The sequence below is a fragment of the Actinoplanes sp. NPDC048796 genome, from assembly GCF_040650035.1.
Classification (GTDB): Bacteria; Actinomycetota; Actinomycetes; order Mycobacteriales; family Micromonosporaceae; genus Actinoplanes.
The window spans coordinates 111,968-168,818 of sequence record NZ_JBEZGO010000001.1 but is presented as its reverse complement, the minus strand read 5'-3'; the positions used below and the strand labels follow the sequence as shown (position 1 = coordinate 168,818).

Below are 56,851 nucleotides of genomic sequence, written 5' to 3'. Positions count from 1 at the left end.
ACTGACGAAAGGGGCCTGGGCGGTGCGGTCACGCTGAGTGCCGAGGCCGAGGACCATTTCGTACGGCTGGCGTCCGGCGACGTCCGTAAAGCGCTCACCGCACTGGAGGCGGCCGCCGGCTCCGCCCTGGCCCAACAGGTCACCGAGATCGACCTGGCCACGGCCGAGAAAGCGGTCGACGTGGCGGCGGTCCGCTACGACCGCGACGGCGACGCCCACTACGACATCACCAGCGCCTTCATCAAGAGCATGCGCGGCAGTGACCCCGACGCGGCCCTGCACTGGCTGGCCCGCATGCTGGTCGCGGGGGAGGACCCCCGTTTCATCGCCCGGCGCATCGTCATCTTCGCCAGCGAGGACGTGGGCATGGCCGACCCGCAGGCCCTGCTGGTGGCGACGGCGGCGGCCCAGGCGGTGCAGACCATCGGCCTGCCGGAGTGCCAGCTCAACCTGGCCCAGGCGGTGGTGCACATGGCCACCGCCCCGAAGTCGAACGCGGTGACCACAGCCATCGGCGAGGCCATGGCCGACGTCCGGGCGGGCCGCGGAGGCCCGGTGCCGACCCACTTGCGCGACGCCCACTACCCGGGGGCGCGAGGTCTGGGGCACGGACGGGGATACCGCTACCCCCACGACGACAGCCGCGGAGTGGTCACCCAGCAGTACGTCCCCGACGACCTCCTGGAGGCGGAGTACTACCGCCCCACAGACCACGGCGCCGAACGGGCGGTCAACGACCGCGTCCCGAAACTCCGCCGCATCGTCCGAGGGCTGGCCGTCCCGCGACCAGCCGCGCCTGCCGCGGCTACGCCTGACACCCCTCCGCTTGCGGCCGGCGCGTCTCCCTCTCCCACCCCCACTCCCGGGCCTGTGGAGGCCTCTTTGAACGGGGTGGAATCCGGCGATGACGCGCAGGGTGCTGAATTGGCGACTGAAAGTGCACCCGAGAGTGGGGCGACGGCTCGGGGGAGCCGGCCGCGGCGGGCCGTTGCTGATGGCGCGGTTGTGACGGATTCCTCCGCGGTGGGTGGTTCCGATGGCGGTGACCGGGTCGGAGCTGCTGATTCGTCGGCGGGTGGACCTTCGGCGGGTCGCGTCCGCCGCGCGGCGGGTGGTGCGAAGGGCAAATCTGGGGCACGCTCGTCGGCGGATCGGAAGCCCGCGGACGTACGCGATGCCGAGGGCAGCTCGTACACAGGTGACCCTGGTACCTTCTCCGATCCGGAAGCAAAGGCCGATCCGGGATCGAAGGCCATGGACGGCCGGGGAGACGACAGCGGCGCAGCCGCCGGAGAGGAACGACCGTGACACCGCGCGGTGCCGAACGGCCCGACGACGCTGACCTGGGCAACGAGCAGGCCGGCGGGCGCAAGGGCCGCCGGTTCGGACGAGGCCGCCAGGAACCGGCCGAGCCCGAGATCGTGCAGCCCGAAGAGACCGGCTGGCTCGACGACCTGCGTACGGCCAAGCAGCAGCGCTCCGCGATCGGCCCCGGCACCCTGGCCGGAGAAACCAGATACAGCAAATCCGGGCGTCTGGCTCCGGGCCCCGACGAGGAGCCCGACGACGACCTGGCCATCCCCGGCTTCCACGACTCCAGCGACGACTCCGACCGCCGCCCACCCGCCGCCCCCCAGAGCCCCCCGGCTCCGGGCCGAGGCGCCGCGGCCCCGTCCGGCACTCCCAGCCGAGCCGTTCCGCCTCCCGGCCCACAGGGCGCCGGTCGAGCTGTTCCGCCGTCCGGACCGCAGGGTGCTGGTCGGGCTGTTCCACCACCCGGACCTCAGGGCGCCGGTCGACCAGTTCCATCAGCCGGACCCCAGGGTGCTGGTCGGGCTGTTCCGCCGACAGGACCACAGGGTGCTGGTCGGGCTGTACCGACGGCCGGGCCGCAGGGTCCCGGCCGGGCTGTTCCGCCGGCTGGAACCGCGGGTGCCGGCCGGGCGCAAAGCGGGCAGACCTCCGGACAGTTCCCTTCCGGGCGGGTCCCGCCTGGACAGACTCCTTCGGGCCAGCTGCCGCCTGGTCCGATATCGCCCGGTCAGGTGCCGGGTCAGCCAGCTCTCGGCGAAGGGGCGCCCGGCCGATTCCGTCCCGGGCAGGGTGCTCCTGGGCGAGCCGTGCCCGGGCAGGGACAAAGCGGTCAAGGCGCTACCGGCCGATCGCTGCCCGGACAGGGCGGCCAAGGTACTCCCGGCCGGGCCGTCCCCGGGCAGGGCCAGGGCGGCCAAGGTGGTCCTGGGCATGCCGTGCCCGGACAGGGGCAAGTCGGTCAAAGTGGACCAGTCTCCGCTCAGGGTCAGCCCGGTCGCGCGTCGGCCGGTCGGGCCATTCCGGGTCAAGCCGGCCCAGGGCGCGCGACGGCCGGTCAAGGCGGTCCCGGGCAGGGCCTACCCGGGCAGGGCACTCCTGGGCAGGGCACTCCTGGGCAGGGCATCCCAGGGCAGGGCATTGCAGGGCAGGGCATTGCAGGGCAGGGCATTCCAGGGCAGGGTGGTCCGGGGCAGCCGGCTTCCGGGCCGGGCATGCCTGGTTCCGGTGTGCCGGCCGGCCGGGGCGCGGCTTCCGTGCCCGGACGGGGCGGACCGGAGCAGCCGTTCGGGGGCGCGGCACGCCGCGGTGTCGAAGCCGAGCCGTACGCCGTCGACGGGATGACCTCGGGTCCCATTCCGCTCTCCGGCAATGCCCCGGAGATTCCTTCCGCGCGCCCGGTGTCGCCGGCGTCGCGGCCTACTTCTTCTCCGCCGGTTCGCGGGCGTGATCGGTTCCGCTCCGATGGACCGCAGGCCGGCGGTCCGGGCCCGGTCTCCGGCGTGCCCGCTTCCGGGTTCGGCGGTGCGGGGCGTCCGGTGTCGGGCGTTCCGGCGCCGGGATTCGATGGCGCTGGGCGTCCGGTGCCGGGTGTTCCAGGTCCGGGGTACGACGGTGCGGGGTACGACGGTGCGGGGCGTCCGGTGTCGGGTGTCCCGGCCCCAGGGTCCGGTGGCGCTGGGCGTCCGGTCTCAGGCGTACCGGCGCCGGAGTTCGGCGGCCGTGATTCCAGGGGCCGCCCCAACGATCTTGGTTCAGCCGGTACGGGCCGGCCGGTCTCCGATGCGGGGCATGGCTATCCCGGTGGAGAGCAGCCGACCGGACGGCACGGCGCGCCGGATGGCGAGGGCCCGGGTGGCCGATCGGGACGGCACGGCGTTTCCGATCCCAGCGACGGCGGCCGTCGGTCCCAGGGCCGTGGCGGGAATTCCGACACGACCGGTGGCTTCGGCGCGTCGGCCGCACCCGGTTCCCCGGCGCCCGGCGGCCCCGGCTTCGGCGGGCCGGCTGCTGGCGGTGCTGGCGGTCCAGGTTTCGGTGGGCCGGCTGCTGGCGGTGCTGGCGGTCCAGGTTTCGGTGGGCCGGCTGTCGGCGGTGCTGGCGGTGCAGGTGTCGGTGGGCCGGGCGCTGGTGGTGCTGGCGGTCCAGGGTTTGGTGGGCCGGGCGCTGGCGGTCCGGGGTTCGGTGGGCCGGGTGCTGGCTTTGGTGGGCCGGGTGCCGGTGAGTCCGGTTATGCCGGGCCGGAGGACGGGAACGGTCGCCGTGGGCCTGAGGGGCCGCGAGGGCGAGCCGGGCGTGCTGTTCCGCCGCAGGGTGGTCAGCGTGGCCCAGGCACCTCGGGGCCGGTGACCGGTGGTCAGCGACCTGCCGAGCCCTCTGTGGGGCCGAACCCGGGGGCCGGGCAGAGTGAGACGACCGGGGGCTTCCGAGGTGGAGCGCCGGGTACCGGGCCGGTGCGGGCGGCGGCCAGTGTCGTGCCGCCGGTGGTGCCGGGGCGGGGTGGCGTACGGACGCCGGCCCTTCCCGGGCGGGCCGGTGCGATGGCGGGCGGGTCCGGTGTCGTTCAGCGGCCGGGTGAGGGGTCGGGTGGCGTCGCGCCTCGTGCGGGGCAGGGGCCAGGGCCGGGCGCGCGTGGGGGATTCCCCACCGGTGCCGTTCCGGCCGGGCCGGTCTCCCCGGGACAGCCGCAGCATGGGCCCGGTGGCAGCGACGACGCCGGGTCCGGGCCGGGCGGCCGGCGTGGGCCGGGCGGCGGCGATGAGTTCGGCCCGGGCGGTCGGCGTGGGCCGGGTGGCGGCGATGAGTTCGGGCCGGGCGGCCGGCGTGGGCCGGGTGGCGGCGATGAGTTCGGTTCCGGGCCGGACGGGCGGCGTGGGCCGGGTAGTAGCGACGACTTCGGGTCCGGGCCGATTGCTGGGGCCGGGGGGCGGCATGGGCAAGGTGGCGACGCTGACGGAGCGGGGCGCTACGGCTCGGATGGTGAGGACGGGCGGCGTGGCCGCCACGGGCAGGAGGACTTCGATCCGGAGGCTTCGGGTGAGCTGCCGGGTGGCCGCCGCGGACGCGGGCCGGTAAGCGGCCCCGTTGCGAGGGGTGGTCCGGCCGGCGGCGCCGCGTCGGTGGCCGGCCCGAACACGAGTGGGCCGGTGACCGGTGCTGCCTCGGTGGGAGGGCCGGGTCTGGCCTCGCGCGGCGGCCCGGTAACGGGTTCGGCGTCGGTGGGAGGTCCAGCAGCGGGAGCAGCCCCAGTAGCGGGAGCAGCCCCGGTACCGGGAGGCGCCCCGGCGGGTCGTCCGGCAGTGGGCGGAGCCCCGGTCGGCGGCCGGGCGTCAGCCTCGGTAGGGGCCGCGCCTGTCGGAGCTGCCTCGGTGGGCGCGGCGTCCGTGGGTGCCGCCTCGGTGGGTGCTGCCTCCGTGGGTGCCGCCTCGGTGGGTGCTGCGTCCGTGGGTGCTGCCTCCGTGGGTGCGGCGTCCGTAGGAGCGGCCTCCGTGGGCGCCGCCTCGGTAGGAGCCGCCCGCGTCGGCGCGGTGCCCGCCGATGTGCGGGCCGGTACTCCGGGCGTACACCAGACGGGTGAAGATGGAGCGCCGCAAGGCGCGAGAGTCAGTCCCGTCGTGGGCGCCCGGGCCGCGGCCGCCAAAGCCGCCGCAGCGGGGACCGAGGACGAACCCGCCGGTGTCGTCGGTGGGTTCCGGGAGAAACTGCGGACTCAGCGGCGTCTGCGCGTCGTGACTCTGGTCTCTCTCGCCGCTGTCGTGCTTCTCGTGCTGCCCGCCTTCTTCGGGCTGAGGGCCGCCGGCAACGATCCCGTCTTCGGGTCCCTGAACTCGCTCGACGTGCCGGCCTGGGCCGCCGAGAAGGTGGACGATCAGAGCAGCGGCAGCCGCTGGTGCTTCATCGACTGCACCTTCCGGGAGCGGATCGCCCAGTCGGCCAAGCCGTTCAAGGAGACCACGCAGGTCTACACCGCCGCGCTGAGCGCCGCCGGCTGGCAGCCGTGGAAGGTCGCCGAGTGTCCTGAGCAGCCGGTGGGGCCGGAGGACGGCACGTACAGCTGCTGGAAGCGAGACGAATTCACTTTGGACCTCTGGGTGCGGTTGCCGGAGTGCCAGGTGGATCAGGTCGCCGCCCAGGACACGGGTACCGAGCCGGTCGATCCGAAGAACTGCACCGGCTCCACCGTGAGCATCAAGGTGCAGAACGCGATCGCCGACACGCGGGGCAAGCCGGAGGTGCAGGAGAGCCCGCTCGTGGGCGAGACTCCGGACCCGGTCCTGTCGAATGATCCGCTCTTGGAGCCGACACCCTCGGCGTCGTGACGCGGCTCGCGGTCACGGACGGTAGGGTCTGCACGTTGACTCGCCACCCGTGACCACGTAAGGGAGAAGCGCCTCATGGACGCCGGAGAAATCGCAGGCCTGATCGCGGCGGGCGCCTTCTTGATGCTCGTCATCGTGCTGGCCGTGCCGATCCTCAAGCTGGGCCGCACGGTCGACGCCGCCACCAGGGCGATCAATGACCTGACCGACCGGACCGGGCCGCTGCTGGGTGACGTCAACGACACGGTGCGTAACGTCAATAGCGCGCTCGGCCAGGTTCAGGTCTCTTTGGACGGTGTCAACGTCCAACTGGCCAAGGTCGACACGATCACCGAGCACGCCGCTCACGTGACCGCCAACGTGGCCAACCTGTCCACGGTCGTGGCCGCGGCCGCCGCGAACCCGCTCGTCAAGGTGGCCTCGTTCGGGTACGGCCTGCGCAAGGCCGCCGCCGCGCGCCGCCGGGCCGACGAGGACCGCGCCGTCCGTACGGAAATCAAGACCCGCCGCAAAGCCGCCCGCTGAAAACTCACTCGGAGGAAAAAGCCATGAAGCGCCTGCTCTGGCTGGGTGTCGGCTTGGCCGTCGGCGCCATCGTCGTTCGCAAGCTCACGCAGAAGGCGAACGAGTACACCCCGTCCGGCATCGCCACCTCGCTGTCGCAATCCGCTGGCGGCCTGGTCGAGTCGATGCGTAGCTTCGTGGATGACGTCCGCGACGGCATGGCCGAGCGGGAGCAGCAGATCCACCAGGCGTTCGCCGAGGGTGAGCTGTACGAGGACGAGCCGGACGAGGCTCAGGAGGGGAACCGATGAAGACGGCGGAGATCAAGCGGCGCTATCTGGCGCATTTCGAGGCCAACGGGCACACGGTCGTGCCGAGTGCCCCGCTGCCGGCCATCGACGACCCGAACCTGCTGTTCATCAACGCCGGCATGGTGCAGTTCGTGCCGTACTTCCTCGGACAGCAGACCCCGGCCTTCAAGCGCGCGGTCAGCGTGCAGAAATGCATCCGGACGCCGGACATCGACGAGGTCGGCAAGACGTCCCGGCACGGCACGTTCTTCCAGATGAACGGCAACTTCTCGTTCGGCGACTACTTCAAAGAGGGCGCGATCAAGCTCGCCTGGGAGCTGTCGACGAAGTCGCAGGCCGAGGGCGGCTACGGGCTCGACCCGGAGCGCATCTGGCCGACCGTCTACCACGACGACGACGAGGCGTTCCAGCTCTGGCGCGCGATCGGCGTCCCGGAGTCACGCATCGTCCGCCGGGGCAAGAAGGACAACTACTGGTCGATGGGCATCCCGGGTCCGGCCGGCCCCTGCTCCGAGCTTTTCTACGACCGGGGCCCGGAGTACGGGCGTGACGGCGGCCCCGAGGTCGACGAGGACCGGTTCATGGAGTACTGGAACCTGGTCTTCATGCAGTACGAGATCACCGACGTGAAGTCGAAGACCGACTTCACCATCGTGAGCGAGCTGCCGAACAAGAACATCGACACCGGCATGGGCCTGGAGCGGATCGCCTCGATCCTGCAGGGTGTCGACAACCTGTACGAGATCGACGAGGTCCGCCCGATCCTGGCCCGCGCGGCCGAGATGACCGGCAAGCGGTACGGCGCGCACTCGGGTCACGTGGCCGGCGAGTCGCACCCCGACGACGTGCGCCTGCGCGTGATCGCGGACCACGTGCGTACGGCGCTGATGTTGATCGGCGACGGGGTCACCCCGTCGAACGAGGGCCGGGGCTACGTGCTGCGGCGCATCATGCGGCGGGCGATCCGGGCCATCCGCCTACTCGGCTGGCAGGAGCGGGCGCTGCCCGAGCTGCTGCCGGTGGCGCGCGACTGCATGGCGCCGTCGTACCCCGAGCTGGAGAAGGACTTCGAGCGGATCTCCACGTACGCGTACGCGGAGGAGGACGCGTTCCTGTCCACCCTGCGCGCGGGCACCACGATCCTCGACACGGCGATCTCCGACAGCAAAAAGTCCGGAAATTCGACTTTGTCGGGTGCGCAGGCGTTCCAGCTCCACGACACGTACGGCTTCCCCATCGACCTGACCCTGGAGATCGCGCAGGAGCAGGGCCTGTCCGTGGACCAGGACGGATTCCGCCGCCTGATGGCCGACCAGCGGGCCCGCGCGAAGGCGGACGCCGCCGCGCGCAAAACGGGTCACGCGGACCTGTCGGCCTATCGGGGCGCTTTGGATAACGGTGGCCCGGTCGAGTTCACGGGATACCAGGAGGTCTCCCGCGAGTCCCGGGTGCGCTCGATCATCGGGGGCGGCGGCTCGGTCGAGGTGGCCGGCGAGGGCGACTTCGTCGAGCTGGTCCTCGACACCACGCCGTTCTACGCCGAGGGCGGTGGCCAGCAGGCCGACACCGGCATCATCAACGTCGGCGGCGGCCGGCTCGAGGTCGTCGACGTCCAGCAGCCCATCCCCGGCCTCATCGTGCACAAGGCCAGGGTCCTTCAGGGCGAGGTCCGTACGGGCGAGACGGGTTTCGCCGAGATCGACGTGACCCGCCGCAAGGCGATCTCGCGCTCGCACACGGCGACCCACCTGGTTCACCAGACCATGCGGGCGTTCCTCGGCGAGTCGGCGACCCAGGCCGGTTCGCTGAACGCGCCGGGCCGGCTGCGCTTCGACTTCAACACCCCCGGGGCCGTCTCGCCCGCGGTGCTGCACGACGTCGAGCAGCAGGTCAACGAGGTGCTGCTGCGTGACCTCGAGGTTCACTGGTTCCTCACCTCCCAGGAGGAAGCGCGCCGGCTGGGCGCGATGGCGCTGTTCGGTGAGAAGTACGGCGATGAGGTCCGTGTGGTTGAAGTGGGTGACTACGCGCGTGAGCTGTGTGGTGGCACCCACGTCGACCGCTCGGGCCAGCTGGGCCTGGTGAAGATCCTCAACGAGCAGTCGATCGGTTCCGGTGTACGCCGGGTGGAGGCGCTCGTCGGCATCGACGCGTTCGGCTTCCTGGCCAAGGAGCACCTGCTGGTCTCCCGGCTCGCGGAGCTGTTCCGGGTGCCCGGCGACCAGGTCGCCGACCGGGTCGAGCAGACCGTGACGGCGCTGCGCGACGCCGAGAAGGAGCTCGAGAAGCTGCGGGCGCAGATGGTGCTGGGCGGGGCTTCGACGCTCGCGTCGCAGGCCAAGGACCTGCGCGGTGTGGCGTACGTCGGCACGGAGGCTCCCGAGGGCGCGGCCGGCAACGACGTGCGTACGCTGGCTCAGGAGATCCGCGGCAAGATCGACGCGGCTCGTCCCGCGGTCGTCGCGGTGGCGGCCCGCTCGAACGGCAAGGCGTCGCTGATCGTGGCGCTGAACAGCGCGGCCAAGGGCCGTGGCCTGTCGGCGGCGGATCTGGTCAAGGGTGCGCTCTCCGGCCGGGGCGGCGGCAACGCCGACCTCGCGCAGGGTGGCGGTCTTCCCGCCGACCAGGTTCCGGCGCTGCTCGCGGCCGTGGAGAAGGCGGTGGCGGACACCGCGAGCTGACCGAACGTAGCTGGGGGTAGCCAGGAATGAGCGCACTGTCGCGGGGTAGGCGGCTGGGCGTCGATGTCGGTAAGGTGCGCGTCGGGGTCGCGATCAGCGACCCTGACGGGATCCTGGCCACCCCCCTGGTCACGGTGCCCCGTGACATGGGCGCGGCAGACGATGCCGTGCCCGCTGACATTGCTGAGCTTGTCCGCCTCGTGGGGGAACACGAGGTGGTGCAGATCGTGGTGGGGCTCCCGGTTCGCCTGAACGGGGCCGAGGGACCTGCCGCCATCGACATTCGTGCGTACGCTGGGCGACTGGTGGAGGCAGTCGGTAGTGTGCCGGTCGTCCTCGCGGACGAGAGGATGTCGACCGTGGTCGCCACCCGCAGGCTCGCCGAGCGAGGCGTACGCGGCAAGCGGCAGCGGGCGGTCGTCGACCAGGCGGCCGCGGTGGAGATCCTGCAGGGCTGGCTGGACGCTCAGCGGAGGCAGAGATGATCGACGAGCTGGACCTCGCGTTCGACGAGAACGCCGAGAAAGGGAGACCCCGACATCGCCGGGGCTCTCGCGGCGGGAAGAAAAGCGGCGGTAAGTCCGGTGTCGCGTTCCTTATGGCCTTCGTCCTGCTCGCCGTCCTCGGTGGCGGCGTGTACTTCGGCTACACCAAGGTCAAGGACTTCTTCGTCGCCGCCGACTACGACGGCGGCGGCGGCGCCGCCGTGCAGGTCGACATCGCCAAGAACTCGACGCTCACCGACATCGGCAACGCGCTGGTGGACAAGGACGTCGTCAAGAGCACCAAAGCCTTCGTGAACGCGGCCGACGCGAACCCCAAGGGCAAGAATATCCAGTCGGGCACGTACAACCTGAAGAAGCAGATGTCGGCCGAGAGCGCCGTTACCCTGCTGCTCGACCCCAAAGCGCGCGTCTCCAAGGGCATCACCATCCCCGAGGGCAAGACCGCCAACCAGGTGTACGACATCCTGGCCAAGGCGACCGGCAAGAAGGTCGACGATTTCAAGGCGGCGGCCAAGGATCCCGAGGCGCTCGGGGTGGCGGACTTCTGGTTCAACCGCAGCAACAACACCAAGGCGACCAAGTCGATCGAGGGCTTCCTCTTCCCCGACACGTACGAGTTCGACCCCAAGGCCACCCCGACCGAGATGCTCACGACGATGGTCAGCCACTTCAACACGGTGGCCGAGGAGACCGGCTTCGTCGACAAGTCGCAGAGCGCCCGCAACCTCACGCCGAACGAGGTGCTGACCGTGGCCTCGCTCGCGCAGGCCGAGGCGGGCAACAAGGACGACCTGGGCAAGGTCGCACGGGTCGCGTACAACCGCCTCTACGTCGGTACGCCCGAGATCGCCTGCGGCTGCCTCGAGTTCGACGTCGGGATCAACTACTACTACCAGCTCACCGGCCGTCCGACGAAGCCGTCCGGCAAGATGACGCTGGCCGAGCTGACCGACCCGAAGAACCCGTACCGCCTGCACGGCAAGAAGGGCCTGACCCCGACGCCGATCAACAACCCGGGCCGGGCGGCCATGGAGGCGGCGCTGAACCCGCCGAAGGGCGACTGGTTCTTCTTCGTGGCGATCGACAAGCAGGGCCACTCGGCCTTCGCCAAGACGTACGCCGAGCACAACAGGAACATCGAGAAGGCCAAGAAGGCCGGCGTCCTCTAGGGTTTTCAACCGTGCAACCACGCCGGGCCGCCGTCTGCGGCCAGCCGATCGCCCACTCGCTCTCGCCGGTCCTCCACACGGCGGGCTTCCAAGCGGCCGGGCTGACCGACTGGCGCTACACGTCGTTCGAGGTCGACGAGCTCGCTCTGCCCGGGCTCGTCGACTCCCTCGGACCCGAGTGGGCCGGGCTGTCGTTGACGATGCCCCTGAAGGAGACGGCTCTCCGCCTGGCGGCGGAGGCGTCACCGCTCGCGGTGGCGACGGGTGCGGCCAACACTTTGGTACGCCGTGACGACGGCACCTGGTACGCCGACAACACCGACGTGACCGGCATGGTCCGGGTGCTCCGCGACGCGGGGGCCGGCGCGCCGACATCGCTGACGGTGCTCGGCGGTGGCGGCACGGCCCGGGCGGCGCTCGGGGCGGCGGCGTCGCTGGGAGTGGCCGAGGTGGCGGTGGTGACCCGCCGCCCGTCCGCACGGCTCGAGCTGGCGCCGGCGGCGGAAGCCCTGGGCGTCCGCCTGGTCGGGCACGCCTGGGAGGACGCGGCGGCGAGCCTGACCGCGGACGCGGTGATCTCGACGGTCCCCAAGGGCGCGGCCGACCACCTGGCCATCGAGGCGGAGTGGCGGCCGGGCACGGTGCTGTTCGACGCCATCTACGACCCGTGGCCGACCCCGCTGGCGGCCTCGGCCGTGGCCGGTGGGCTGGCCGTGATCTCGGGGCTCGACCTGCTTCTGGCCCAGGCTCTCTCGCAGTTCTCCCAGTTCACGGGCGTCGACCCGGCCCCGGAGGCGGCCATGCGGGCGGCCCTGTTCGCGGCCGCGGCGGCCCGCTGACCGCTTTGTGGCTCAGGTCACAGCGCAGCCGCCAACCTTTTCCGCGCCCGCGCGTCCTCCCAGTCGACAGTGCACCCACTGACAGTGCTGGAGCTTGAGATGCGCAGATCCACCCGGGCCCTCGCGGTCGCCGCCGGAGCCGTTGCCGCCGTCGCCATCGGCGGTGTGGCCGCCGCGGCGGCCTTCGCCGACGACGCGGCCCCCAAGCCGGCTCCTTCCGCCCCCGCCTCGGCTGCGGTTTCTCCCCCGGCTTCAGGCGCGGCTTCTCCTACCGCTTCGGTTGCCGTTTCCCCGTCCGCTTCGGTTGCGGCTACCGCTTCCGCTTCAGGTCCGGCTTCCCGTCCGGCTTCGGTTGCGGTTTCCCCCTCCGCCTCCGTTGCGGTTTCCCCCACCGCCTCCGTTGCCGTATCGCCTCCCGCCTCCGGGGTGAAGCCGACGGTCTCGGCCCCCGCGCCCAGAGCGACCGCCAAGCCGGCCCCCACTGTTTCGGCGAGCGCACCGGCCACGGGGCGGAAGCCCACGGCGAGCCCGGTGCCCTCGGCCACCGCCACGACCCGGGCCGTTTCCTGATGTCCCGCGCGCCGGCCGTCCGGCCGGCGCGCCACCGACCGTTATCGCGAGGCCCTTTGTGATCTTCGTGCTGCCGATGCCCAGGTCGCTGCTGCGCTGGCGGCGGGGAGCCGCGCCCGGCCCGCTCGTGGCGGCGGCGACCGCCGCCCCCGCGATCGACGAACTCTTCCGCGAGCGCCGCCTGCCGCTGGTCCGGCTGGCCGTCCTCATGGTCGACGACCTGCCCACGGCCGAGGACATCGTCCAGGACGTCTTCACCCGCCTCTACCGCCGTCACGGCACCGGCCTGGACACGGTCACCGACCCCGAGGCGTACCTGGTCTCCGCCGTCATGAACGCGGCCCGGTCGACCCTGCGCCGCCGCCGGATCGCCCGGGCCTACCTGCCGCCGCGCCCCGACCCGGCCCCCGCCGCCGAGGAGGAGGCTCTGCTCGGCGCGGGCGACCGCGAGGTGATCCGGGCCCTGGGCCACCTCACCACCCGCCAGCGTCAGGTCATCGTCCTGCGCTACTGGTCCGGCCTCTCCGAACGGGAGATAGCCGGCGCCCTGCGCATCACCACCGGCACCGTCAAGTCGACCGCACACCGCGCGCTGACGCTGCTCCGCGCCCACCTGGGGGAGAGATGACCGAAGCCGACCTGGAACAGCGCCTGCGCACGGCCCTGTCCGCCCGCGCCGCCGCCGTGACAAGCCAGAGCCTGCGCCCCGCCCCCACGAGACCCGCAACCCGGTCCGCGCTCGCCCGATGGTGGCTCCCACTGACCGCCGGCGCCGCCGCCGCGGCGGTCTCGATCGCAGCCTTCGCCCTGCTCCGGCCGACGGACCCGACCCCCTCCCGGCCCGCCTCCCCGGCTTCGCCGTCCTCCTCGACCGCCCCCAGCCGCTCCGCCCCACCCACGGTGCTCCCGGCCCCCACGCCGACCGTAACCTCGCCCGCCCCCGCACACTCGTCGTCAGCCGTCGCGCCGACTTCCACCGCATCCGGCGACGGGCCCCCCACAACCCCCACCGGAAAGCCGACCGCGGAGCCACCCCCTTCCGCGTCCGTCAGCAGGTCACCCGCAACCCCCAAGGGCCAGCCCTCCATCGGCCCAACCCCGACCGCCTCAAACGGCAAGCCGCCCACAACCCCCTAGGCCAGCCGACTCCCGCCCTGCCCTGCCCAGCCCTGCCCGCGCGCCCGCCCTGCCCGCGCGCCCGCCCTGCCCGCGCGCCCGCCCTGCCCGCGCCCGACGACAGGCGCTCACCATCCAGGAAAGCAGCCACTTCGTGCTGGGCAGCAACGCGGACGCAGCCGCTGAAACGGGGCCTCCGGCGGCGGATGGCCCGCAGTTCCTGGAAAGCGACCTCGGGCGTATTCCGCAGGAGACTCGCAACCTCCTAGGAAGCTGTCCCCATTTGCACCCGACAGCAAGGCCCGCGGGAAGCGGACCACCCCTACCGCGCCCGTCGCGAGGCGCCCACAACTCCTCGGAACAGTGGAGCCGCCGCGCTCGACGACAGGTGCCCACAACCTCCCGGCGTTCACAACCCTGAGGAGGACGAACCGCCGATAGCCGCCGCGCCCGGCAGGGTGCCCGCAGCCCTCGTCAGCGCGATGGCCGGGCGCAACCAAGGCGCGGTGAGCAGACCGGCGAGCCGGTCCCCGCCGCGCGATGAGTTGGCGCCCATAGCGGCCAGGCAAAGATGGCCACGGCGGGCTATGGCGCGACGTCCACGAGGCGGACCGGCGAGACGGCCCCCTCTGCGGGCGATGGCATGGCACGCATGCGGCCCGACGTGACGCCTTCACCGCGGGGATTACGAGGGGATCGGTGGGGCGAGTCTGCGCAGGAACAGGGTCCGGGGGTTCCGGCTGGCGGGACGCGGGTGGGGGTGCGGTGGGTGCTGGGGGCGGCGTGACAGAATTTGGGGGTGTTGCGCTGGCTAACCGCAGGTGAATCGCATGGACCGGCGCTCGTTGCGCTTCTCGAAGGCGTTCCCGCCGGGGTGGAAGTGACGAGTGCGGAGATCGGGCGCGATCTCGCGCGCCGTCGGCTCGGCTATGGGCGCGGGGCGCGCATGCAGTTCGAGCAGGACGAGATCGAGATCATCGGTGGGATCCGGCATGGGCTGACGTTGGGCAGTCCGGTCGCGATCCGGGTCGGTAACTCCGAGTGGCCCAAGTGGCAGACCGTGATGGCGGCCGACCCGGTCGACCCGGCGGAGCTGGCCAGCCAGGCGCGTAACGCGCCTCTGACGCGGCCGCGGCCGGGGCACGCCGATCTGGCCGGCATGCAGAAGTACGGGCACACCGATGCCCGGCCGATTCTCGAGCGAGCCAGTGCGCGGGAGACCGCGGCCCGGGTCGCCGTCGGTGTCGTGGCCAAGGCGCTGATCAAGCAGGCGCTGGGTATCGAGATCGTTTCTCATGTGATCGAGCTCGGATCGGTGGCGGCCAAGGTCGGGCTCATCCCGGCGCCGGAGGACGCGGCGCGGATCGACGCCGACCCGCTGCGCTGCCTCGACCCCGAGGCCAGCGCGCGCATGGTGGCCGAGGTCGACGCGGCCAAGAAGGACGCGGACACGCTGGGCGGCATCGTCGAGGTGCTGGCGTACGGGGTGCCGCCGGGCCTGGGCACCCACGTGCAGTGGGACCGCAAGCTCGACGCCCGGCTCGCCGCCGCGCTCATGTCGATCCAGTCCGTCAAGGGTGTGGAGATCGGTGACGGGTTCACCCAGGCCCGTTCGCGCGGGTCGGTGGCTCACGACGAGATCATTCCGACCGCGGACGGGGTGCGCCGGGTGACCGATCGGGCCGGTGGGCTCGAGGGCGGCATCACCAACGGCGAGCCGTTGCGGGTGCGGGCCGCGCTCAAGCCGATCTCGTCGCTCAACCGGGCGTTGCAGACCGTCGACGTGGTCACCGGCGAGCCGGCGACCGCGATCAACCAGCGGTCGGACGTCTGTGCCGTGCCGGCCGGCGGCGTGGTGGCCGAGGCCATGGTGGCTTTGACGCTGGCCGAGGCGGCGGTCGAGAAGTTCGGTGGTGACTCGGTGGCCGAGATCCGCCGTAACCTCGCCGGATACTTGGAAAGCCTGGTCATCCGCTGATGGCGCCGCGGGCCGTGTTCGTGGGCGCGCCGGGCGCCGGCAAGTCCACCATCGGCGCGGCCGTGGCGGCGCTGCTGGCCACGGAGTTCGCCGACGCCGACACGATCATCGAGGAGCGGGCCGGCAAGCCCATCCCGGAGATCTTCATCGACGACGGCGAGGAGGCGTTCCGCGCGCTGGAGCGCCAGGTGATCGCCGAGACGCTCGACAGCTTCGACGGCGTTCTGGCGCTCGGCGGCGGGGCGATCCTGCACGACGGCACCCGCAAGCTGCTCACCGAGCACACCGTGGTGTACCTGTCGGTCGAGCTGAGCGACGCGGTCAAGCGGGTCGGCCTGGGCGCGGGCCGCCCGCTGCTCAACCTGAACCCGCGGGCCACGCTCAAGTTCCTTCTCGATCAACGGCGTCCGTTGTACGCCGAGGTCGCCACCCACACGGTCGCCACCGACGGCCGCGAGCCGCACGAGATCGCGGCCGAGGTGGCGGAACTGCTCAGGGCTCCGGCCGCCTGATCCGGTTGCGTCCGGAGAAGGCGATCTCCAGCGGTGGGTGAGCAGGGGCGCGACGACGGCACGGCCCACATCGAGCAGTGCGGACTGTGCTCAGCCCAGGCGAGTCTCCAAGCGTTCGATGCGTTCGATCAAGGGGGCGAGCGCCGCGGTCAGCGCGTCCTTGGGCGGGGTGTGGCTGGCGCGCAGGTGGGCGTATCCGGCGAGGGCGGCGCTGACCGCTCGGCGGATGACGCGGGCGTCGGCGCCGCGGGCGCGCAGGACCTCGCCCGCGGCCCCGTCGGGCTCGGCGGCCAGGGCGATGAGCAGGTGTTCGCAGCCGACGTAGTTGTGGCCGAGGCCGATCGCCTCGCCGACGGCCAGCTCCAGGACGACAGCGCCCGACCGGCTGAAGCGGGGGCCGGTGGCGTCGCCGGTCGGCTCGGCGGTCTCGGGCGCGGTCAGCGTGGTGGGCGGGATGTCCATCGCGGTGAGGATCTGCAGGGCCAGGTTGTCGCCCTCGGCCAGGACACCGTGCAGCAGGGCGCCGGTGGTGACCGGCTCGCCGCGCTGTGCGGCCAGTTCGAGGACGGTGACCAGCCGGGCCGTGAAGCTGGGGAGGCGCTCGGCCAGGGCGGCCGGGTCGAGGTCGATGGCGGTGGCGTCGCGGATGGCGGCGACGCGCTGGACGGCCTGCTCCAGAGCGCGCTGGCAGATCGCGGAGACGGGGATGCCGCTCTCCCGGACGGCGTCGGCGAGGTCGTCGGGCAGGTACACGTTGATTTTCGGCATGGCTCATGTGTAACCCGTATGGGGGTAGAAAGATATAACCCCATTCCGGGTGGTGGAACGGGCGCCATGGGGTGCGTCCCGCCGCGGGCGCGGGTCTAGGGTTTGCGCCGTGGTGACACGAATTCAGGTGGCCGGTGACCGTCCGTACGACGTGCTTGTCGGCCGGGATCTGACGAACGAGCTGCCGTCGCTGATCGGCGGGGCCGCGCAGGCCGCTGTCCTCTTCTCGGCGCCGCTGCGCGACCGGGCGGAGCGGATCGCGGCCGCGACGGGGGTGAAGACCCTGCTCATCGAGGTGCCCGACGCCGAGGCGGGCAAGAGCGTCGAGGTCGCGGCGATCTGCTGGGACGAGCTGGGCGCGAACAACTTCACCCGTACGGACGTGGTGATCGGCGTGGGCGGAGGAGCGGTCACCGACCTGGCCGGTTTCGTGGCCGCGAGCTGGCTGCGCGGGGTGCGGTGGGTGCCGTGCTCGACGTCGCTGCTCGGCATGGTCGACGCGGCCGTGGGCGGCAAGACCGGCGTCAACATCGCCGCCGGCAAGAACCTGGTCGGCGCGTTCCACCCGCCGGCCGGCGTGCTGTGCGATCTCGACTCGCTGGCCACGCTGCCGGCCGACGATCTGGTGGCCGGGCTGGCTGAGGTGATCAAATGCGGGTTCATCGCCGATCCGGTCATCCTCGAGCTGATCGAGAAGGGTGACCTCGGCGACGCCGTGCTGCGGGAGCTGGTCGAGCGGGCGATCCGGGTCAAGGCTGAGGTGGTGGGCGTCGACCTGAAGGAGTCGGGGCTCCGCGAGATCCTCAACTACGGGCACACGCTCGCGCACGCCATCGAGAAGCGCGAGCGGTACACGTGGAAGCACGGGCACGCGGTGGCGGTCGGCATGATCTTCGCGGCCGAGCTGGCCCGGCTGGCCGGGCGCCTGGACGACGAGACCGCGCGGCGGCACCGGGCGGCGCTGGAGAAGGCCGGACTGCCGACCTCGTACCCGGCCGAGGCGTGGCCCGAGCTGCTGAGCGCGATGCGGGTCGACAAGAAGGCGCGGGCGGCCACGCTGCGGTTCGTGGTGCTCGACGGCCTGGCCGAGCCGGGCATCCTGACCGGCCCGGACGAGAGCCTGCTCGAGCGGGCGTACGCGGAGGTGGCGCGATGATCTACGTGCTGAACGGCCCGAATCTCGGCCGTCTGGGGACCAGAGAGCCTTCGGTGTACGGCCACACCACGTACGCCGACCTGGAAAAGCTCTGCCTGGAGACCGCGGAGCGGCTCGGCGTGCGGGTGGAGGTGCGCCAGACCGACGCCGAGTTCGAGATGATCCGCTGGCTGCACGAGGCGGCCGACGAGGGCGCCGACGTGGTGCTCAACCCGGCCGGGTGGTCGCACTACAACATCGCCGTCCGGGACGCGGCGGCCCAACTGGGCGGCCGGCTCATCGAGGTGCACATCTCGAACATCCATACCCGCGAGGAATTCCGGCATCATTCGGTCATCTCGGCCGTCGCCACCGGGGTTCTGGCGGGTCTGGGTGTCGATGGTTACCGGCTCGCGCTCGAGCACCTGGCCCGATTCGCCGGTTAGACGTTCCCGCCGGTAAACTCGGTCGGTCACCGACAGCTTCCATAGAAATCAAGGCAGGGCATGGCTTCCACGAACGACCTGAAGAACGGCCTGGTGCTCAACCTCGACGGCGGCCTCTGGTCCGTGGTGGAGTTCCAGCACGTCAAGCCGGGTAAGGGTGGCGCGTTCGTGCGCACCACGCTGAAGAACGTGCTGTCCGGCAAGGTCGTCGACAAGACGTTCAACGCCGGCACCAAGGTCGAGACCGCCACGGTCGACAAGCGCACGATGCAGTACCTCTACCAGGACGGCGAGGACTTCGTCTTCATGGACCTGGACACCTACGAGCAGATCACCGTGGCCGGCGCGACCGTCGGCGAGAACGCGAACTACCTGCTCCCCGAGGCCGAGGCGACTGTCGCCACGCACGAGGGCGTGCCGCTCTACATCGAGCTGCCGACCAGCGTGTTCCTCGAGGTCACCTACACCGAGCCGGGCCTGCAGGGCGACCGCTCGACCGGTGGCACCAAGCCGGCGACCGTCGAGACCGGCGCGACCGTGAACGTTCCGCTGTTCATCACCACCGGCGAGAAGATCAAGGTCGACACCCGCGACGGCCGTTACCTCGGTCGTTCCTGATCATGGCTGACGCCCCTCGCTCGACGCAGACGCCGGCCCGTCGCAAAGCCCGGAAACGGGCCTTGGATGTGCTGTACGAGGCCGATCTGCGTGACCTCCCGCCGCGGGAGGTGCTCGCCACCTACCTCGAGCGCATCGCCAAGCCCCATCCGGATCACCTGGAGTACTCGGTCGGCCTGGTCGAGGGCGTGGCCGAGCACCTCGACCGCATCGACGAGCTGATCGCCAGCTACGCCGAGGGCTGGACCCTCGAGCGGATGCCGGTGATCGACCGCAACCTGGCCCGGATCGCCGTCTACGAGCTGCTCTACGTCCCCGAGATCGACGATCCGGTCGCCATCTCCGAGGCGGTCGAGCTGGCCAAGACGATGTCCACCGACGACAGCCCGCGGTTCCTCAACGGCATTCTCGGCCGGATCGCGGAGTTCGCGACCCGCTGAGCGCTTCTCAGGCCCCGGGCTCTTCGGAGTGCGGGGCCTTCGTGCTGCCTCGACGTGTTGCTTGATCAAAACGGTCGACATCACTCCACGTGGCGGTCGCCCTTACCGTGACCGAGTTTGCGGGGGTTTGGCACCACGGTGAGCACGCCCTTGCGATCTCCCCGCGCGAAAGGCGCGCTATGGCCGGCCCCGGACGATGGTCGCGCTGCGCCTGCGGGGCGGAGTCACTTGCGCTTGGGCCAGTCGGCGTGGCGTACCTCGGCGGTTGAACGCAAAAAAGCCCGCGTGCGGAACGCGGGCTTTTCAGCGTGTGGGACTCGGCGCCGGCGCGGCGAGTCGCAGGGGGGATGGGGGGATTGGTGCGCTTCGCCTCATGGAGAAAAGGAGGCGGAACGTTTCAGTTGGTGAACGTCAGCTGGCGAAGAAGGCGCGCGGGTCGGCCACGAGGACACCCTGCTCGGTGAGGCGCTCGATGAGGCCCGAGGGGGAGATGTCGTAGACGATGGCGAGCGCCCGCAGGTCGTCGGCGCGGATGGAGAGGACGCGGCCGTTGTAGTCGCCGCGCTGCTGCTGGATCGCACGGGCGTACCGCGCGACGTAGGCGAGGTCCTCGCCGGTGGTGTCGTACAGCTTCTCGAGGTCCAGCACGATCTTGTTGGTGGCCTCGAGGCGGACACCGCTGCCGTCGGGCAGCAGCTCCGACACGGGAACGCGGTAGAAGTCGGCCAGCTCGGCGAGACGCGAGACGGTGACCGCGCGGTCGCCACGCTCGTACGATCCCACCACGACGGCCTTCCAGCGACCGTTCGACTTCTCCTCCACGCCCTGCAGGGACAGGCCCTGCTGCTGGCGGATGGAACGCAGGCGGGCGCCCAACGACTTGGCGTACTCAGACGGCATTCGGAACACTCCCACTGTGCATGCCGCGGAGGGTTCTTCCTCCGCGATCGCTACGCAGCGTGACGGTACGGAGTTTGCGACTTCCGGTCAAGTGTCGGTTACCGATGAGTCGTGTGGCACACGGTAGATCTGTCTGATTAGTCCGTCTGACGTGACGGTCAGCCATGTCACGATGGCCGCCGCCGGCGGCACTGGTAACGTAGCGTCAGCCCATGTGGTGGCCCCTCCCGGGACCATCCTGAACTTCCTTTAACGACCCGTCCCGTGAGGCGGGGAAGGAGGTCCGCCGTGGCGCAGCCACGTGCCGACACGCCCAGCAAGATCATTTTGAGCGCGTCCGACCTGCACCGGGTCGTCGACCGGGTCGCTCATCAGATTCTGGAGAAGACGTCCGGCGCCACCGGCACCGTCCTTCTCGGGATTCCCACTCGCGGCGTGCCGCTGGCCCAGCGCCTGGCCGCCCGCATTCACGCGTTCGAGGGCATCGACGTGCCCGTCGGATCGCTCGACATCACCCTCTACCGCGACGACCTGCGGCTGCACGCCACCCGCGCGCTCGGCAAGACCGAGCTGCCCGGCGGCGGCATCGACGGCCTGCGGGTCATCCTCGTCGACGACGTGCTGTTCAGCGGCCGCACGGTCCGCGCCGCCCTCGACGCCCTGAACGACGAGGGGCGCCCCAGCTCGGTGCAGCTCGCGGTGCTGGTCGACCGGGGCCACCGGCAGCTGCCGATCCGCGCCGACTACGTCGGCAAGAACATTCCGACCGCGCTCTCGGAGAGCGTCCGCGTCTCACTGACCGAGACGGACGGGCTCGACGAGGTACGACTGACGGGGAGCGAAAATTGATCAAGCATCTCCGTTCGGCGGCCGACCTCGACGCGGCCACCGCCACCCTCATCCTGGACACCGCGGGCGAGATGGCCGCCCTGGCCGGCCGCGAGGTCAAGAAGCTGCCGACGCTGCGCGGCCGCACGGTGGTCAACCTCTTCTACGAGGACTCGACCCGCACCCGCATCTCGTTCGAGGCGGCGGCCAAGCGCCTGTCGGCCGACGTCATCAACTTCTCGGCCAAGGGCTCCAGCGTCTCGAAGGGTGAGAGCCTGAAGGACACCGCGCTGACCCTGCAGGCCATGGGCGCGGACGCGGTGGTGATCCGCCACCCGGCGTCGGGCGCGCCGCACCGGCTGGCCCAGTGGGTCGACGGGTCGGTGGTCAACGCCGGCGACGGCACCCACGAGCACCCGACCCAGGCGCTGCTGGACGCGTACACGATGCGCTCGCGCCTCGGCCGGCTCGACGGCCTCAAGGTCGCCATCGTGGGTGACGTGCTTCACAGCCGGGTCGCGCGATCAAACGTTCTGCTGCTCACGACGCTGGGCGCGCGGGTGACTCTGGTCGGCCCGCCGACCCTCATCCCGCTCGACGTGGCGGCCGCTCTCTCCAAGACGACGAAAGTGTCGTACGACCTCGATAGCGTCCTGCCCGACATGGACGTCGTGATGATGCTTCGAGTGCAGACCGAGCGCATGCAGGACTCGTACTTCCCCTCCGCGCGGGAGTACAGCCGGCGCTACGGCCTCGACCTCGCGCGCATGCGCAAGCTGCCCGAGCACGCGATCGTCATGCACCCCGGCCCGATGAACCGGGGCATGGAGATCACGCCCGAGGTGGCCGACTCCTCCCGATCCACCATCGTCGAACAGGTCGCCAACGGGGTCAGCGCCCGCATGGCCGTCCTCTATCTGCTGCTTGGGGGCAAGGCGTGAGCTCATACTTGATCAAGGGCGTGTCGGTGCTCGGCGCCGATCCGGTTGATCTGGCGATTGTCGATGGCCGCATTTCCGACAAGTCGGATCCCTCCGCAGAGGTGATCGACGCCGCCGGCCTGGTCGCGCTGCCGGGCCTGGTCGACCTGCACACCCACCTGCGCGAGCCGGGCCGTGAGGACGCCGAGACGGTCGAGACCGGCTCCCGGGCGGCCGCGCTCGGCGGGTACACGGCCGTCTTCGCGATGGCCAACACGTCGCCGGTGGCCGACACCGCGGGCGTGGTCGAGCAGGTCTGGCGCCTGGGCCGCGAGGCCGGCCTGGTCGACGTGCAGCCGATCGGCGCCGTCACCGTGGGCCTGGCCGGCAAGCAGCTGGCCGAGCTGGGCGCGATGGCCACCTCGGCCGCCGGGGTGCGCATCTTCTCCGACGACGGCTTCTGCGTGGCCGACCCGCGCCTCATGCGCCGCGCCCTGGAGTACGTGAAGGCGTTCGACGGCATCATCGCCCAGCACGCCGAGGAGCCCCGGCTCACCGAGGGCGCCCAGATGCACGAGGGCGAGGTCAGCACCCGCCTCGGCCTCACCGGCTGGCCCGCGGTCGCCGAGGAGGCGATCATCGCCCGCGACGTGCTGCTGGCCGAGCACGTGGGCAGCCGCCTGCACGTCTGCCACGTCTCCACCGCCGGCTCGGTCGAGGTGCTCCGGCAGGCCAAGGCCCGCGGCGTCCGGGTGACGGCCGAGGTGACGCCGCACCACCTGCTGCTCACCGACGAGCTGGCCGCGTCCTACGACCCGGTCTTCAAGGTCAACCCCCCATTGCGTACGGCGTCCGACGTGCACGCCCTTCGGGAAGCGCTGATCGAGGGCGTCATCGACGTGGTCGCCACCGACCACGCGCCGCACGCGGTGGAGGACAAGGAGTGCGAGTGGGCGTACGCCCGGCCCGGCATGGTGGGGCTGGAGACGGCGCTGCCGGTCGTGCTCTCGGTGCTCGGCGAGCGGTGGGACCTCATCGCCGACCGCATGTCGCGCACTCCCGCCAAGATCGCGGGCCTCACCGGCCACGGCACCGACCTCAGCGTCGGGAGCCCGGCCAACCTCACGCTGGTGGACCCGTCCGCCCGCCGGGTCGTCGACCCGGCCGAGCTGGCGAGCCGCAGCCGCAACACACCGTACGCGGGCACCACCCTGCCGGGTCGCATCGTGGCGACGTTCCTCCGGGGAGTTCCTACGGTCCTCGATGGGAAGGCTGTTAAGTGACGAAAGCAATCTTGGTCCTGGAAGACGGGCGGACCTTCTCCGGTACGGCGTACGGCGCTGTCGGGGAGACGTTCGGCGAGGCTGTCTTCACGACCGGCATGACGGGTTATCAGGAGACGCTGACCGACCCCTCGTACCACAAGCAGGTCGTCGTCCAGACCGCGCCGCAGATCGGCAACACGGGCGTCAACGAGGAGGACGACGAGTCCTCTCGCATGTGGGTCGCCGGCTATGTCGTGCGTGACCCCGCCCGCCGACCCTCGAACTGGCGCTCCACCGGCGATCTGGGCGACCGGCTCGCGGCCGAGGGGATCGTCGGGATCAGCGGCGTCGACACCCGGGCTCTGACTCGCCACCTGCGGTCGCGCGGCGCGATGCGAGTCGGTGTCTCATCGGTCGACCTGGACCCCTCGTCGCTCCTTGAACGTGTTCAGGCGCAGCCGCAGATGGTTGGCGCGGATCTTTCCGGCGAAGTTAGCACTCCGGACATTTACACCGTTTCTGCTGTCGGTGAGCACCGCTACACGGTCGCCGCGCTCGACCTCGGGATCAAGCGCAACGTCACCCGGCGGCTGGCCGAACGCGGCGTCACCACGCATGTCTTCCCGGCCTCGTCGTCGATCGAGGACCTCCTGGCCGTCAGCCCGGACGCGGTGTTCTTCTCGCCCGGCCCGGGTGACCCGGCCACGGCGGACGGCCCGGTCGCGCTGGCCCGCGAGGTCATGCGCCGCGAGAAGCCGCTGTTCGGCATCTGCTTCGGCAGTCAGATTCTCGGCCGGGCGCTCGGCTTCGGCACCTACAAGCTGGGCTACGGCCACCGCGGCATCAACCAGCCGGTGCTCGACAAGACCACCGGCAAGGTCGAGGTGACCAGCCACAACCATGGCTTCGCGGTCGACGCCCCGCTGAACAAGGTGATCGACACCGACTTCGGCGGCGTCGAGGTGTCGCACGTGTGCCTCAACGACGACGTGGTCGAGGGCCTGCGGGGCATCGAGGTGCCCGCGTTCACTGTCCAGTACCACCCCGAGGCCGCCGCCGGCCCGCACGACGCCGACTACCTGTTCGATCGGTTCGTCGAGCTCGTGGAAAAGAAGGGCTGACCCACATGCCGAAGCGTGAAGATCTCAAGCACGTCATGGTGATCGGCTCCGGCCCGATCGTCATCGGCCAGGCCTGCGAGTTCGACTACTCCGGCACCCAGGCCTGCCGGGTGCTGCGGGCCGAGGGCATCCGCGTCTCGCTGGTCAACTCCAACCCGGCCACGATCATGACGGACCCGGAGTTCGCCGACGCCACGTACGTCGAGCCGATCACCCCCGAGTTCGTCGAGCTGGTCATCGCCAAGGAGCGCCCCGACGCGATCCTGCCCACGCTGGGCGGGCAGACCGCGCTCAACACCGCGATCGCCCTGCACGAGAGCGGCGTCCTGGAGAAGTACGGCGTCGAGCTGATCGGCGCCGACGTCGACGCCATCCGCCGCGGCGAGGACCGCCAGCTGTTCAAGGAGATCGTGGCCAAGGCCGGCGGCGAGACCCCGCGCTCGCGGGTCTGCCACTCGATGGACGAGGTCAAGGCGACGGTGGCCGAGCTCGGCCTGCCGGTCGTCATCCGACCCTCGTTCACCATGGGCGGCCTCGGCTCGGGCATGGCGCACACCGACGAGGACCTGGAGCGCATCGCCGGCTCCGGCCTCGCCGCCTCCCCGGTGCACGAGGTCCTCATCGAGGAGAGCGTGCTCGGCTGGAAGGAGTACGAGCTCGAGCTGATGCGCGACAAGCACGACAACGTCGTGGTCGTCTGCTCGATCGAGAACGTCGACCCGATGGGCGTGCACACCGGCGACTCGGTCACCGTGGCGCCGGCCATGACGCTGACCGACCGGGAGTACCAGAACCTGCGCGACCTCGGCATCGCCGTGCTGCGCGAGGTCGGCGTCGACACCGGCGGCTGCAACATCCAGTTCGCGATCAACCCGGACAACGGCCGGCTCGTCGTGATCGAGATGAACCCGCGCGTGTCCCGCTCGTCGGCCCTGGCCTCCAAGGCGACCGGCTTCCCGATCGCCAAGATCGCGGCCAAGCTGGCCATCGGCTACACGCTGGACGAGATCCCGAACGACATCACGCTCAAGACGCCGGCCGCCTTCGAGCCGGCCCTCGACTACGTGGTCGTGAAGATCCCGCGGTTCGCGTTCGAGAAGTTCCCCGGGGCCGACGCCGAGCTGACCACCACGATGAAATCGGTCGGCGAGGCGATGTCGATCGGCCGCAACTTCGCCGAGGCGCTGAACAAGGCGATGCGGTCGATGGAGACGAAGGCCGCGGGATTCTGGACGTCGCCTTCTTTCGAGACGGCGGAGGCCGCCCTCGAGGCGATGCGCGTTCCGCACGACGGCCGGCTCTACACCGTGGAAGCCGCGCTGCGGCTCGGCGCCACCGTCGAGCAGGTGCACGAGGCCAGCGGCCGCATCGACCCCTGGTTCCTCGACGAGATCAAGGCGCTGGTCGACCTCCGCCAGGAGATCCTGGACGCGCCCGTGCTGGACGAGGAGCTTCTTCGTACGGCCAAGCGCTCCGGAATCTCCGACAAGCAGCTCGCCGCGCTGCGGCCCGAGCTGGCCGGTGAGGACGGCGTCCGCACGCTGCGCCACCGGCTCGGCGTGCGCCCGGTCTACAAGACTGTCGACACGTGCGCGGCCGAGTTCGAGGCGAACACGCCCTACCACTACTCCACGTACGACGAGGAGACCGAGGTCGCGCCCTCGGACCGGCCCAAGGTGCTGATCCTGGGCTCGGGGCCGAACCGCATCGGGCAGGGCATCGAGTTCGACTACTCCTGCGTGCACGCGGTCATGGCCTTGCGGGGGGTCGACTTCGAGACCGTCATGGTCAACTGCAACCCGGAGACGGTGTCGACGGACTACGACACCGCCGACCGGCTCTACTTCGAACCGCTCACCTTCGAGGACGTCCTCGAGGTGTTCCACGCCGAGGACAGCTCGGGCAAGGCCGCCGGCGGCCCCGGCGTGATCGGCGTGATCGTGCAGCTCGGCGGGCAGACCCCGCTCGGCCTGGCCAACCGGCTCAAGGCGGCCGGCGTGCCGATCGTCGGCACCTCGCCCGAGTCGATCGACCTGGCCGAGGACCGTGGGCTGTTCGGCGCCGTGCTGGCCAAGGCCGGCCTGCGCTCGCCCGACCACGGCACGGCGACCAGCTTCGACGAGGCCAAACAGATCGCCGACGCGATCGGCTACCCGGTGCTGGTCCGCCCGTCGTACGTCCTCGGCGGCCGCGGCATGGAGATCGTCTACGACGAGCCGACGCTGCGCGGCTACATCGAGCGGGCCACCGAGATCTCCCCGAACCACCCGGTGCTGGTCGACCGGTTCCTCGACGACGCGGTCGAGATCGACGTGGACGCGCTCTGCGACGCCAACGGCGACGTCTACATCGGCGGCGTGATGGAGCACATCGAGGAGGCCGGCATCCACTCCGGCGACTCGTCCTGCTCGCTGCCGCCGATCACCCTGGCCGGCTCGCACCTGGCCGAGGTGCGCCGCTACACCGAGGCGATCGCCCGCGGGGTCGGGGTGCGCGGCCTGCTCAACGTGCAGTACGCGCTCAAGGACGACGTGCTCTACGTGCTCGAGGCCAACCCGCGCGCGTCGCGGACCGTGCCGTTCGTCTCCAAGGCGACGGCGGTGCCGCTGGCCAAGGCGGCGGCCCGGATCATGCTGGGCGCCACCATCGGCGAACTGCGGGCCGAGGGCATCCTGCTGCCCGACAGCGACGGCGGGACGGTCCCGGAGAACGCGCCGATCGCCATCAAGGAGGCGGTGCTGCCGTTCAAGCGGTTCCGCACCCCGGCCGGCAAGGGCGTCGACAGCCTGCTCGGGCCCGAGATGAAGTCGACCGGCGAGGTCATGGGCATCGACGCCGGCTTCGGCCAGGCGTTCGCCAAGTCCCAGGCCGCGGCGTACGGATCGCTGCCCACCGCCGGCAAGATCTTCGTGTCGGTGGCGAACCGGGACAAGCGGGCCATGGTCTTCCCGATCAAGCGGCTGGCCGACCTCGGCTTCACGATCGTCACGACCGCCGGCACCGGCGAGGTGCTGCGCCGCTACGGCGTGGTCTGCGAGATCGTGCCGAAGCACTTCGAGAGCGCCGGCCAGAACGCGCTGGAACTCATCGCGGCCGGCGAGATCGCGATGATCATCAACACCCCGCAGGGTTCGGGCGCCAACGCCCGCTCCGACGGGTACGAGATCCGCAGCGCGGCGGTCACCGCCGACATCCCGTGCATCACCACGGTGCCGGGCGCGGCGGCCGCGGTCATGGGCATCGAGGCGCTGATGCGCGGCGACATGTCCGTCCGCCCGCTGCAGGAGCTGCACGCCGCCCTCCGGGGTGCCGAGAAGTGACCTTGTTCGAGTCCACCGTCCGGCCGGTCCTGTTCCGGCTGGGCGGTGGCGACGCGGAGACGGCGCACGAGTTCACGCTGCACCGGCTGGCCGGGCTGCCGGCGCCGGCGCGGTCGCTGATGCGTGCCCGCTACGCGACGAGCGCGCCGGTCGAGGCGTTCGGGGTCCGGTTCCCGAACGCGGTCGGCCTGGCCGCGGGCATGGACAAGAACGGCGTCGCGCTACCGGCGTGGCCGGCCCTCGGGTTCGGCTTCGTCGAGGTCGGCACGGTCACCGCGAAGGCGCAGCCCGGCAACGACAAGCCACGGCTGTTCCGGCTGCGCGGCAGCGAGGCGATCATCAACCGGATGGGCTTCAACAACGCCGGCGCGGCCGCCCTGGCCACCCGCCTGGCCGCGCTGGGCCCGATCGGCGTGCCGCTGGGCGTCTCGCTGGGCAAGTCGAAGGTGACCCCGCTGGAGGAGGCGGTCGAGGACTACCTGACCTCGCACCGGCTGCTCCACCCGTACGCGGACTACATCGCGGTCAACGTCTCCTCGCCGAACACCCCGGGCCTGCGCAGCCTGCAGGACAAGTCGGCGATCGCCGACCTGCTCAAGGCCCTGGTCGGCCCGAAGCCGGTGCTCGTGAAGATCGCGCCCGACCTGACCGAGCCGGCGATCGCGGAACTGCTCGAGGTCTGCCTGAGCCACGGCGCGGCCGGCGTGATCGCCACCAACACGACGCTGTCGCGTGACGGCCTGGCCCCCTCGGACCAGCCGCGGGCGGCCGAGGCGGGTGGCCTGTCGGGCCGGCCGCTGACCGAGAAGGCCCGCAAGGTCGTCCACTTCGTCCACACCGAGACCGACGGCCGCCTCCCGATCATCGGCGTCGGCGGCATCATGGAGCCGGACGACGCCGTCCGCCTGCTCGACGCGGGCGCGTCACTGGTGCAGCTCTACAGCGGCTTCATCTACCGGGGCCCGGCCCTGGTCCGGGCCGCGGCGAAGGCGGCCGCCGCCCATCACACGACCCTGGTCCGCCCGGCGCGATGACCAGCCCTCCGTCCCCGCCGGCCCCAGGCAGCACATCGTCTTCGGCCGGCCGGGCGGGGCGGTTGCTCGCGCTCGATCGGGCGCACGTCTGGCATCCGTACGGGCCGATGCCCGGCCGGAGCGAGCCCTATCTGGTCGAGAGTGCTTCCGGCGTACGTCTGAAGCTCGCCGACGGGCGTGAACTGGTCGACGGGATGTCGTCGTGGTGGGCCGCCATCCACGGCTATCGGCATCCCGCGCTGGACGAGGCGCTGGCCGGGCAGTCGCGGCGGATGAGTCACGTGATGTTCGGCGGGCTCACCCACGAACCGGCCGTCGAACTGGCGGCCGAACTGGTCGAGGTGGCCCCGGACGGGCTGGAGCACGTCTTCCTGTGCGACTCGGGGTCGGTCAGCGTCGAGGTCGCGATCAAGATGGCGTTGCAGGCCCGGCCCGGGCGCCGCAAGCTGGCGACCTGGCGGGGTGGATACCACGGCGACACCTTCCATCCGATGAGCGTGTGCGATCCGGACGGGGGGATGCACTCGCTGTGGACGGGGGTGCTGCCGGCGCAGGTCTTCGCGGACGCGCCGCCGGTGGAGTTCGACGAGGCGTACGCGGAAAAGCTCGTGGAAATGATCGAGCGGCACGCGGGGGAGCTCGCGGCGGTGATCGTCGAGCCGGTCGTGCAGGGCGCGGGCGGCATGCGGTTCCACCATCCGGGCTACCTGCGGGTGCTGCGGGAGGCGACCGCGGCGTACGGAGTCCTTCTGATCTTCGATGAGATCGCCACCGGGTTCGGGCGGACCGGGAAGTTCTTCGCGGCCGAGCACGCCGGGGTCGGGCCCGACATCATGTGTGTCGGCAAGGCGCTCACCGGTGGTTACCTGACGCTCGCGGCGGCGCTGTGCACGACGGCGGTCGCCGAGGCGATCTCGGACGGGCCCGAGGGCGGGCTCATGCACGGGCCGACCTTCATGGGCAACCCGCTCGCCTGCGCGGTCGCCAGAGCGTCGCTGAGGCTGCTGCGGGACGGATCCTGGGTAGATCACGTACGACTGATCGAAAACGGTCTCAGAGACGGTCTGGAGCCGTTGCGAAGGCGACCCGGCGTCGCGGACGTGCGGGTCCTGGGCGCCATCGGGGTGGTGCAGCTGGATCATGACGTGGACATCCGGGCCGCGACGGCCGCGGCGGTCGCGCGTGGGGTGTGGTTGCGGCCCTTCCGCGACCTCGTCTACACGATGCCGCCGTACGTCACCGGCGCCGAGGACGTCGCCCGGATCACCGCGGGCGTCGCCGCGGCGGCCACGGTCGGCTGATTCGGCGTCCCCCGGCCTCCGTCCGGCGTCTCTGCGGCGCAAAACACATCGCTATTTTTCGACTGCTTTGCCGGGTCGCGGCCCGGCCGATCGATCTGACTGCTTTGTCCGCTTAACGAGCGCCGCCGTCCCGGCGGCCGGCTCACCCATGAACCCCCTACCGCATCGGCCGCCCGCGCGCTGGCGGCCACCCGACACGGAAGAGGAATGACAGCGATGGAGACCTTCGGCAAGCGCCTCGTCGAGGCGACCGCGAAGCGCGGCCCGCTATGCGTCGGCATCGATCCGCACGCGGCCCTGCTCACCAAGTGGGGCCTGCCCGACGACGTGGCCGGCCTGGAACGCTTCGCCCTAACGGTGGTCGAAGCCCTGGCCGATCGGGTGGCCGTGCTCAAGCCGCAGTCCGCGTTTTTTGAGAGATTTGGGTCACGCGGCATCGGCATTCTTGAGTCAACTATCCGACAGTCTCGGGAGGCCGGAGCCCTTGTCCTGTTGGACGTGAAGCGGGGCGACATCGGTTCGACCATGGCCGCGTACGCCTCCGCCTACCTTGATCCGGCGAGTTCTCTGTGTGCCGACGCGATTACTGTGAGTCCCTATCTCGGATTCGGATCGTTGCAGCCGGCACTCGACGTCGCGGCCGCCAACGGCGGCGGCGTCTTCGTCCTCGGCCTGACGTCCAATCCGGAGGGACCGTCCGTCCAGCATGCCGTCGCGGCCGGCGGCCGCACCGTGGCGCAAACCATGATCGACGAGATTTCCCAGCTCAACAGGGGTGTGGAGCCCTTGGGAAGCTTCGGTCTGGTCATCGGGGCGACGATCGGCGAGACCGGCCACGACCTGTCCGCGGTGAACGGTCCACTGCTCGCGCCGGGCCTCGGGGCGCAGGGCGCGACCCCCGCCGACCTGCGCCGCGTCTTCGGCGAAAGCCTGCGTAACGTGCTGCCGTCGTACTCACGGGAAGTTCTGACAGCGGGACCATCAGTGGCCGGGCTGCGTCTAGCAGCAGAGCGGGCCGCAGACGAGTGCGCAGCTGCGCTCGGGTGAAAAGGTCCCTGCTTACCAGGGACGCGGACAGCGGGTGCGGGGGTACCCCCACGTTGCCGAAACCGCCGTTGACCGCTAGTTTTCCCCGCGCCGGGGAACCACATGCCCCTTTGGTTACCTGGCACACCACGTTTCACAGAAGCGCCGGTATTGACCTACCGTCGCGATAGGGACCTGAGGAGAACTGGTGCCGCTCCCGTCACTGAGCCCCGAGCAGCGCGCTGCCGCGCTGGAGAAGGCTGCTGAAGTTCGTAAAGCTCGGGCTGAGCTGAAGGAACAGCTCAAGTCCGGCAAGACCACCCTCGCCGCCGTGCTCGACCGCGCGGAAGAGGACGAGGTCGTCGGCAAGCTGAAGGTCTCGGCCGTGCTTCAGGCGCTGCCGGGCATCGGCAAGATCCGTGCGACGCAGATCATGGAGAAGCTGAAGATCGCTGACAGCCGCCGGCTGCGCGGTCTCGGCGACCAGCAGCGCAAGGCCCTCCTGGGGGAGTTCGCTGCGAACTGACTCGAGGGCTCGTGTTGAATGAGCCTTGTGAGCATGGATGACGACGCGCGCCCGGCGGCCCGACTCACCGTCCTCTCCGGCCCCAGCGGGGTCGGCAAGGACAGCGTGATCGAGTTGATCCGGGCGCGCTCGCCTTGGATCAAGCTGTCCGTGTCCGTGACGACGCGGAAGAAGCGCGACTACGAGACCGACGGCGAGCACTACCATTTCGTGACCCGCCAGGAGTTCCAGCGGCTGATCGATGGCGGACAACTGCTGGAGTGGGCCGAGTTCGCCGGCAACCTCTACGGCACGCCGCGGGCGCAGGTCGAGGGCTGGCTCGGCCAGGGCCGGCCGGTCCTGCTGAAGATCGACCTGCAGGGCGCGCGCCAGGTCCGGGCCTCGATGCCCGACGCGCAACTGATCTTCCTGGCCCCGCCCAGCGTCGAGGAGCTGCGCCGCCGCCTGGTCGGCCGGGGCACCGACGACGAGGAGACCATCCGGCGCCGCCTCGCCCACGCGGATGAGGAACTCGAAGCCGAGAAGGAATTCGACCGTACGGTCGTCAACGACTTCGTCGAGCGCGCGGCGGACGAGCTGGTAGGATTACTCGGTTCGTCATTTCTGACGCCCCAAGAGCATTAAGGACTGAACAACTGTGGGAACCATCGCGAACCCCGAAGGCATCACCAACCCGCCGATCGACGAGCTGCTGGACAAGACCTCGTCGAAGTACTCGCTGGTGATCTTCGCGGCCAAGCGTGCCCGCCAGGTCAACGCCTACTACAGCCAGCTCGGTGAGGGCCTCCTCGAGTACGTGGGCCCGCTCGTCGAGACCACGCCCCAGGAGAAGCCGCTCTCGATCGCCATGCGCGAGATCAACGCCGGTCTCCTGACCGCCGAGGCGACCGACAACCCCTGACGGCCCGCCGCACGGCTGAGCATCGGAGATCCCGCGCCCACCCCGGTGGCCGCGGGATCGTTGCATTTTCGGCACTCCCTACCAGGGCACTGCTCCCTCGCGGCTGAGCACGGTGCCGGTCGGGCCGTCGTCGCCGAGGGTGGCCAGGTGAACGATCGCGTCGGTGCCCTCGGTCACCGTCTGGGTGCCCTGACCGCCGTTCAGGTCGGTCGCGGTGTACCCGGGGTCGGCCGCGTTGACCAGGATCCCGGGCAGGGCGCGCGAGTACTTGAGGGTGAGCATCGTCAGCGCGGTCTTGGAGATGGCGTAGATCGGCGGCACGACCCGCCAGTCGAACATGTCGTACTCGAGGGTGGCCGCGAACGAGCCCACCCGGGACGAGACGTTCACGATCCGGGGATGCTCGGACGCGCGCAGCAGCGGCACGAAGGCGTTGGTGACCCGTAGCGCGCCCAGCAGGTTGGCGTCCAGCTCGGCCGCCGCGTCCTCGGCGGTGGTCCGCTCGAGCGGGGTGGCGACGCTGTTGACGGCGGCGTTGTTGACGAGGACGTCGAGACGCCCGTACTCGGCTCGTACCCGCTCGGCCGCGGCGTCGACGCTCGACTGGTCGGTGATGTCCAGGTGCAGCCACCCGACGCCGAGCTCGCCCGCGGCGTCCCGGCCGCGTCCGGGATCGCGCGCGCCGATGAGCACGGTGTGCCCGGCCTCCGCGAGGCGGCGGGCGGTCTCGCGGCCGATGCCCTTGTTGCCGCCGGTGACGAGAGTGATCGTTTCCATGCCGGTCAGCCTGCGGCCGGCCGGGCGCGGGGGGAAGGCGCCGTGCGTCGGTAGGACCACCGGTACCACCCGGGCGGCCGGATACGATGATCACGTGACCGAGACTGTGCGGGCGCCGGGGTTCGGGACCCTCCTGCGCGGGTTCCGGGACCGCTGCGGCGCCGATCCGGCCGGCCTGGCCCCTCCCGGCCTGGCCGCTCCCGGCGGTCGCGCCCCCGGCCTGGCCGCTCCTGGCCGCCGCGCCCCCGGCCTGCGCCGGGAGGAGCTGGCGCTGATCGCCGGCGTCTCGGTCGACTACGTCGTTCAGCTCGAGCAGGGCCGAGCCGCCCGCCCGTCCGCGCCGGTGGTCGCCGCCCTGTCCCGGGCTCTGCGGCTCGACCAGGACGACGCCGCGCTTCTGCACCGTGCGGCCGGACTGGCTCCGCCGAGCCGGCCGGCCGACCGGGTGGTGCCCGCCGGCCTCGATCGCATGGTCACCCGCCTGGCGGAGTGGCCGGTCGCCGTCTACTCCGCCGACTGGTGGCTGCTGCGCTGGAACCCGGCCTGGACGGCGCTGCTGGGCGACTCGGCCGAGCTGCGGGGGCGGGCGCGCAACGTCGTCTGGTTCGAGATGACCCAGCCCAACCCACGCGTGTGGGTCGACCCGGCCGAGGACGAGATCTACCGCGACGCGATAGTGGGTGACCTGCGGGTGGCCTACCTGGAGAGGCCCGACGACGCCGAACTGGCCGATCTGGTCACCGCGCTGCACGAGACCAGCCCCGAGTTCGCCGAGCGCTGGACCGCGGCCCGGCCCGCGCGGTACCGGGGCATGCGCAAGCACATCGACCATCCGACGGCCGGGCCGATGGTCCTGGACGGCGACGTCCTCCAGGTTCCCGGCTGCGATCTGCGGATGGTGGTCTACTCCGGCGCGCCGGGCACGCCGGACGCCGAGCGTCTGGCGCGGCTGACGGCGCCCGGGTGACGTGGGGCAGGATCGGGTGGGGATTCCGGATGGCGGGTCCCGCTCTCGTACGGGGGTCTTGGTGACTGAAGTCGTGCTCGGGGTGGGTGGCGGCATCGCCGCCTACAAGGCGTGTGAGCTGTTGCGGCTGTTCACGGAGTCGGGGCATGGGGTGCGGGTGGTCCCGACCGCGTCCGCGCTGCAGTTCGTGGGGGCGCCCACCTGGGCCGCGCTGTCCGGGCGGCCGGTGGCCACCGAGGTGTGGCAGGACGTGCACGAGGTGCCGCACGTGCGGATCGGGCGGGCGGCCGAGCTCGTCGTGGTCGCTCCCGCGACAGCTGATCTGCTGGCCAAGGCGGCGCACGGCATCGCCGACGATCTCCTCACCAACACGCTGCTGACGGCGACCTGCCCGATCGTGTACGCGCCGGCCATGCATACCGAGATGTGGGAGAACCCGGCGACGCGGGCGAACGTGGCGACCCTGCGGTCGCGCGGCGCGGTGGTGATCGAGCCGGCCGTGGGGCGGCTGACCGGCCAGGACACCGGCAAGGGGCGCCTGCCCGATCCGATCGCGATCTTCGAGCTGGCTCAGCGCGTACTCAAACGGGGTCTTGACCTTGATCTGAAGGGCCGCCACGTCGTGGTGACGGCGGGCGGGACCCGCGAACCGCTCGATCCGGTCCGGTTCCTGGGGAATCGGTCGTCCGGCAAGCAGGGGTACGCCCTGGCCAAGGCGGCCGCGGCGCGGGGGGCGCGCACCACGTTGATCGCGGCCAACGTGACGCTGCCCGATCCGGCGGGTGTGGACCTGATCAGGGTGGGTACGACCGAGGAGTTGCGCGCGGCCACCGTGCAGGCGGCGGCCGGGGCGGACGCGATCGTCATGGCGGCGGCTCCGGCCGACTTCCGGCCGGTGAGCGTCGCGGCCGAGAAAATCAAAAAGACAGACAGTGGTACGCCGTCGCCCATCGAGCTGACCACCAACCCGGACATCGCGGCGGAACTGGGCGCGGCGAAACGGGAGGGGCAGATTCTCGTGGCGTTCGCGGCCGAGACGCACGACGCTCTGGAGAACGCTCGCGCTAAGTTGATCAAGAAACGTGCCGACCTGATCGTCGTTAACGAGGTGGGAGTGGACCGCGTGTTCGGCGCCGACCACAATGAGGTCACGCTGCTGGGCGCTGACGGGAGCACGGCGAGCCACGCCGAACTCCCTAAAGACGATGTGGCGGATATGATTTGGGACCGCGTCGCCGTCCTACTGGATGGGCAGGTGGGCGGCGGTGAGCCAGCCCGGGTGCGGTGACTACACTTCCCGGTTACGTTGTATTCGACAAATCTGAGGAGCACCGTGGCACGCCGCCTGTTCACCTCCGAGTCGGTCACGGAAGGCCACCCGGACAAGATCGCTGACCAGATCAGCGACGGTATTCTCGACGCCCTGCTCCGGCAGGACCCCCGCAGCCGCGTCGCGGTGGAAACGTTGATCACGACCGGCCAGGTGCACGTGGCGGGTGAGGTCACCACGCAGGCGTACGCCGACATCCCCAGCATCGTCCGCGACACCATCCTGCGGATCGGCTACGACTCGTCGAAGAAGGGCTTCGACGGCGCGTCCTGCGGCGTCAGCGTGTCCATCGGCTCCCAGTCGCCCGACATCGCCCAGGGTGTGGACAGTGCCCTCGAGCTGCGTGAAGGCGACAGCGAGCACGTCCTCGACTCCCAGGGCGCCGGCGATCAGGGCATGATGTTCGGCTTCGCCTGCTCCGAGACGCCCGAGCTGATGCCGCTGCCGATCGCGCTCGCCCACCGCCTGGCCCGCCGGCTGTCGAAAGCCCGCAAGGACGGCACGATCCCGTACCTGCGACCCGACGGCAAGACCCAGGTCACCATCGAGTACGACGGCTTCCGCCCGGTCCGTCTCGACACGGTGGTCGTGTCGTCGCAGCACGCGGCCGACATCTCGCTGGAGTCGCTGCTCACGCCGGACATCCGCGAGCACGTGATCGCGCCCGAGCTCGAAGGACTCGGCCTCGACATCGACGGCTACCGGCTGCTGGTGAACCCGACCGGCCGCTTCGAGATCGGCGGGCCGATGGGTGACGCCGGCCTGACCGGCCGGAAGATCATCGTTGACACGTACGGCGGTTACTCCCGGCACGGTGGTGGGGCGTTCTCCGGCAAGGATCCGTCCAAGGTGGACCGGTCGGCGGCGTACGCCATGCGGTGGGTGGCGAAGAACGTGGTCGCGGCGGGGCTGGCCGAGCGGTGCGAGACCCAGGTGGCGTACGCGATCGGCAAGGCCCACCCGGTGTCGCTGTTCGTCGAGACGTTCGGCACGGAGAACGTTCCGGTGGAGCGGATCGAGAAGGCGATCAACGAGGTGTTCGACCTTCGGCCGGCGGCCATCATCCGCGACCTGGACCTGCTGCGGCCGATCTACCAGCAGACGGCGGCCTATGGGCACTTCGGGCGGGAGATTCCGGAGCTGCTCTGGGAGAACACTGACCGGGCCCAGGATCTTAAGAACGCTGCTGCCTGAGGGTTTCGCTTTCAGCCGGTGTCCCCTTTGGGGGGCGCCGGCTTTTTGCTTGTGCTGGGACGGTTGAGGGCCGGGTGTGGCCGACCCTGACTGGCTGGGGAGCGCTTTACGTCTGGGTCGGCCACACCCGGCCCTCAACCTTGCGTGGGGTTTCGGTGCCGGGCAGTCGGGGGGCACTGGCTGCTTGGTGGTACGAGGGGTGGGCTTTCACCTTGCGCCTGGGTGTGGGGCGGGGTTCGCTGCCGCGCTGGGGTTCGGGTGGGCGGGTCTGTCGGGCAGGCCGGGCTGGGTGGGGGGCTGGGCGGCAATTCCAGGCCGGTCGCGCGGGTTTGTCGGTTGGCTTGGTGCCCTGCCGGGCTTGGTCCGCTGGCTGCTTCAGACCTGCGCCTGCTTCAGCCCTGCGCCGGCCCAACCCATTCGCCGGCCCAACCCCTGCGCCGGCCCAACCCCTGCGCCGGCCCAACCCCTGCGCCGGCCCAACCCCTGCGCCGGCCCAACCCCTGCGCCAGCCCAGCCCCTGCGCCAGCCCCAGCCCCTGCGCCAGCCCCAGCCCCTGCGCCAGCCCCAGCCCCTGCGCCAGCCTTTGTCCGGCGTCTGGATCGGTCTGTGGGCTGGCTTGGTCGGCTGCCTGGCTCGGTCCGGCGTCTCGCTTGGTTCGCTGGTCGGCTTGGCGGCTGCCTTCCTCGTCTGTGGTCTTGTCGCGTTCGTTGCGCTGGCGGACCGCATGCCTTGGAAGGCTCGTTCCGCACCCACCACCTTGGTAGGCCCGGACTCGGCCCGTCACTTTGGTGAGTCGATTGTCTCGTGGTTCGAATGTTGCCTGGGTTCGCGTCTTCCTCGGTCTGCGGCGCTTACCGCGGGCCGCAGTTCCGGGGGTTTGCGGCGTCCTCGGTCCACGCGTTGCTCGGTGCGCGCGTTGCTCGGTCTGCGCGTTGCTTGGTCCGCGCCTTCCTAAGCCTGCGGCTCCTGGGTGGCGCGTCTTCGGGTTGGGCCTCCTTCGTGCGCGTTGGCCATCGGTGATGTCTGGGGGCGGTGCGTGTGGGGAGGGGCTTGGTCTGCGGGGGTGGGCGGGGTGGTCACTGTGGGTTAAGGACGGTGGGGGTGGGGACGAAAGGGGTCTGGGGTTGGAAAAGGGGGCAGGATGCATTCTGAGCTGGGGAGGATGGCGAGAGGGGATGATCTTGGCGGTAGTCTCTTCGGGCATGGGTCGAGATCTAACTGAGGACGCCGTCACTCTGTGGTGTGCGGTGGGGGCCGGGGACTTTGCGAAGATCGAGGCCGGTGAGTGGCGGGCGTTGCCTGGTGGGGTGGACCTTCGCGTGTTTGCCGGGCGGGGGGCCGCGGAACGTGTTGCCCGGGAAGAGATCGTGGGGCGGGAAGGTGCGGGCTTCGTACTGAAGCTCGAGGTTCGGCGGGAGTTCTTTGCGGACGGTGCGGTTCCCGGCGACGGGCTCGTGGTCGCCGCCGGGGATGTGGCGGAGCTGAACACGCAGCTGGCGGGGACGATTGTGGAGGCTGTGGACTTTCGCGGGGCGGTGGATGACGCGGAGTTCGCGGGCGGCCCGTCGTTGCCGGCGGCGTGGCGGGCCTATTTGCAGTCGCCGTCGTGGTTTCGGCGGGGGCTGCTCGCCTCGGGGAAGTACGTGTGGCTGTACCCGCCGGCGGAGGGGCGCGAGATCCTGGCGATCTGGGAGGCCGAGGAGCGGTTCCCGGGGATCGCGCTGATCGGTGGCGACGGTGGTCTCGAGAATTTCGTGTTCGACCTGCGGCAGGATCCGGCTCCCGTGCTGATGGTCAGCAACGCCAGCGAGTCGTGGGCGGACGCCGTCGTGCAGGCGCCGGACGCGGCCGACTTCATCAAGCGGCTGGAGGACGGCACGTTCGACCTGGCCGTGGGTTAGAAGAGGGCCGTGGGGTCCACTTCGATGCGTACGGGCTGAGGGGCCTTTTTGGCGCTGCGAACGGCGGCCGCCTCATGCAGGGCGTGAGCCAGCGGGGCGGCCTGGGAGCGCGGGACCCGCAGGAGCATGCGTTCCTGGTCGTCCTGGGCGGGAACCGGGCCGAGGAGTTCCACGCCGGCCGGTAGGCGCGCGGTGTTCAGGAAGTCGTTGACGGCTTCGGTCAGGCCGGTGACGCTGGCCATGCGGGCGGCCGGCGGAAAGCCGAGCTCCCGGCGTTCGGTGAGTTCGCGGGTGGCGAACCAGGCGGGATCCCAGCGGATCAGCGCCTGAACAGTGGCCAGGGAGCCGTCGGCGACGACGATGACACGGCCGTGCGGGGCGGGTTTGGCCAGGGCGGCCGCGTTGAGCCAGCGGCGCATGGTCTCCTCGGCGGCGCGCAGGTCGGAGCGGGTCAGCAGGGCCCACGTGTCGAGCAGGAGCACGGCGCCGTAGCCGCCGACGGCGACCGGTTCGGCGCCCGGAGTGGACACGACGACGCTCGGCTCGGCCGGGACGGTGTCCAGGACCTCGTCCCGTCCGGACGTGCGTACCGTCGCCCCGGGGAAGGCACGGCCCAATTCCTCGGCGGTACGGCGGGCGCCGGTCACCGAAGCGCGCAGGCGCCGGCCGCCGCACGTGGGGCACGCGTACGCGGCGGCGGCCCGGCCGCACCACCGGCAGGTGGGCACGTCGCGGGCGCCGGAAAGCTCTAGCGAGCCGGAACAATGGGGACAGCGCGCGGGCGTACGGCAATCGGCGCAGGCGATCGACGGCAGATAGCCCCGCCGGGGAACCTGAACCAGAACCGGGGTCCCCGCCTGCAGCGCTTGCCGAGCCGCCTGCCAGGCCAGACTGGGCAGCCGCGCGGTAGCGGCGCCCGGATCGCGCGCGAGCTGCGGATCGTCACCGGTCGGCTGGATCGCCGGTGCCCGCCGCCGCAGCACGTCCCGCCCGGCACTGATCTCCTTGGCCCAGCCCGTCTCGAGGAGCAACTGCCCTTCGCCCGTACGCGCGAAGCCCGCCACAAGCGCAGCCGACCCGCTCAGCTGAGCCCGCGTCAGAAGCACCTCACGCGCGTGCGGATACGGCGCCCGCGGCTCCCCGTGCAGGTCGTCCCCGTCATCCCAGATGACCACGAGCCCAAGCTTGGCCACCGGCGCCCACATGGCGGCCCGGGTACCCACCACCACCGGCACCTGATGCCGGCTGGCCGCGAGAAACCGCCGGTACCGTTCCGCCGGCCCGAGCGCCGCGTTCAGCGCCACATGCTGCCCAGCCCCCAGCGCCACCCCCAGAGCACGGTCCACCCGATCGAGATCCCGAGCGTCCGCGACCACGATGACAACCCCGCGCCCACCCCGAACAGTGGCCGCGGCCGCCTCGGCGATCCGAGCCGCCCAGTCCTCACCCGGCAGCGCGCTCCAGACCGCCCGCGCGTCCCGCCCATCCGCCACCGCCCGCAGAAAGGCCGGCCCGGCAACATACGATCCCCAGCCACCAACCTCAACCGCCGCCCCAGTCACCCCGCTCCCGGCCGCGCGGCCTCCGATCGCGCCCGCCATACCGCTTCCGCTCGCGCCGACCCCGCTCGCGCCGACCCCGCTCGCGCCGATCGTGCCCGCCGCTGTCATGCCGGCCGGGCTGATCCCGGTCGTGCCCGCCTGGGTCATGTCGGCCGGGCTGACCCTGGTCGTGCCCGCCGCTGTCATGCCGGCCGGGCTGACCCCGGTCGTGCCCCCCTCTGTCACGCCGGCCGTGCTGGCCCCGGTCCTGCCGGCCTCTGTCATGCCGCTCGGGCTGACCTCGGTCAAGCCGGTCGGGCTGCTTTCCTTCATGTCGGTCGGGCTGCTCTCGGCCATGCCGTCCGCCGCCACCGCGGGGCCGTCGGCGGAATCTGAGGCGTTATGGGCCGCTATGTCTCCAGGGACTGCCGGTTGTATAGGGCCGCCCGCGGTCGAATCCGGAACCCCGGCGGGCGGGGCCACCTCGGCGCCCAGGGCTCCGGCGGCGCCGTCGGCGGGACCGAGGTCGAGGTTGCTGTGGTCAGACATTTTCCGAATGCCCGAGTCGAAGGCCACGGCGACACTGCCCGAGACGATGGCAGCCGACGAAGGCTGGGGAAAGTCTTCGGCCGCCGAAGCGATGGCGGAAGGAATGGCGTCGTCCGCGGTAGGGGCGGCACCGGCGGGTGGGTCGGTGTCGGCTGGCCCAGCGGTGTGGGCGTGGGACGGGGCAGGGGCCGCCAAGGGGTGGGCTGCGGGAGCGCGGGCCGACGAGGCATGGGCCGACGGGGTGAGGGGCGCTGAGGGGCTGGCAGCTGGGTCGAGCGGCGCCGGGTCGAGCGGCGCCGGGTCGAGCGGCGCCGGGTCGAGGGGCGCTGGCTCGAGAGGCGCTGCGGCGAGGGGCGCTGGCTCAAGGGGCGCTGCGGCGAGGGGTGCCGGGTCGAGGGGCGCTGGGTCGAGCGGTGCTGGGGTGCTGGCCGCCGGGTCGAGGGCTGCGGAATCAACGGGTGCTGGGGTGAGGGGGGCCGCTGGCTTGGGGGACTGGGCCTCGACCCGGGCGTGGCGTGGGGGTACGGCCAAGCGCAGGACGTCGCAGAGGTTGCCGGCGTAGCGGTCGGCTATGGCTCGGGCCAGGCGGGTGATCTCGGGGTCGAGGACCTGCTCGGGGGAGACGACCTTGTCGAGGTAGGCCAGTTTGCCGCCGTGGGGGGACGTCTCGGCGCGTTCCAGGAGGAAGCCGCTGACCAGCTGGCCGGCGAAGCGGACCTTCACCCGCACGCCGGGCCGGGCCGCCTCGTCGTCGGTGGACGCGACCAGGTAGTCGAAGAGACGGTCCAGGTGGGGCAGGGGGACGTCGACGCAGACGCGGGCCACCGGCAGGGTTTCCGCCGGTGTTCGGTCTGCTCGCGTGCCCTTGGTAGCCATCGCAGCCATTCTGCCCGGACCCCCTGACATTTCCCGGCGGCCACCACGGGATTCGGATCACACATCCGATCGGATAAATAATCCGCTCTCATGCTACGGTCGACGCCACGAAGGGAGCTGGTCATGAACGTGTTTCTCACCGGAGGTAGCGGCTATCTCGGTGGTGTGGTGCTGGAGCGCCTGATCGAGGCGGGGCACCGGGTCGAGGCGCTCGCGCGGTCGGAGCGGGCCGGCGAACGGGTCGCCGCGCTGGGCGCGGAGCCGGTGCCGGGGGATCTGCTCGCGAAAGAGGTCCTGCGCGAGGCGGCCGAGCGGGCCGACGCCGTGATCCACGCCGCCGTCGACTACGCGGACCCGAACATGGCCGACATCGAGGCGGCCGCGTTGACCGCCATGCTGGTCGGCAAGCCGTTCGTCTACACCAGCACCGGTCTCGTCTACGGCGAAGGTCAGCTGAGCGAGGACGACCCGGTCGACGTGAGCACCGCCGCGCAGCCGCACAAGGTGCTGGGGGAACGGGCCGTGCTCGCGGCCGGGGGCACGGTGCTCCGGGTTCCGCTCATTCACGGGCGCGGGGGATCGGCGCTCATTCAAGGGCTGATGGGCTTCGGCCGTACGCAGAAGACCGTGCCTTTCGTCGGCGAGGGCCGGCAGGTCTGGGCGGCGGTGCACGTGGACGATCTGGCCGATCTCTTCGTGCTGGCGCTGGAGAAGCCGCAACCCGGCCGGATCTTCAACGCGGCCCCGGGTGACACCTTCGAGATGGGGCAGCTCGTGCGGCTGATCGCCGAGCGCACCGGCGCGGCCGCGGTGTCGCTCGCCCCGGAGCGGGCGCAGGGGCAACTTGGAGTGCTGGCGCGCAGCGGCGGGATGGACGGAACGCGGGCGCGGGAGACCTTCGGGTGGGCGCCGAGCCGGCCGGGGCTGCTCGATGATGTGCGTGGGGAGTCCTACTAGAGAGAATGTCCACCATGGATGCCGCTGAAGCCGTGAAGACCCTGCTGTCGCCGAGCGCCACCCACGATCCCGTGCCCGCCTACGCGGCGCTGCGGGAGCACGGTCCCGTGCTGCCCGTGGCCGACGGGTACTACTTCGTCTCCGGCTACGCGGCGGTGGACGGCATTCTGCGGGACGCGGCCATGGAGACGTACGACATCAAGCGTCTCGACAGCCGCTGGGACGACTGGCGTGACAACAAGGCGCTCGAACTCTTCGCCGACTCGATGTTGCGGTCCAATCCGCCGGATCACACCCGGATGCGCCGGCTCGCCGCGGGGGTCTTCACCGCGCGGCGGGTCGGCACGCTCCGTTCGGTGATCGAGGAGCAGGTCGCCGAGGCGCTGGACGGGCTGGACGGCACGGCCGATCTGATGTCGGAACTCTGCTATCCGCTGCCGATCGGGGTGATCACCGCCCTGCTCGGGGTGCCGCCCGAGGACCGGGGGCAGTTCCGGCGGCTGGCCGAGGCGCTGACCGCCGTGCTCGAGGTGCGGTGGACCCCGGAGGATGAGGCCAAGGCGCACGAGGCCGCGGTCGAGCTCGAGGACTACTTCATCCACCTCGTCGCCAAGAAGCAGCGGGAGCCGGGTGGCGACCTCACCACCGCGCTGGCTCAGGGCGGGGAGCTGACCGGGCGGGAGCTGCTCGGCAACCTGATGCTCCTGCTCGTGGCCGGCTTCGAGACCACCACCAACCTGCTCGGCAACGGCATCGTCCTGCTGCTCGACCAGGAAAAACGGGGGCCGGAGGCGTACGTCGAAGAGATCCTCCGCTTCGACTCGCCGGTCCAGCTGACCGAGCGCTACGCCACGCGCGACACCCAAATCGGAAATGTCCGAATAAACGCCGGGGCGGAACTCGTCCTGCTGCTCGGAGCGGCCAACCGCGACCCCAGCCGCTTTTCCCGGGCCGACGAATTCTGGCCGGACCGCCCCAACAACACCCCGCTGTCGTTCGGCGCGGGCGCCCACTACTGCCTCGGCGCACCCCTCGCGCGGCTGGAGGCGCAGATCGCGCTGCCCGCGCTTTTCCAGAGGTTCCCGGAGATGCGGCTGAGCGAGAAACCGGTGCGCAGGCCGAGGATGAACCTGCGCGGTTTCCAGGCCCTGCCGGTGACGCTCGGCACGCCGGAGCACTCCGTAGACTAGTTGGGTGCCAGCCCACGATCTCAGGAGCCTTGTCGCGTGACAGTCCAGCCCATCCGTCTGTTCGGCGACCCGGTGCTCCGGTCGCCGGCCGATCCCGTCGTCGACTTCGACAAGGAACTGCGCAAGCTGGTCAAGGACCTGACCGAGACCATGCAGGACGAGGGCGGCGCCGGTCTGGCCGCCCCGCAGCTCGGCGTCGGCCTGCGGGTGTTCAGCTTCGACGTGGATGACGTGGTCGGGCACATCGTCAACCCGGTGCTCTCCTTCCCGGACGACGAGGAGCAGGACGGTCCCGAGGGCTGCCTGAGCATCCCGGGCGTCTACATCGACACCAAGCGCCGCCAGCACGTGGTCGCCTCCGGCTTCAACCAGCACGGCGACCCCATCCAGCTGGTCGGCGACGGGCTGATGGCCCGCTGCGTGCAGCACGAGACCGACCACCTCGACGGGGTTCTGTTCATCGACCGGCTCGACGCCGCCGCCCGCAAGGACGCGATGAAGCAGATCCGGTCCGCCGAGTGGTACGACGCCGGCAAGCCCCCCACGATCAAGCAGAGCCCGCACGGCCGGGGCATCTTCGGGCTGGGGCGGTGACCCGGTGCGCCTGATCTTCGCCGGCACGCCGGCCGTCACCCTGCCCAGCCTGGACGCCATCGCCGCGTCCGGCCACGAGCTGCTGGCCGTGGTCACCCGCCCCGACGCCCCGGCCGGGCGCGGCCGCCGCCTGGTCCGCTCGCCGGCCGGCGCCTGGGCCGACGAGCGCGGCATCGAGGTGCTCACCCCGGCCAAGCCGCGCGAGCCCGAGTTCCAGGAGCGCCTGCGCGAGCTCGCCCCCGACTGTGTGCCCGTCGTGGCGTACGGCGCCCTGGTCCCGCCGAGCGCCCTCGAGATCCCCAAGCACGGCTGGGTCAACCTGCACTTCTCGCTGCTGCCGGCCTGGCGCGGCGCCGCCCCCGTGCAACACGCCGTCCTGCACGGCGACGAGGTGACCGGGGCCAGCGTGTTCGAGCTGGAGGCGGGCCTCGACACCGGCCCGGTCTACGGCACCCTGACCGAGGACATCCGTCCCACCGACACCTCCGGCGACCTGCTCGAACGGCTCGCCACCGAGGGCGCCGGGCTGCTCGTGGCCGTGCTCGACGCGATCGAGGCCGGCGCCGCCCGGGCCCATCCGCAGCCGGCCGACGGGGTGACCATCGCCCCGAAACTGACAGTGGACGACGCGCGGATCCGCTGGGACGACCCGGCGTTCGCCGTCGACCGTCGCGTCCGGGCGTGCACGCCCGCGCCGGGCGCGTGGACGACCCTGCGCGACGACCGGCTCAAGCTGGGACCGGTGCGCCCGGTGGCCAACGCGCCCCAGCTCGCGCCGGGCGACCTGCTCGTCGAGCGCACCCAGGTGCTCGTGGGCACGGCGACCACACCGGTCGCGCTTTCCGAGGTGAGGGCGGCCGGCAAGAAGCCGATGCCGGCCACCGACTGGGCACGAGGGCTGCGGATCCAGCCGGGGGAGAAGCTTCAGTGACCGACCACAGGGCCAGCAGGCCGCACGGTTCCGGACGTCCGCGCCGCGGCGTCGAGGGACCGGGCTACGACCGTGACTCCCGCTCGGGACGGGCGCCGCGCGCCGGCCGCCCACCGTCCGACCCGGCCCGCCAGGCCGCGTACGAGGCGATCGCGGCCGTGCACCGCGACGACGCGTACGCCAATCTCGTCCTCTCCGAGATCCTGCGGGACATGGGGCTGGACGGGCGGGACGCGGCGTTCGCGACCGAGCTGACCTACGGCACGCTGCGCACGCTGGGCACGCTCGACCTGATCATCGCCTCGGCGGCCGGCCGGGAGGTGTCGCGCATCGACCCGCCGGCCCGTGACGCGCTGCGGCTCGGCGCTTACCAGTTGCTGCACACCCGGGTGCCGGCGCACGCCGCGGTGAACCAGACCGTCGACCTGGTGCGCTCGGTCGCCCCGGGCGCGGCCGGCTTCGCCAACGCCGTGATGCGCACGATCTCCGAGACGCCGCTCGAGGCGTGGCTCGAGCGGCTCGCCCCGCCGTACTCCGAAGACCCGATCGGCAACCTGTCGGTGCTGCACAACCACCCGCAGTGGATCGTCCGGGCCTTCGACGAGGCGCTCGGCGGCGACCTGGCCGACACCACCCGCCTGCTGATCGAGGACAACCAGCCGCCGGTCGTGCACCTGTGCGCCCGTCCCGGCCGGGCCGACGCCATCGAGCTGGCCGACGAGGTCGGCGGCGTGCCGGCCGCGTTCTCGCCGTACGCGGTCTACCTCAACGGCGGTTCCCCGCGCGAGCTGGCGGCCATCCGCGAGGGTCGCGCCCACGTGCAGGACGAGGGCTCCCAGCTGGTGGCCGCGGCCCTGCTGGCCGCCCCGATCGAGGGCCGCGACACCCGCTGGCTCGACCTCTGCGCGGGCCCCGGCGGCAAGACGGGCCTGATCGGCGCCATCGCGTCGGCCCGGGGCGCCGAGGTGACGGCGGTCGAGGTCGCCGAACACCGGGCCCGCCTGGTGGAGAAGGCCACCGAGGGCATGCCGGTCACGGTCCTGCCGGTGGACGGCCGCTCGGTGGGCCGCGACCCCGACCTGCCCGAGGAGTCCTTCGACCGCGTCCTGGTCGACGCCCCGTGCACGGGCCTGGGCTCCCTGCGCCGCCGCCCCGAGTCCCGCTGGCGCCGCCAGCCCGCCGACCTGCCACCGCTGACCAAGCTGCAGCGAGAACTCCTGGTGGCAGCACTGCGAGCGGTCCGCCCGGGCGGCGTGGTGGCCTACGTGACCTGCTCCCCCCACATGGTGGAGACCCAGGTGACGGTGACCGAGGGCGCCCGCCGCAGCGGCGTCGAGGTCGATTTCGTCGACGCCCGGCCGCTGCTCCCGCCGGGCATGCCCGGCCTCGGCACCGGCCCGACGGTGCAACTCTGGCCTCACAAGCACGGCACTGACGCCATGTTCCTGGCCGTCTTGCGAAGGACCACTTAGAGGTACGCCTGCGGCGGCCCCCAACCGCAGCAATCCAGAGCCGGCGGCGCCGCGCGGCCTCTCGCGAAACGAGAGGCCGCGGCGCGCCTTTCGCGTGTAGTTGTGGTCACCCGAAAACCGGTCGGCCGCCCCGGAGATTGACGACAGTAGTTCTGTGATGACAGGGTGTGATGGCGGGCACCGGGGTGAACCGCTGATCACGGGGAAGGCGGCCTCCTGCCCGGGGGGAAGGACCGCCATGCACCCTGTCTCCGCCGTTCTGGCCGCACTCCTGGTAGCCCCATCGGCCACTTCCACCACCAGAGTCGTCGCCGCCGAGCTCCGCCTCGACGGTTCCCGCGTACGCGTCACGCTCTCCGCCACCTGCCCGGCCGGCGCCACCCTGCGGGCCGAGGTGACGGTGACCGCGGTCAACGGCACCGCGATAGCCCAGGGCACCCGCCGCAAGAAGGCCGACTGCACCGGTAGCGCCCAGCAGCTCGTCCTGCTCGTCGACCGGGACCCGGCCGGCGCCCTGTTCACCCGGGGCCCGGCCACCGCCCGCACCGTCCGGACGGTCTGCACTCCCACCGCGTGCGAGGTCATCCCGTTCGACGAGACCATCCGGATCACGAAGTGATCGCCCCGGCGCTCGCGGCGGCCCTCCTGCTGACCACCCCGCCGGTGGCCACGATCGACCTCCTGTGGACGACGATCGCCGCCCGCGGGGCGGCGGTCGACGTGGCGTTCGGGGTCGCATGCCCGGAGGGCTTCACCGGCACCGCGACGGTGACCGTGGCGCAGGCCCGCCCCTCCGACGGCCTCCTGGCCCAGGGCACGGGAGTGAAGGAGCTGACCTGCTCGGGCCCGGGCCTGCTCTACACCCAGCGCGTGACCGCGAGCATCACCGGCGCGCCCTTCGAGCGCGGGAAGGCGACCCTCGCCATGCAGGTCGTCGTCTGCGATGAGCAGGGTTGCGCCAGCACCCCACTCAACCAGCAGATCCGCATCACCAGGCTGCCCTAGGGTTTTGCCAGCTCGCGCAGGACGAGGGCGGCGTCCAGGACGGCGACCGCGGTGGCCCAGCCCTTGTCCTCGACCGAGTCCTCCAGGCCGGCGCGGTCGCGGGCCTGGCCCAGGCTCTGCACGGTCAGGACGCCGTGGCCGACCGGGGTGGCCTCGTCCAGCGCGACCCGGGTCAGGCCCGCGGTGACGGAGTCGTTCACGTACTTGAAGTGGTCGGTCTCGCCCTTGATGACCACGCCGAGGGCGACCACCGCGTCGCACTGGCGGGCCAGGGCCTGGGCGACGATCGGCAGCTCGACCGCGCCCGCCACCCGGTGCACGACGATGTCCTCGACGCCGCACGCCTCCGCGGCCGCCTTGGCCCGCTCGATCATGTGATCGATCAGGTCGGCGTGCCAGCGGGAGCCGACGATGCCGAGGCGCAGCCCCTTCGCGTCGACGGTCTGCAGATGCGGATCACCGAAGCCGGCCATGTAAGTCCCCCTTTATCGGACAGTATCGTGCCATAAAGCGCGGGAGTCAGCCCAACGCCTCGAACAGGTGCCCCATGCGGTCCCGCTTGGTGCGCAGGTAGTGCACGTTCTCCGGGTGCAGCCGCACGGGCAGCTCCTCCCGGCCGGTGATGGTCAGGCCGTAGCCCTCGAGCCCGGCCCGCTTGGCCGGATTGTTGGTGAGCAGCCGCATCGAGCGCACGCCCAGGTCGTACAAAATCTGCGCCCCGGTCCCGTAATCACGCGCGTCCGCCGGCAGGCCGAGCTCCAGGTTGGCGTCGACCGTGTCGAAGCCCTTGTCCTGCAGCTGGTAGGCCTGGAGCTTGTGCAGCAGTCCGATGCCCCGGCCCTCGTGCCCGCGCATGTACAGCACCACGCCCCGCCCGGCCGCCGCCACCCGCTCCAGGGCCGCGTCGAGCTGAGGGCCGCAGTCGCAGCGCTTCGAACCGAAGACGTCGCCGGTCAGGCACTCGGAGTGCACCCGCACCAGCACGTCCTCGCCGTCACCGATCTCGCCGAAGACCAGCGCCACGTGCTCGCCGTCGTCGACCAGCGCCCGGTAGCCGACCGCGGTGAAGTCGCCGTGCTCGGTCGGCAGCCGGGTCTCGACGACCCGCTGCACCTGCGACTCGCGGTGCTTGCGGTAGGCGACCAGGTCGGCGATCGTGATCAGCGCCAGGTCGTGCTCGGCCGCGAACTTCTCCAGGTCGGGGCGGCGCTGCATGGTGCCGTCGTCGTTCACCATCTCGCAGAGCACGCCGGCCGGCCGCAGCCCGGCCATCTCGGCCAGGTCGATCGAGGCCTCGGTGTGCCCGGGACGGCGCAGCACGCCGCCGGCGCGGGCCCGCAGCGGCACCACGTGCCCGGGGCGGGTCAGGTCGGTGGGCTGGGTCTCGGCCGAGGCGAGCAGGCGGATGGTGCGCGCGCGGTCGGCGGCCGAGATGCCCGTGGCCACGCCTTCACGGGCGTCGACGGTCACGGCGTACGCCGTACCGCGGGCGTCCTGGTTGGTGTGGAACTGAGGGGGCAGGTCGAGGCGGTCGGCCTCCGACTCGGGGATCGGCACGCAGATGTAGCCCGAGGTGTAGCGGACCATGAAGGCGACCAGCTCGGGCGTGGCCTTCTCGGCCGCGAAGATCAGGTCGCCCTCGTTCTCGCGGTCCTCGTCGTCGACGACGATGACGGCCTTACCGGCGGCGATGTCCTTGACGGCGCGCTCGATGTCCTCAAACATTGCGGCTCCCCAGCATCTTCTCGACGTACTTCGCGATCACGTCGACCTCGAGGTTCACGGGGTCGCCGACGTCCTTGCCGCCCAGCACCGTCAGCTTGGAGGTGGTGGGGATGAGTCCCACACTGAACGTTTCGTCATCCACCGCCATGACGGTCAGGGACACCCCGTCCACGGTGATCGAGCCCTTCTCCACGACGTAGCGGGAGAGGGCGGCCGGCAGAGAGAACCGCACGACCTCCCAGTCCGCGCCCGGCTCGCGAGCGACGATCCGCGCGACCCCGTCCACGTGCCCCTGGACCAGGTGACCACCGAGGCGGCTGCCGAGCGCGGCCGCCCGCTCCAGGTTGACCGGGCTGCCCTCCTCGAGCGCGCCCAGCGACGAACGCCGCAGCGTCTCACCCATCACGTCGGCGGTGAAGACGCCGTCGACGTTGTCGATGACGGTCAGGCAGACCCCGTTTACCGAGATCGAGTCGCCGTGCCGCGCGTCCGACGTGACCAGCGGCCCGCGCACGGCGAGCACGGCCGAGTCGCCGCCGGTGTCGGTGAGGCCGACGACCTCACCCAGTTCTTCGACGATTCCGGTGAACATTGAATACCTCTTCAGTCCGAATTAAGGGTGGCGGGCGGGGTGGTCGGATGGCTTCAGTCCGAATAAGGGCGGCGGGCGGGGTGGTCGGATGGCTTCAGTCCGAATAAGGGTGGCGGGCGGGGTGCTCGGATGGCTTCTGTCGGAGCGTTGCCGTGAAGCGCAGGTCAGGGCCGATCTGCGCGATATCGGTGAGATCAAGGTCGATGGCGTCGCCGATCGTGGCGACACCCGCGTCGAGCAGGGCCGTCTTGCCGGCGCCGAGCAGCTTGGGCGCGACATAACCGACCACCTGGTCGACCAGCCCGGCCGCGAGGAAGGCGCCGGCCAGCGTCGGGCCGCCCTCCAGCAGCACGGACCGGATGCCCCGGCCGTGCAGGGCGGTGAGCAGGGCGTTCAGGTCGACGCGCCCGTCCGGGCCGGCGCCGATCTCGCTGGTCGTGACGACCCAGGTGGGCGCGGCGGCGTCGTTCACTCGCGCTGTTTTCGGGGTACGCCCGTGCGAGTCCACCACCACACGCAGCGGCTGCTTGATGGCGAGCGAACCGTCCCGCAGATCACGGACGGTCAGCTGCGGATCGTCGGCCAGGACCGTGCCGACGCCGGCCACGATCGCGTCGACGGTGGCCCGCAGCGCGTGCACGTCGGTCCGGGCCGGCTGCGAGGTGATCCACTGGCTGGTGCCGTCGGCGGCCGCCGACCGCCCGTCCAGGGTGGCCGCGAACTTCCAGGTCACGTACGGCCGGCCGCGCCGCACCGCGGTCAGCCAGGCGATGTTGCCCTGGCTGGCCTCCTGGCGGCGGACGCCGGTCTCGACGTGGATGCCCGCGGCCCGCAAGGTGACCGCGCCGCCGGCCGCGACCGGGGTCGGGTCGTCGACGGCGATGACCACCCGGCGGACACCGGCGCCGATCAGCGCCTGGCTGCACGGCCCGGTCCGCCCGGTGTGGTTGCACGGTTCGAGGGTGACGACGGCGGTGCCGCCACGGGCCCGCTGCCCGGCCTGGGCCAGCGCGACGATCTCGGCGTGCGGCCCGCCGGCGTACGCGTGGAAGCCCTCACCGACGACCTCGCCGTCGGCGTCGAGCAGGATGCAGCCGACCACCGGGTTGGGGCTGGTCGTGCCGAGGCCCCTGGCGGCCAGCGCGATCGCGCGGCGCATCGCCTCGTCCTCGGTCACCATCCGCGTCTTCCTCTCGCGCGCTACTGACCAAGCGCTGGAGGAAGAGGGAGGAAACGCCGGGAATCGGACATGAGGGTACGCTTCGCGCACCCCGGCGCTGCCGAGGGCAGCATCCGATTCCGCGCGCTGTCTCCCATCCGGACTGTCTGACCGAGCTTTCGCCCGATCAACCGTCGGCTCTGGGTTCTCACCAGATCCACCGTCCGTCGTGGTGACGACGTCCGGGTCGCGGGCTTACCGGCCTGAGAAGGCCGGATCACCGCCGGTTCGGAATTTCACCGAGTCCCGCCAGCGCGTGGTGGGTCACCCACGAGTTTTACACGCGCGGTCGTTTTTGCCACCTCGGGGCGAGACATGTCACATGTCCTCAGCTTGACGAACATGTTGCACGACCTTTACGCGTCGGCCTCGTCCTCGGACTCGGCGCGGCGGCGGTCGATGGCGACATACGACCCCGGCTGGGACTTGGCGACCTTCTTCATCTCGGAGGCCACCGCGATCACCACGCGGGGATCGGTGAAGCGCCGGCCGTCGACCGTCGCCTGGGCGACGCCGATGGACAGGGTCACCAGGGCGGCCCGGTTCTTGTTGCCGCGCCGGTCGGGCACCTCGATGTAGCCCCGGCGCGCGTCCTCCGGGTCGTACAGCTGGTCGGCCGACTGCTCGAAGTCGGTCACCGTGCGCTTGGTCAGCGGCAGCACCTGGTCCGGCGTACAGATGAAGACGAAGTCGTCGCCGCCGATGTGGCCCAGGAAGATCGAGGGCGGCCCCACCGCGACCACCGCGCGGTGCAGGCTGCGGGCGAGCTCGGTGATGAACTCGTCGCCGCGGTCGAAGCCGTACACGTCGTTCACGCTCTTGAACCGGTCGACGTCGATGTAGCCGACCGAGTACTCCCCGCCCGCCTTCATCCGGTCGGCGATCTCGCGCCGGACCCGGGCGTTGCCGGGCAGGCCGGTCAGCGGCGACACCTCGCGGAACTCCTTGTTGCGCCGCAGCGTGGAGGAGACGCGGGCGATCAGCTCGGCGGTGTCGAACGGCTTGACCAGGTAGTCGTCGACGCCGGCGGTGAGACCCACCACCTTGTCGACGGTCATGCTCTTGGCGGTCAGCATGATGACCGGGAGGGCCGAGGTGAGCGGCTCGGCGCGCAGCCGGCGGGTCAGCTCGACGCCGTCCATGCGCGGCATCATCCAGTCGACCACGGCCAGGTCGGGCCGCTTGGTCTCCATCACCTCGAGCGCGTCCTGCCCGTCGCGGGCGCGGACCACGTCGTACCCGTGGACCTTGAGGTTGAACTCCACGAAGCTGGCGATGTCCTGGTCGTCGTCGACGACCAGGATGAGGTCGGGCCGGTCATCGGGCTCGCGACCGAGCTCGTCGGGCTTGTCGGGGATGACCCCAGTGCTCATGAGACCCCTTCCGCGAGGGCACGGAGCTTACGGATCGCCTCGGCCGGGTCGGCCGCGCCGTAGACCGCCGTGCCGGCCACGAACGCGTCGGCGCCGGCCTCGGCCGCCTGCTCGATGGTGTCGGCCGCGATCCCGCCGTCGACCTCGAGCCGCACATCAAGATCTTTCGCCGAGATGCGCCGCCGCACGTCGCGCACCTTGCCCAGCATCTCGGGCATGAACTTCTGCCCGCCGAAACCGGCCTTGATCGTCATGATCAGGACGGTGTCCACATAGGGAAGCAGCTCGAGGTAGGGCTCCACCGGGGTGTCCCGGTCGATGGCCAGGCCCGCCTTGGCCCCGGCCGCGCGCAGCGTCTTGGCCAGGTGAACCGGGTCCTCGCAGGCCTCGGCGTGGAAGGTGACGTTGTAGGCGCCGGCCTCGGCGTACCCCGGCGCCCAGCGCTCCGGATCGGTGATCATCAGGTGCACGTCGAACGGGATCTCCGTCGCCTTGCGCAGGCTCTGCACCACCGGCAACCCGATCGTCAGATTGGGCACGAAATGGTTGTCCATGACGTCCACGTGCACCCAGTCGGCAGCGCCCTCGATCGCGCGCACCTCGTCGGCGAGACGCGCGAAGTCGGCGGCCAGAATGCTCGGGGCGATGATCGGCGATGGTGTCACGGCTGAAGTGTATGGCCTCCGGCCGCCGGTCTTCACGGCCTGTGGACAACCGATAGAGTGACCCCTCTTGATTCGAGAGCGGGGGACACACGATGCGAAGGTGGGCGGCCGTCCTGGCCGGCGCCTTGATGTTCGCCCTGGCCGGGTGCGGCGAGCTTCCCCAGGGGGTCGACGGCGACCTGACCGACGGCTGGCACACCCCGCCGGCCGCGCTCCAGTTCCGCCCGACTGACGGCTGCCACGCCGACCTGGCCGAGACCTCGGCGCTCGGCGACGACGGCCCCGTCTCGTGCCAGGACCCACACGTGGCCGAGACGTTCGCGGTGGCCGACCTGGGCGAGGTGACCACGGCGACCCGCGAGGCCAAAGCCTTCCAGGAGTGCTCGACACGGGCCAACGGCTACGTCGGCGGCGACTGGCGCACCGGCTGGCTGCTGCTGCAACCGGTGTTCCCCAGCGACGAGGCCTGGTCGGGCGGCGCCCGCTGGGTCCGCTGCGACCTGGCCGAGACGTCACCGTCCGACGGCACGCTGGTCCGCCGCTCGAGCAGCGTCCGCGACGGCTTGAAAGGCGCCGCAAACCTCAAGATGACCTGCGCCGACGCCGCCGTCCAGGGCGACCAGGTGACCGGCCTGCGCACGGTGAGCTGCGCGGCCGAGCACACGTCGGAGTTCGCCGGCCTCTTCGTGAGCAAGCGCCCCACATCGGCCGCGGTCACGTCGGCCGAGATGGAAAAGGGCTGCAACGCGGCGATCGCGAAGTTCACCGGCGTCCCGAACGACAACACCATCAAGAACCGCGTCGGCTGGCTGGGCTTCCCACCCGACAAGGACTCCTGGCGCCAGGGCGACCGCGCGGTCCGCTGCTTCCTCTGGCTCAACGGCGAGAAGATGACGGGCTCCTACCGCAACGCCGGCACCAAAAAACTCAAAATCCACTACACATACCGCTAGAAAGTACGCATCCGCGCCCACCCAACCGCAACGGCACAGCCCCCGCTCCGTCGAACGCGGCCCGGGAGGCCACACCGGGCCACAGGGCGCGTTCCGCGCCTCTGCACCACCGGCACCCCACACCCAGCGCCGCTCCCCGCACAATCAGCGACCACCCAGCCGACTTGCGCGGCCACGACGCAGCACCGCTCCCCGCCGGAACTCGCGCCGCGTCCCACGGCTACGCGCGCCGCGCCCCCGGCTATGCGCGCCGCGGTCCACGACCATCCGCGCCGCAGTCCACGGCTATGCGCGCCGCCGCAGAGGCATCCGCTCGCCGCCGCCCAACGGAAATCCGTGCCGCCACGCAGTCGGGGCCGCCGAGGGCGATCCCGCGGGCGACGGTGTGAACTTTGGCCGAGACGCTGATGTCGGCCGGGGTCGACGAGGTCTTCGGTGCTGGGTTCGGCGAACGCGGCGACGAGCGCACGACATCGCGGAATGGCTACCAGCAACGCTTGCCCGGCTCTTGGAGAGCGTCGTCGTCACGCTGAATGGCCTCCCACGACGCGGCGCGGGCTTCGGAGAGGCAGGTCGAAGCTGTCGCCGAAGCGACGCCTCGATTTCCTTAGCCTGTCCCGGGCGAGGCGTGGGCAGTCCGTCAGAGCCCGAGCTATGACCACGCGCGAGAGGCGCCCCGCGGCCTCTCGTTGCGGAGAGGCCGCGAGGGGCCGGCGGAGCCGTGGTCCTGCGTTCGGGTGGCCGAGAAGGCGTACCTCTAAAGTCTTCCCGCCTCGATGATCCGGGCCAGGAACTGTCTGGTGCGGGCCTCCACCGGCTCGCCCAGGACCTGGTCGGGTGGGCCCTGTTCGAGGACCTTGCCCTTGTCGAGGAAGGCGACCCGGTCGGCCACCTGGCGGGCGAAGCCCATCTCGTGGGTGGCCAGCACCATGGTCATGCCGTCGCCCTTGAGGTCGCGGATCATGGTGAGGACCTCGCCGACCAGTTCCGGGTCGAGGGCCGAGGTCACCTCGTCGAGCAGCAGCAGCCGGGGATTGTTGACCAGGGCCCGCACGATCGCCACGCGCTGCTGCTGGCCGCCGGAGAGCCGGTCCGGGTAGGCGCCGGCCTTGTCGGCCAGGCCGACCCGCTTCAGCCACTCGTGGGCCTGCTCGCGTGCCTCGGCGACCGGCCGCTTGTGTACGCGGACCGGGGCCAGCGTGATGTTGTCGAGCACTGTCATGTGCGGGAACAGGTTGTACGACTGGAAGACCAGGCCGATCTTCTGCCGTACGGCGTCGGGGTTGATCCGGGGGTCGGTGATGTCCTCGCCGTCCAGGCGGATCGTGCCGTCGTCGATCTCGGCCAGCAGGTTGACGCAGCGCAGCAGCGTCGACTTGCCCGAGCCGGAGGCGCCGATCAGGGCCACCACCTCGTGCTCGCCGACGTCGAGGGTGAGACCGTCGAGCACGACGTTGGGCCCGAACGTCTTGCGGACGTCCTCGCAGGAGAGCACCATCTCAGGCCCCCGCGTTCTGCCGGCGGGCGGCGCGCAGCGTGACGAAGTCGGTGACCCCGATCAGCGGCAACGCCAGAAGGACGAAGAGCACACCCGCGACCACGTACGGGGTGAAGTTCGCGTCCGAGGCCACGCCGATCTGCGCCGCGCGGATCGCGTCGATCGGGCCGGCCAGGGAGATCAGCCCGACGTCCTTCTGCATCGCCACGGTGTCGTTGAGCAGTGGCGGCGCCGACCGGCGGACGGCCTGCGGCAGCACCACGTGGCGCATGGCCTGGCGGTAGCTGAGCCCGAGTGAGCGGGCGGCCGCGACCTGGCTCGGATGCACCGACTCGATGCCGGAGCGGATCACCTCGGCCAGGTAGGCGCCGTAGGTGATCACCAGGGCCGCCCCGCCGAGCACGGTCACGCTCGGCGTGCCCTGCAGGCGCAGGCCCGGGATGCCGAACGCGAACAGGTAGATCACGATGATCAGCGGCAGGCCGCGGAACGAGTACGTATAGATGGTGCCGAGCGCTCGCAGCGGGAAGAAGACCGGTCCGCGCAGGGTGCGCAGAATGGCGATCAACAACCCTAAGATCAATGCACAAATCGCACAAACTACGAAAAGCCGTACATTGAGCCACAGGCCCTCGAGGATCGCCGGCAGGTATTCGCGGGCGACCTCCGGGTTGAAGAACGACTGCTTGACCCGGTCCCAGCCGGGTGCCCCGGTGACCAGCACGACCAGGACCGTGCCGATGACCGCCGTGGAGAGCGCGGCGAGCAGCACGGACCGGATCGCCTGCCTGCGCCGGTACGCGATCCGGCCGCGCTGAGTCTCGCTGACTTCGTGGAGCTGGGTGGTCACGACAGTTCTTTGGCCCCACCGGAGTCGGCCAGCCAGGTCTTCTCGAGCACCGCGAGGGTGCCGTCCTGGCGCAGCTGGTCGACGGCCTGGCTGACGCAGCTGGTCAGTGCCGAGTCCTTGTCGAGCACCAGCCCGAACTGCTCCGGCGTGCCGACCTGCGGGAGCTGGCCGACGATGACGCCGTTGTCGAGCTCGGCCGAGGTCATGTAGAACGCGGTCGGCAGGTCGACCACGATGCCGTCGACGGTGCCGTTGACCAGGGCCGCCTTGGCGTCGTCGTTGTTGTTGAAGACCGACGGCTTGGTGCTCGGCTTGATCAGTTCGGTG

At 71.2% G+C, this 56,851-nt stretch carries 54 protein-coding genes and 1 riboswitch (2 of these 55 cut by a window edge); of the genes, 39 read left to right on the top strand and 15 right to left on the bottom strand.

The window, feature by feature from the left end:
- Nucleotides 1-1,308, top strand: the 3' portion of a protein-coding gene (locus AB0C26_RS00800) for an AAA family ATPase (protein WP_360239369.1). It extends 579 nt beyond the left edge of the window; 1,308 of the gene's 1,887 nt are visible here — the last part of the coding sequence; the start codon falls outside the window, past its left edge; the stop codon is at nt 1,306-1,308.
- A gap of 500 nt (nt 1,309-1,808) precedes the next feature.
- Here the strand turns inward: AB0C26_RS00800 and AB0C26_RS00795 are convergent, their stop codons facing one another.
- The gene (locus tag AB0C26_RS00795) at nt 1,809-2,276 is read right to left on the bottom strand and encodes a hypothetical protein (RefSeq protein WP_360239366.1); all 468 of its coding nucleotides are present in this window, start codon (nt 2,274-2,276) and stop codon (nt 1,809-1,811) included.
- A 976-nt stretch (nt 2,277-3,252) separates the two neighbouring features.
- Between AB0C26_RS00795 and AB0C26_RS00790 the strand changes: the two genes are divergently transcribed.
- From AB0C26_RS00790 to AB0C26_RS00755, 8 genes are all read left to right on the top strand, one after another.
- Nucleotides 3,253-3,660 (top strand): hypothetical protein, encoded by a 408-nt coding sequence (locus AB0C26_RS00790; RefSeq protein ID WP_360239363.1) that lies wholly within the window; start codon nt 3,253-3,255, stop codon nt 3,658-3,660.
- Nucleotides 3,661-4,925: 1,265 nt separating this feature from the next.
- Nucleotides 4,926-5,630 (top strand): hypothetical protein, encoded by a 705-nt coding sequence (locus AB0C26_RS00785; RefSeq protein ID WP_360239360.1) that lies wholly within the window; start codon nt 4,926-4,928, stop codon nt 5,628-5,630.
- 75 nt (nt 5,631-5,705) lie between these two features.
- Nucleotides 5,706-6,155, top strand: coding sequence for a DUF948 domain-containing protein (locus tag AB0C26_RS00780; protein WP_360239357.1), 450 nt, complete (start codon nt 5,706-5,708; stop codon nt 6,153-6,155).
- Between the two features lie 23 nt (nt 6,156-6,178).
- On the top strand, nt 6,179-6,445 hold the full coding sequence (locus AB0C26_RS00775) for a hypothetical protein (protein ID WP_360239354.1): 267 nt from the start codon (nt 6,179-6,181) through the stop codon (nt 6,443-6,445).
- Nucleotides 6,442-9,126, top strand: coding sequence for an alanine--tRNA ligase (gene alaS / locus AB0C26_RS00770; protein ID WP_360239351.1), 2,685 nt, complete (start codon nt 6,442-6,444; stop codon nt 9,124-9,126). The genes AB0C26_RS00775 and alaS overlap by 4 nt, the downstream gene beginning before the upstream one ends.
- Before the next feature lie 26 nt (nt 9,127-9,152).
- On the top strand, nt 9,153-9,611 hold the full coding sequence (ruvX, locus tag AB0C26_RS00765) for a Holliday junction resolvase RuvX (protein WP_360239348.1): 459 nt from the start codon (nt 9,153-9,155) through the stop codon (nt 9,609-9,611).
- A complete protein-coding gene (gene mltG, locus AB0C26_RS00760; protein ID WP_360239345.1) occupies nt 9,608-10,801 on the top strand; it encodes an endolytic transglycosylase MltG in 1,194 nt (397 codons plus the stop codon). Before ruvX ends, mltG begins: the two co-directional genes overlap by 4 nt.
- A gap of 11 nt (nt 10,802-10,812) precedes the next feature.
- On the top strand, nt 10,813-11,640 hold the full coding sequence (locus AB0C26_RS00755; protein ID WP_360239342.1) for a shikimate dehydrogenase: 828 nt from the start codon (nt 10,813-10,815) through the stop codon (nt 11,638-11,640).
- A 17-nt stretch (nt 11,641-11,657) separates the two neighbouring features.
- Here the strand turns inward: AB0C26_RS00755 and AB0C26_RS00750 are convergent, their stop codons facing one another.
- Nucleotides 11,658-12,191: a hypothetical protein gene (locus AB0C26_RS00750; RefSeq protein ID WP_360239339.1), complete on the bottom strand. Its 534-nt coding sequence runs from the start codon at nt 12,189-12,191 to the stop codon at nt 11,658-11,660.
- A 95-nt stretch (nt 12,192-12,286) separates the two neighbouring features.
- Between AB0C26_RS00750 and AB0C26_RS00745 the strand changes: the two genes are divergently transcribed.
- From AB0C26_RS00745 to AB0C26_RS00735, 3 genes are all read left to right on the top strand, one after another.
- Nucleotides 12,287-12,838, top strand: coding sequence for a sigma-70 family RNA polymerase sigma factor (locus AB0C26_RS00745; RefSeq protein WP_360239336.1), 552 nt, complete (start codon nt 12,287-12,289; stop codon nt 12,836-12,838).
- A gap of 1,287 nt (nt 12,839-14,125) precedes the next feature.
- On the top strand, nt 14,126-15,304 hold the full coding sequence (gene aroC / locus AB0C26_RS00740; RefSeq protein WP_360239333.1) for a chorismate synthase: 1,179 nt from the start codon (nt 14,126-14,128) through the stop codon (nt 15,302-15,304).
- Complete coding sequence (locus tag AB0C26_RS00735) at nt 15,304-15,816, top strand: shikimate kinase (protein ID WP_360239330.1); 513 nt, start codon at nt 15,304-15,306, stop codon at nt 15,814-15,816. The genes aroC and AB0C26_RS00735 overlap by 1 nt, the downstream gene beginning before the upstream one ends.
- Nucleotides 15,817-15,906: 90 nt before the next feature.
- Here the strand turns inward: AB0C26_RS00735 and AB0C26_RS00730 are convergent, their stop codons facing one another.
- Nucleotides 15,907-16,584: a Clp protease N-terminal domain-containing protein gene (locus tag AB0C26_RS00730; protein WP_360239327.1), complete on the bottom strand. Its 678-nt coding sequence runs from the start codon at nt 16,582-16,584 to the stop codon at nt 15,907-15,909.
- A gap of 109 nt (nt 16,585-16,693) precedes the next feature.
- On the opposite strand from AB0C26_RS00730, the gene aroB reads away from it, so the two are divergent.
- Genes aroB through nusB form a run of 4 tightly spaced genes read left to right on the top strand, consistent with a single transcriptional unit; the run spans nt 16,694 to nt 19,223 of the window.
- The gene (aroB, locus tag AB0C26_RS00725; protein WP_360239324.1) at nt 16,694-17,740 is read left to right on the top strand and encodes a 3-dehydroquinate synthase; all 1,047 of its coding nucleotides are present in this window, start codon (nt 16,694-16,696) and stop codon (nt 17,738-17,740) included.
- Nucleotides 17,737-18,165, top strand: a complete 429-nt coding sequence (gene aroQ / locus AB0C26_RS00720; RefSeq protein ID WP_360239321.1) for a type II 3-dehydroquinate dehydratase — start codon at nt 17,737-17,739, stop codon at nt 18,163-18,165. The genes aroB and aroQ overlap by 4 nt, the downstream gene beginning before the upstream one ends.
- A gap of 60 nt (nt 18,166-18,225) precedes the next feature.
- The gene (gene efp / locus AB0C26_RS00715; RefSeq protein ID WP_097324586.1) at nt 18,226-18,783 is read left to right on the top strand and encodes an elongation factor P; all 558 of its coding nucleotides are present in this window, start codon (nt 18,226-18,228) and stop codon (nt 18,781-18,783) included.
- A gap of 2 nt (nt 18,784-18,785) precedes the next feature.
- Nucleotides 18,786-19,223 carry a transcription antitermination factor NusB gene (gene nusB, locus AB0C26_RS00710; RefSeq protein WP_360239317.1) on the top strand — a complete coding sequence of 146 codons (438 nt, stop codon included), beginning with the start codon at nt 18,786-18,788 and terminating at the stop codon, nt 19,221-19,223.
- A gap of 411 nt (nt 19,224-19,634) precedes the next feature.
- Here nusB and AB0C26_RS00705 read toward each other — a convergent pair whose 3' ends face one another.
- A complete protein-coding gene (locus AB0C26_RS00705; RefSeq protein WP_020517563.1) occupies nt 19,635-20,123 on the bottom strand; it encodes a transcriptional regulator in 489 nt (162 codons plus the stop codon).
- A 288-nt stretch (nt 20,124-20,411) separates the two neighbouring features.
- Here AB0C26_RS00705 and pyrR point away from each other — a divergent pair, with 288 nt between their 5' ends.
- From pyrR to rpoZ, 11 genes are all read left to right on the top strand, one after another.
- Complete coding sequence (gene pyrR, locus AB0C26_RS00700) at nt 20,412-20,972, top strand: bifunctional pyr operon transcriptional regulator/uracil phosphoribosyltransferase PyrR (RefSeq protein WP_360239313.1); 561 nt, start codon at nt 20,412-20,414, stop codon at nt 20,970-20,972.
- A complete protein-coding gene (locus tag AB0C26_RS00695; protein WP_360239310.1) occupies nt 20,969-21,892 on the top strand; it encodes an aspartate carbamoyltransferase catalytic subunit in 924 nt (307 codons plus the stop codon). The genes pyrR and AB0C26_RS00695 overlap by 4 nt, the downstream gene beginning before the upstream one ends.
- Nucleotides 21,889-23,154, top strand: a complete 1,266-nt coding sequence (locus AB0C26_RS00690) for a dihydroorotase (RefSeq protein WP_360239307.1) — start codon at nt 21,889-21,891, stop codon at nt 23,152-23,154. Before AB0C26_RS00695 ends, AB0C26_RS00690 begins: the two co-directional genes overlap by 4 nt.
- Nucleotides 23,151-24,257, top strand: a complete 1,107-nt coding sequence (gene carA / locus AB0C26_RS00685; RefSeq protein WP_360239304.1) for a glutamine-hydrolyzing carbamoyl-phosphate synthase small subunit — start codon at nt 23,151-23,153, stop codon at nt 24,255-24,257. Before AB0C26_RS00690 ends, carA begins: the two co-directional genes overlap by 4 nt.
- A 5-nt stretch (nt 24,258-24,262) precedes the next feature.
- Complete coding sequence (gene carB / locus AB0C26_RS00680; protein ID WP_360239301.1) at nt 24,263-27,577, top strand: carbamoyl-phosphate synthase large subunit; 3,315 nt, start codon at nt 24,263-24,265, stop codon at nt 27,575-27,577.
- Nucleotides 27,574-28,611, top strand: coding sequence for a quinone-dependent dihydroorotate dehydrogenase (locus AB0C26_RS00675; RefSeq protein ID WP_360239298.1), 1,038 nt, complete (start codon nt 27,574-27,576; stop codon nt 28,609-28,611). The genes carB and AB0C26_RS00675 overlap by 4 nt, the downstream gene beginning before the upstream one ends.
- Nucleotides 28,612-28,673: 62 nt before the next feature.
- Nucleotides 28,674-29,912 carry an adenosylmethionine--8-amino-7-oxononanoate transaminase gene (locus AB0C26_RS00670; RefSeq protein WP_360239295.1) on the top strand — a complete coding sequence of 413 codons (1,239 nt, stop codon included), beginning with the start codon at nt 28,674-28,676 and terminating at the stop codon, nt 29,910-29,912.
- Between the two features lie 216 nt (nt 29,913-30,128).
- Nucleotides 30,129-30,959, top strand: a complete 831-nt coding sequence (pyrF, locus tag AB0C26_RS00665; protein ID WP_360239292.1) for an orotidine-5'-phosphate decarboxylase — start codon at nt 30,129-30,131, stop codon at nt 30,957-30,959.
- Between the two features lie 187 nt (nt 30,960-31,146).
- On the top strand, nt 31,147-31,464 hold the full coding sequence (gene mihF, locus AB0C26_RS00660) for an integration host factor, actinobacterial type (RefSeq protein WP_020517554.1): 318 nt from the start codon (nt 31,147-31,149) through the stop codon (nt 31,462-31,464).
- Nucleotides 31,465-31,497: 33 nt separating this feature from the next.
- Nucleotides 31,498-32,088, top strand: coding sequence for a guanylate kinase (gene gmk, locus AB0C26_RS00655; RefSeq protein WP_360239289.1), 591 nt, complete (start codon nt 31,498-31,500; stop codon nt 32,086-32,088).
- A 13-nt stretch (nt 32,089-32,101) separates the two neighbouring features.
- Entirely contained in the window at nt 32,102-32,365 is a 264-nt protein-coding gene (gene rpoZ, locus AB0C26_RS00650) for a DNA-directed RNA polymerase subunit omega (protein WP_015623990.1), read from the top strand.
- A 78-nt stretch (nt 32,366-32,443) separates the two neighbouring features.
- Here the strand turns inward: rpoZ and AB0C26_RS00645 are convergent, their stop codons facing one another.
- Nucleotides 32,444-33,142, bottom strand: a complete 699-nt coding sequence (locus AB0C26_RS00645) for an SDR family NAD(P)-dependent oxidoreductase (protein WP_360239287.1) — start codon at nt 33,140-33,142, stop codon at nt 32,444-32,446.
- A 94-nt stretch (nt 33,143-33,236) separates the two neighbouring features.
- On the opposite strand from AB0C26_RS00645, the gene AB0C26_RS00640 reads away from it, so the two are divergent.
- From AB0C26_RS00640 to AB0C26_RS00625, 4 genes are all read left to right on the top strand, one after another.
- A complete protein-coding gene (locus AB0C26_RS00640; RefSeq protein WP_360239284.1) occupies nt 33,237-34,109 on the top strand; it encodes a helix-turn-helix transcriptional regulator in 873 nt (290 codons plus the stop codon).
- Nucleotides 34,110-34,167: 58 nt separating this feature from the next.
- Entirely contained in the window at nt 34,168-35,397 is a 1,230-nt protein-coding gene (coaBC, locus tag AB0C26_RS00635; RefSeq protein WP_360239281.1) for a bifunctional phosphopantothenoylcysteine decarboxylase/phosphopantothenate--cysteine ligase CoaBC, read from the top strand.
- 45 nt (nt 35,398-35,442) lie between these two features.
- A complete protein-coding gene (gene metK / locus AB0C26_RS00630; RefSeq protein WP_360239278.1) occupies nt 35,443-36,633 on the top strand; it encodes a methionine adenosyltransferase in 1,191 nt (396 codons plus the stop codon).
- A 1,307-nt stretch (nt 36,634-37,940) separates the two neighbouring features.
- On the top strand, nt 37,941-38,534 hold the full coding sequence (locus tag AB0C26_RS00625) for a hypothetical protein (RefSeq protein WP_360239275.1): 594 nt from the start codon (nt 37,941-37,943) through the stop codon (nt 38,532-38,534).
- On the opposite strand, the gene AB0C26_RS00620 is transcribed toward AB0C26_RS00625, so the two are convergent.
- Nucleotides 38,531-41,500 carry a hypothetical protein gene (locus tag AB0C26_RS00620; protein WP_360239272.1) on the bottom strand — a complete coding sequence of 990 codons (2,970 nt, stop codon included), beginning with the start codon at nt 41,498-41,500 and terminating at the stop codon, nt 38,531-38,533. The two genes, AB0C26_RS00625 and AB0C26_RS00620, sit on opposite strands and share 4 nt — an antisense overlap.
- A gap of 123 nt (nt 41,501-41,623) precedes the next feature.
- Between AB0C26_RS00620 and AB0C26_RS00615 the strand changes: the two genes are divergently transcribed.
- The 7 genes from AB0C26_RS00615 (at nt 41,624) to AB0C26_RS00585 (ending at nt 47,649) form a co-directional block, all read left to right on the top strand.
- Nucleotides 41,624-42,457: an NAD-dependent epimerase/dehydratase family protein gene (locus AB0C26_RS00615; RefSeq protein WP_360239269.1), complete on the top strand. Its 834-nt coding sequence runs from the start codon at nt 41,624-41,626 to the stop codon at nt 42,455-42,457.
- A gap of 14 nt (nt 42,458-42,471) precedes the next feature.
- Nucleotides 42,472-43,647, top strand: coding sequence for a cytochrome P450 (locus tag AB0C26_RS00610; protein ID WP_360239266.1), 1,176 nt, complete (start codon nt 42,472-42,474; stop codon nt 43,645-43,647).
- 36 nt (nt 43,648-43,683) lie between these two features.
- Nucleotides 43,684-44,241, top strand: coding sequence for a peptide deformylase (gene def / locus AB0C26_RS00605; RefSeq protein WP_360239263.1), 558 nt, complete (start codon nt 43,684-43,686; stop codon nt 44,239-44,241).
- Between the two features lie 4 nt (nt 44,242-44,245).
- Nucleotides 44,246-45,172, top strand: a complete 927-nt coding sequence (gene fmt, locus AB0C26_RS00600) for a methionyl-tRNA formyltransferase (protein WP_360239260.1) — start codon at nt 44,246-44,248, stop codon at nt 45,170-45,172.
- Nucleotides 45,169-46,644: a transcription antitermination factor NusB gene (locus AB0C26_RS00595; protein WP_360239257.1), complete on the top strand. Its 1,476-nt coding sequence runs from the start codon at nt 45,169-45,171 to the stop codon at nt 46,642-46,644. Before fmt ends, AB0C26_RS00595 begins: the two co-directional genes overlap by 4 nt.
- Before the next feature lie 238 nt (nt 46,645-46,882).
- Nucleotides 46,883-47,263: a hypothetical protein gene (locus AB0C26_RS00590; RefSeq protein ID WP_360239254.1), complete on the top strand. Its 381-nt coding sequence runs from the start codon at nt 46,883-46,885 to the stop codon at nt 47,261-47,263.
- Nucleotides 47,260-47,649, top strand: coding sequence for a hypothetical protein (locus AB0C26_RS00585; RefSeq protein ID WP_360239251.1), 390 nt, complete (start codon nt 47,260-47,262; stop codon nt 47,647-47,649). Before AB0C26_RS00590 ends, AB0C26_RS00585 begins: the two co-directional genes overlap by 4 nt.
- Here the strand turns inward: AB0C26_RS00585 and ribH are convergent.
- The 6 genes from ribH to rpe form a co-directional block, all read right to left on the bottom strand.
- Entirely contained in the window at nt 47,646-48,122 is a 477-nt protein-coding gene (ribH, locus tag AB0C26_RS00580; RefSeq protein ID WP_360239248.1) for a 6,7-dimethyl-8-ribityllumazine synthase, read from the bottom strand. The genes AB0C26_RS00585 and ribH overlap by 4 nt on opposite strands.
- 46 nt (nt 48,123-48,168) lie before the next feature.
- Nucleotides 48,169-49,374, bottom strand: coding sequence for a bifunctional 3,4-dihydroxy-2-butanone-4-phosphate synthase/GTP cyclohydrolase II (locus tag AB0C26_RS00575; protein WP_360239245.1), 1,206 nt, complete (start codon nt 49,372-49,374; stop codon nt 48,169-48,171).
- Nucleotides 49,367-49,966, bottom strand: coding sequence for a riboflavin synthase (locus tag AB0C26_RS00570; protein ID WP_360239242.1), 600 nt, complete (start codon nt 49,964-49,966; stop codon nt 49,367-49,369). The genes AB0C26_RS00575 and AB0C26_RS00570 overlap by 8 nt, the downstream gene beginning before the upstream one ends.
- Before the next feature lie 94 nt (nt 49,967-50,060).
- A complete protein-coding gene (gene ribD / locus AB0C26_RS00565) occupies nt 50,061-51,146 on the bottom strand; it encodes a bifunctional diaminohydroxyphosphoribosylaminopyrimidine deaminase/5-amino-6-(5-phosphoribosylamino)uracil reductase RibD (RefSeq protein ID WP_360239239.1) in 1,086 nt (361 codons plus the stop codon).
- A gap of 121 nt (nt 51,147-51,267) precedes the next feature.
- A riboswitch (FMN riboswitch) is annotated at nt 51,268-51,443 on the bottom strand.
- Between the two features lie 98 nt (nt 51,444-51,541).
- Nucleotides 51,542-52,558 (bottom strand): response regulator, encoded by a 1,017-nt coding sequence (locus AB0C26_RS00560; protein ID WP_360239236.1) that lies wholly within the window; start codon nt 52,556-52,558, stop codon nt 51,542-51,544.
- Nucleotides 52,555-53,223 carry a ribulose-phosphate 3-epimerase gene (gene rpe / locus AB0C26_RS00555; protein WP_360239233.1) on the bottom strand — a complete coding sequence of 223 codons (669 nt, stop codon included), beginning with the start codon at nt 53,221-53,223 and terminating at the stop codon, nt 52,555-52,557. Before rpe ends, AB0C26_RS00560 begins: the two co-directional genes overlap by 4 nt.
- Before the next feature lie 92 nt (nt 53,224-53,315).
- Between rpe and AB0C26_RS00550 the strand changes: the two genes are divergently transcribed.
- The gene (locus AB0C26_RS00550) at nt 53,316-54,176 is read left to right on the top strand and encodes a septum formation family protein (protein ID WP_360239230.1); all 861 of its coding nucleotides are present in this window, start codon (nt 53,316-53,318) and stop codon (nt 54,174-54,176) included.
- 757 nt (nt 54,177-54,933) lie between these two features.
- Here AB0C26_RS00550 and AB0C26_RS00545 read toward each other — a convergent pair.
- The 3 genes in view from AB0C26_RS00545 to AB0C26_RS00535 are tightly spaced (at most 1 nt apart) and all read right to left on the bottom strand, a layout consistent with a single transcriptional unit that may run on beyond the window.
- On the bottom strand, nt 54,934-55,674 hold the full coding sequence (locus AB0C26_RS00545) for an amino acid ABC transporter ATP-binding protein (RefSeq protein ID WP_360239227.1): 741 nt from the start codon (nt 55,672-55,674) through the stop codon (nt 54,934-54,936).
- Nucleotide 55,675: 1 nt separating this feature from the next.
- The gene (locus AB0C26_RS00540) at nt 55,676-56,524 is read right to left on the bottom strand and encodes an amino acid ABC transporter permease (RefSeq protein WP_360239224.1); all 849 of its coding nucleotides are present in this window, start codon (nt 56,522-56,524) and stop codon (nt 55,676-55,678) included.
- Nucleotides 56,521-56,851: the 3' end of an ABC transporter substrate-binding protein gene (locus AB0C26_RS00535; RefSeq protein WP_360239221.1), read on the bottom strand. The gene runs 542 nt beyond the window's last position; only the last 331 of its 873 coding nucleotides appear in the window; its start codon lies off the right edge, out of view; the stop codon is at nt 56,521-56,523. The genes AB0C26_RS00540 and AB0C26_RS00535 overlap by 4 nt, the downstream gene beginning before the upstream one ends.

What these genes read in the sequence shown, in the direction of transcription:
- AB0C26_RS00780 (WP_360239357.1), top strand. Translation starts at nt 5,706, where the DNA reads ATGGACGCCGGAGAAATCGCAGGCCTGATCGCGGCGGGCGCCTTCTTG.
- AB0C26_RS00775 (WP_360239354.1), top strand. Translation starts at nt 6,179, where the DNA reads ATGAAGCGCCTGCTCTGGCTGGGTGTCGGCTTGGCCGTCGGCGCCATC.
- alaS (WP_360239351.1), top strand. Translation starts at nt 6,442, where the DNA reads ATGAAGACGGCGGAGATCAAGCGGCGCTATCTGGCGCATTTCGAGGCC.
- ruvX (WP_360239348.1), top strand. Translation starts at nt 9,153, where the DNA reads ATGAGCGCACTGTCGCGGGGTAGGCGGCTGGGCGTCGATGTCGGTAAG.
- mltG (WP_360239345.1), top strand. Translation starts at nt 9,608, where the DNA reads ATGATCGACGAGCTGGACCTCGCGTTCGACGAGAACGCCGAGAAAGGG.
- AB0C26_RS00745 (WP_360239336.1), top strand. Translation starts at nt 12,287, where the DNA reads ATGCCCAGGTCGCTGCTGCGCTGGCGGCGGGGAGCCGCGCCCGGCCCG.
- AB0C26_RS00735 (WP_360239330.1), top strand. Translation starts at nt 15,304, where the DNA reads ATGGCGCCGCGGGCCGTGTTCGTGGGCGCGCCGGGCGCCGGCAAGTCC.
- AB0C26_RS00730 (WP_360239327.1), bottom strand. Translation starts at nt 16,584, where the DNA reads ATGCCGAAAATCAACGTGTACCTGCCCGACGACCTCGCCGACGCCGTC.
- aroQ (WP_360239321.1), top strand. Translation starts at nt 17,737, where the DNA reads ATGATCTACGTGCTGAACGGCCCGAATCTCGGCCGTCTGGGGACCAGA.
- efp (WP_097324586.1), top strand. Translation starts at nt 18,226, where the DNA reads ATGGCTTCCACGAACGACCTGAAGAACGGCCTGGTGCTCAACCTCGAC.
- nusB (WP_360239317.1), top strand. Translation starts at nt 18,786, where the DNA reads ATGGCTGACGCCCCTCGCTCGACGCAGACGCCGGCCCGTCGCAAAGCC.
- AB0C26_RS00705 (WP_020517563.1), bottom strand. Translation starts at nt 20,123, where the DNA reads ATGCCGTCTGAGTACGCCAAGTCGTTGGGCGCCCGCCTGCGTTCCATC.
- carB (WP_360239301.1), top strand. Translation starts at nt 24,263, where the DNA reads ATGCCGAAGCGTGAAGATCTCAAGCACGTCATGGTGATCGGCTCCGGC.
- pyrF (WP_360239292.1), top strand. Translation starts at nt 30,129, where the DNA reads ATGGAGACCTTCGGCAAGCGCCTCGTCGAGGCGACCGCGAAGCGCGGC.
- gmk (WP_360239289.1), top strand. Translation starts at nt 31,498, where the DNA reads ATGGATGACGACGCGCGCCCGGCGGCCCGACTCACCGTCCTCTCCGGC.
- AB0C26_RS00645 (WP_360239287.1), bottom strand. Translation starts at nt 33,142, where the DNA reads ATGGAAACGATCACTCTCGTCACCGGCGGCAACAAGGGCATCGGCCGC.
- AB0C26_RS00620 (WP_360239272.1), bottom strand. Translation starts at nt 41,500, where the DNA reads ATGGCTACCAAGGGCACGCGAGCAGACCGAACACCGGCGGAAACCCTG.
- AB0C26_RS00615 (WP_360239269.1), top strand. Translation starts at nt 41,624, where the DNA reads ATGAACGTGTTTCTCACCGGAGGTAGCGGCTATCTCGGTGGTGTGGTG.
- AB0C26_RS00610 (WP_360239266.1), top strand. Translation starts at nt 42,472, where the DNA reads ATGGATGCCGCTGAAGCCGTGAAGACCCTGCTGTCGCCGAGCGCCACC.
- AB0C26_RS00590 (WP_360239254.1), top strand. Translation starts at nt 46,883, where the DNA reads ATGCACCCTGTCTCCGCCGTTCTGGCCGCACTCCTGGTAGCCCCATCG.
- ribH (WP_360239248.1), bottom strand. Translation starts at nt 48,122, where the DNA reads ATGGCCGGCTTCGGTGATCCGCATCTGCAGACCGTCGACGCGAAGGGG.
- AB0C26_RS00575 (WP_360239245.1), bottom strand. Translation starts at nt 49,374, where the DNA reads ATGTTTGAGGACATCGAGCGCGCCGTCAAGGACATCGCCGCCGGTAAG.
- AB0C26_RS00570 (WP_360239242.1), bottom strand. Translation starts at nt 49,966, where the DNA reads ATGTTCACCGGAATCGTCGAAGAACTGGGTGAGGTCGTCGGCCTCACC.
- ribD (WP_360239239.1), bottom strand. Translation starts at nt 51,146, where the DNA reads ATGGTGACCGAGGACGAGGCGATGCGCCGCGCGATCGCGCTGGCCGCC.
- AB0C26_RS00560 (WP_360239236.1), bottom strand. Translation starts at nt 52,558, where the DNA reads ATGAGCACTGGGGTCATCCCCGACAAGCCCGACGAGCTCGGTCGCGAG.
- AB0C26_RS00550 (WP_360239230.1), top strand. Translation starts at nt 53,316, where the DNA reads ATGCGAAGGTGGGCGGCCGTCCTGGCCGGCGCCTTGATGTTCGCCCTG.
- AB0C26_RS00545 (WP_360239227.1), bottom strand. Translation starts at nt 55,674, where the DNA reads ATGGTGCTCTCCTGCGAGGACGTCCGCAAGACGTTCGGGCCCAACGTC.